Here is a 57,671-nt window from a genome sequence, read left to right as displayed (position 1 = left end):
CTGCAACACCAGATGAACTTATAGCCTGAACTATAAATGTATAAGTGGCTTCCACCAGTTCGTTTGGTGTACCTTCTAACAACCAAGTACCTGGATTGGTAATATCTTCTTGTAACGTTAACCAAGTCGGTCGACCTTGGTCACCCTCGACAAGATTCAATGTAATTGCTGCCCCTTGAGGATCCCAGAAATCCTGTCCCTCAACTAAGCTAAATGAATAAGCTTGTACAAAAGCGGCATCTTTTAGCTCTGTATGAGCGCGAGCCCAATTAGGCTGGTTTGGTTGTTGAAATTCTGCTAAATGTTGATCCGCTAAGGTTAACTGAGACATAGCCCAATCACGGATCAACAAATCATCCCCTAAGCCACTTTTTTTAACTAAAGGAACCCCCCAAGTTATCGCTCCACCAGCTTGAGTCGCTTGCAAGTTCCATAAAATAAACTCTTCATCGGTTAACGCAGGTGTATTACCACCATTCCAACTTGTCGTGCTCATAGGTGGATCAAAGTGAGCAACAACCTTATCGTCCCACTCCCAATCGTTTGGATCGAGACCTGCGTGCGCGTTACCGTTAGTTTCAATCATTTTTTCTATGTGAGCGTAGTTACGATCATAAAGGCCATTATCATGACGTCCTAAATTTCGACCGCCATTATACGGGTGACCAAACATATAATCATCATGACGCGTTGCTTCAGAGAATGGGTTTAATTCTTCAGTTTCTCGTTCTGGACCATTATTAAATGAAATGGCTGCATTAGGGTTACCCGCTCGTGCTGCGTCTGCAACTGCTTTATATAATAACTGCTCGTCTGCGTTACCACTTGTAGAATTGTCACCCAAATGTGACATGTACTCACCAGTATCAAATAACCAGCCGTCTATTAATTCTCCGTAACGCTCTGAATATTTTTTAAGAACAAACTCTGCGTAGGCAAATAAATAAGGTCTTTCAGAGTGTGCCTCGTCAAAATGATAAGACTGACTGTTTATATATGCTTGAATTTCTGGATCGGTATCACATAGTTCTTTCCAACGCTCTGTAATATTAGGAATATAATCAGGGTTTGGCGTGTATCCGTCTTCTGCTTCGCTATTAACACGGCGCAACATTGAAGAACTATTAATATACACTTGGATTTTAAAGCCCGCTGCACGGATTTTAGTAATGATGTCTAAAAATGGATCAACACCAGAAGCAGCTCTAGGTACAATTAAATTAATTGGATTGCCATTTTCGTCAGTATCTCCCTGCCATAAAGTTTCAAGGATCTCTAGAGGTGCAATATGAACCGACGACTTTATTGAAGACTCACCTAAATGTACTTGGATATAGTCTAACGTTTTTAAATCTTTTATTTGTTCCAACAATTGATCAACAGTTAGATTTTCACTTTTACCGTTATAAACATCTACAGGTTTCCAATTAAGCCCCCATGAACCGCGAAGCCAATCCGCTCGGTTAGTATTCTTGGCTTGATCTTCTGAATTATTATCCTCTACAGCTAACGCACTGGTTGCAAGCATGCATGCAAGTGCGACTGATGTCATTTTAATGCTGTTTTTCATTACATCCCCCTTGATATCAACCCTTATTTAAACAACTAGGTTTTATTGTCTATTTGCTTAATGTATTTTTATATACAATAGCACTCAACAAGTAAAGATCAAGTGAATAATAGTTACGTGATACAATCTAGAAAATAAGCATTAACACCAAAATATAAATAACAGCACTTTATATAAACCAACAATCGCACGACGTTTAAAATAGAAAACCATAACACCAATACTACTGCGCTTTTACATATAACATCACACAAAGTCGATTCTAGTTTCTTCTTTATATTTACAATGAAGCGATAAACGGTGATTTTCCTGCTCGATAAATACAGAAATGCGCTAACCCAATGAACTAGCGCATTAAATTAATTAGGATGTATAAAACTAAGCTGTACGATCACGTAGCATATCCTTCCTACCTCTTGCTTATCCTAATTTAAGGGCTAAATTTACTTGCAATAGACTAAGGCGTGTTGATCTTTCTTGAGTGTTTTTTAAATAGCATGGTAAAGAGTTATAATATGCTTCGCCAAAAGTAAAACCATAACTAATACCATGCCAAGAACAATGCTAACTGCTACTCCAACTTATGAAAATACAGGTCATATTTACGATAAAATTGAACATCGAATGACATTTGAAGGAATACTTTATCGAATGAGAACAGGTATTCCTTGGCGAGATTTACCCTCTGAGTTAGGAGGGGTGACTACCGTTTACAGCGATTTAATCTTTGTTAAAAGAAAGTGGTTTTAGATCAACTTTTCAAAGCTTATCTAGCATGGCTAATTTGAATGTTTTTTTTGATGGCTCTATAGTTCGAGCGCATCAGAGTAGTCCAGAGAAACAAAATGCAAAAAGAGAAAATTGAATATAAAAAAACACCTAAAGCGTATAAATATTAATAAACCTTATTCCAATGAAATCACTTATTTCATACTCGGAGAATCGCCAACCGTTTTAAATAAACAATACACTCTAGTTAGCGGCTTTTGAAATACTTAGAATAAAGGTTTATTTGGTAGGAGTTGCTGCCGTTAAAATAAACAAAACTTTCATATAAAACAATAATTATCAGCCCCTTAAGATAAATAAACCTCTGTAAAAAAATAAATTATAGAGGTTTATTAATGCAAATTTTAATTAACGGCTAAAATGGGATGAATTTGCTGCTTGTTGATTGCGGTACAACATATACCATTGGACAAAATCATAGAGAGTAACAACACCATCATTATCTAAATCAGCTCCTGCGATATAATTATCATCGCCTTTAGTGCTGCCTATAGCCCCCCAAAACATCGCCAAATCACTACGACCTAACAATCCGTCACAATCATAATCGCCCTTAACTAGAAAAGCGTTATCTATTTGGTACGCAACTTCAACGTGATTCACAGACCATTTGTTTGTCGCACTTTCGTTACCTACGCCAAAACTTACCTCTGTAACAAGTGCGCTATCATAATTTAATCGATGTTGCGCTACATTAGCTGCTAACTTCAAACCTCCTACGGCGTTTTCTACCCCATTAGATGTAACTAAGACACGATCATTTCTTGATTGCGCATTAACAATTTCGGCATTAAAAAATTCCAAATCTACAATATTTTCTGCCGTTAGACAGCTACCATTAGCCTGAAAGTTTGTTACTCCAATATTAGATAATTGCGCTAACTCACCATCACTACCTTTAAAAATATTATCGTCGCTAACACCCCAAGCACTTTCTGTCGCACCTCCTCCTGATGCTCCACTGTGAATACTTGTTCCAACTTGTGGTGTAACATTAAATGCGATTTCAAAAGTAGCACCACTATCTGGTGCCGTTATTGTCACAGACGTCATCGTAGCCACTCCGTCAGGATAACTGTGGGAAGCTTCAGCAAATATTTTAACAAATGGAGGTGTTGGTGGAGCTTCTGGTTCAACAAGTACAGGATCTGGTATAAACTCGCCAACTCGTAGCTTAATCACTCGGTCAGTGGTTCCATCACTGTCTGTCGCTTGCATAACAAACTCATAAAACGTTTCCTGTGTTTCGTTTGGCTGTCCATATAACACCCACTGACCAGCGATTTCTTCATCTTTCACTAACTGTAACCAAGACGGAGCGCCCGCTGGAAGTAAAGTTAATGTTACGTCTTGCGTACCTTCAGGATCCCAAAAATCTTTACCATCAACTAATACGTACCTATATGCTTCGTCTAAAATCGCATCGTTCAATATTGTATGAGCACGAGCCCAATTGGGTGCTCCTGTTTCTTGACGTTGAGCTAAGTCTGCGTCCATCAAATCTAGCTGCCTCATTCCCCATTCACGTATCGTTAACTGTTCACCTGACTGTGGTGGTGCAAAAAGTGGTGCGCCCCATGAAATAGCTCCGCCACCCACGGCAGACTCATAGTTCCACTGAACAAACTCTTCATCGGTTAAGCCTGGATCGCCACCACTGTTCCAACGAGTACGACTCATAGGTGGATCAAAATGCCCAACTACTTTGTCATCCCAGTCCCAGTTTTGGGAATCTGTTCCCGCATCTAATGATCCAGAATGTATATTACCGTTAGTCTCGGTTACTTTTTGAATGTGACGGTAGTTACGTTCATAATTTGTATTATCATGGTTACCTATATATCGACCACCATTATATGGATGGCCAAACATATAATCGTCATAGTGTGTTGCTTCTGAGAAGGGATTTAACGCTTCCGTAATCCGGTTAGGGCTATTATTGAATGAAATAGCAGCCATAGGATTACCTGCATGACAGGCGTCAGCAAAGGCTTTGTAAATTTGTTGATCTTCTTTAACGCCATTTGTAGGGCTATCACCATTACTGTACATAAAAGAGCCTGAATCAAACAACCAACCGTCAATTAACTCACCGTAACGAACCGCATATTCTTTAAGAATAAACTCTGCATAAGCAAACATGTACTTACGCTCTGGGTAGGTCTCAGATGCATCAACATAGCTTTGAGTATCAGCATCCCAAATGCCGGTATGGTATGGCTGGCTTGCAATAAATGCCTGTGCTTCAGGGTTAGTGTCAACCCACTTTTTCCAGCGTTCAGTAATATTTGGCATGTAATCAGGGTTTGCTAGAGTTGCACTACGTTCAAGTAAGTTTGAGCTATTTAAGTAGACTTGAACTTTCATACCATCTTTTTGAATTTTCTTGATCATTTCTAAAAATGGATCGACGCCCCTAGAAGCACGTGGAACAACTAAGTTTATCGGCTCACCTAATGGGCTGGTATCTCCTTGCCAAAAGCTTTCTAATAACTCATGTGGACCAAGGTGTGATGGGGAGTTAATGTAAGATTCGTTTAAATGTACTTGAACATAATCAATCGTTTTTAAATGGCTTATTTGCGCTAAAAATAAGTCGATGGTTAACTCTTCACCGGCGCCATTCCATAAATCTGTGGGTTTCCAATTAAGCCCCCATGAACCGCGAAGCCAATCCGCTCGGTTAGTATTCTTGGCTTGATCTTCTGAATGATTATCCTCTACAGCTAACGCACTGGTTGCAAGCATGCATGCAAGTGCGACTGATGTCATTTTAATGCTGTTTTTCATTACATCCCCCTTGATATCAACCCTTATTTAAACAACTAGGTTTTATTGTTTATTTGCTTAATGTATTTTTATATACAATAGCACTCAACAAGTAAAGATCAAGTGAATAATAGTTACGTGATACAATCTAGAAAATAAGCATTAACACCAAAATATAAATAACAGCACTTTATATAAACCAACAATCGCATGACGTTTAAAATAGAAAACCATAACACCAATACTACTGCGCTTTTACATATAACATCACACAAAGTCGATTCTAGTTTCTTCTTTATATTTACAATGAAGCGATAAACGGTGATTTTCCTGCTCGATAAATACAGAAATGCGCTAACCCAATGAATTAGCGCATTAAAATAATTAGCATGTATAAAACTAAGCTGTACGATCACGTAGCATATCCTTCCTATCTGTTGCTTATCCTAATTTCAGGGTTAAACTTACTCGCACTAGACGAACCATTAACGTGAAATTTTCCTTAGATTAAGAGAAACTATAATAGGCTATGTTTGAGTTAGTTAACTTTAACAATACTCCAATCTAAATTATGGCTGGTATAGGATGTTTCATATAAATTAACGTTTTGCTGATCAGCTCCACCGCCGCCGCCATTGATTGTGTAATCAGAAGCGTTACGCTTTTGTAAGCGGAAATAACCCGTTGTAACTTCGACTTTTTCCCATTGTTGGTTCTGGCTGGTATCACTGCAAGTCCATAAATAAACATTTTGATTTCTTGCAGCGTCATTACCGCCATCGATACAGAAATTAGTATCTAATTTTTGATATGAGTAGTAGCCATTACCGCGATCGATTTCTAGCCATTGCTGATTTACATCTGTTGCACTGTATGACATTAACTCAACATTTTGCGCATTTGCTCCCCCTTCACCACCGTGAAGTGCAAAGCCTGATGCATTACGTTTTGTTATTGAAACAATATCGGAAGTTCCCGTTACTGCTAGCTCAACCCAGCGGGTTCTTGTACCTGATGCATCAGAAATTTCTAATCTAAATTCATTATTAGTTTTTGCAGTAGAAGAAGGCGTGCCTTGTAAAATCCAGGTACCTGGATTAGCCGAATCTTCTTCAATTGTTAACCAAGACGGTGCTCCATCAGCGATATCGAGTATACGCATTGAAATTGCGTTACCTTCTGGATCCCAAAAATCAACCCCTTCAACTAAGGAATGTAAATAGGCAACACCTACTTCGGCACTTGGTAATGGTGTATCTGCTCGAGCCCAGTTGGGTGCGCCAGCTTCTTGGTAGAAGCTTAAATGTTCATCCATCACTTCTAATTGTGCCATGCCCCAGTCTCTGATCAACAGATCATCACCTAAACCACTTTTAGCGACTAAAGGCACCCCCCAGGTCATTGCGCCACCCGCTTGAGTCGCTTCTAGATTCCATAAAGTAAACTCTTCATCTGTTAATGCAGCAGTATTACCTCCATTCCAGCTCGTTGTACTCATTGGTGGATCAAAGTGGCCAACCACTTTGTCATCAAAGTCCCAATCATGCACTTCATTACCTGAATGAACATTACCATTCGTTTCTGTCATTTTTTGAATATGCGCATAGTTTCGGTCATAAAGACCATTATCATGGTTACCCATATTACGACCACCATTATATGGGTGACCAAACATGTAATCATCATAATGAGTAGCTTCTGAGAATGGATTAGACTCTTCAGTATCACGCTCTGGACCATTATTAAATGATACTGGAGCATGTGGATTACCTGCCCGAGCAGCTTTAGCAAATGCGCCATAAAGTGTTTGCTCTTCCTTCTCCCCACTTGTCGAGTGGTCACCTGAATGATCAATATACTCACCAGTATCAAATAACCAAGCATCAATTAAATCACCGTAACGCTCCGAATAAACCTTTAATACAAACTCCGCATAAGCAAACATATATTGCCTTTCTGGGTGTTCATCAGAAAAATGATAAGATTGACTATTCAAAAATGCTTGAATTTCTTCGTCGGTATCACACAGCTCTTTCCAACGTTCTGTTATATTTGGCAGGTAGTCAGGGTTAGGTGTGTAACCATCTTCTTCTGAATCATCTACACGGCGAAGCATATTTGAACTATTGATATAAATTTGTGTTTTCAAACCCGCCGCTTTGGTTGCGACTAGCATATCTAAGAATGGATCAACACCGCTAGAAGCACGAGGTACAGTTAGGTTGATAAAGTTACCATCTTCATCGGTATCACCTTGCCATAAACTTTCTAAAATATCTAACGGGGCAATATGAACAGATGACTTAATTGATGACTCACCTAGGTGTAATTGAACGTAATCAATTGTTTTAAGATCTTCTATTTGTGTAATAAACTGATTAATCGTTAATTGTTCACTCTTACCGCCATAAACATTTACTGGTTTCCAGTTGATACCCCAAGAACCTCGCATCCAACCAGCACGGCCATCAATAGCGTCACCTTCAACAGTTACTTCAACGCTATCAACTGCCCATTTGTTTTTATCTTGATTGGTACTTTCACCAACTTCAAGGTGTAGTGTTTTCACTGATGGCACAACACCTTCAAGGGTTTCGACATTAATTGCAGCAGGATTAGTCGCTAAGTTAGCTAAATCGTTTAAAGCTGTGCCGTTCGCTAAAATTATAACCGCATCTTTATTAGGGCTTTGCGCGTTATTAAAATTAACATTTGTAAATGATAAGCCTTTGAAATCATCAATCGTTAAATCGCCACCATTAGCGCTAAAATTTGTAATGCGTAGATTAGATAATTCCGCATATTCTGAATCAGTACCTAGGAATAACGCATCTTCACCAATACCCCAACTACTTGTAGTTGCTGTACCGCCAGAGGCTCCACTTGAGACACTGCTACCAGATGGTGCTGTTACGTCAAAAGCTATTTGGTAAGTTGCTAGGCCATCAGCGGCTGTTTGTACTTCAGAATACATGGTTGCAACGGTATCAATGCCATAATTAGTACTGTCTGTAGCAGTGATTTGAACATTGTGAACTGCGGCGGTTGCGCTCAATGGAAGTGTGCATGCAAAAACGCATGCTAACGCGATAGGTTTTATTGGTGTTATATTCATTTTTTCCCCTTAAAGATTGAAATATTTAGATTCCGCTCTTCTTGTTGATGTTTTATTTTTATAGTTAAACTCTTGCGGTTTATTATTTATAATAGTACATTTAGTATTTGTCAATCACTGATAAATACTGCAATAAAAATAAAAATATATACAAATAAAACAATAAATTAAAATACTTAAAATGAAAAAAAGAAAACAAATGAACACGAACAACAAAAAAAACAATCAAACCATTAAATATAGAAATACATATAAAGTAGTATTTATCGTTTTAAAAATACAAAAATAAATACAAAAGACGTTAAAACATAAACATTGGCATTCAATGCGATTAAAGTGCTGGAAAAGAAATCTCTTAACCTAATAAAATTGTATAGGATTTACGTCCGTTTAAATTAAGCTCAGTTATCAATTTTTTCTCTATTTATTCTTCAAGCCTTTATCTGTAGCAGCCCAATAAATACCACCAAAAAGATGTTCTAAAAATAAAGGTGTTTGCTAATGCGTATCCATATGCCTTAAACCTGTATAAAATGAACGGCCGCCATTATAGTGTTGATACCTAGCAATAGGTATGGAACTTACCAATACCATTAAATAGCGTTGTTTTATGCTTAACGCTTGGGTTATAAGAACTTTCATCTACCGACAATAGATAATTCAGCTCCTCTACATGAGCATCGCTAAATTGATACCATTCATCTGTCCATAAAAACTTATCAGGCATTCTCGACAAACCAGGGAGTTGTCGGCCTTTTGGTGCTACGTTTAGCCTAGCCGTTTGAATTTTAGGGTGAGTAATAAAGCTTCTACCAACTAACTTTTTGTACCACGGCCATTTATGCTCTGTGTCAGCTGTACTATAAATACCAACGAAGCCTTTTCTTGATTGAATAAACCTTTCTACAGCTTCTTGCTGTGATTCATTAAGAATATCGCCTGATGTTGATAAAAAGATGGTAACGTCAAATTTTTTCAGTTGTTAGTCTGTTATTTTATCGACATTGGCATGCCACTGCAGCTCAAAGTAATGTTGCTTTGCCTTTTTCTTTAAAGCCGTTACGCCAGCGTTAATTGATTCATGGTGCCAACCATTTGTTTTAGTAAAAACAAATGCTATAAATTGTTCTACATGTGACGAGATTGAAGGAATAAGACAGGTTACACTTTTGGGGATGCATAAAAAAACTTTTATCCATGTTTAACGAATGTTGAACTTTGGTGCCTATTTTTAAGGCAAAGATCTACAAACACGCGTTATGCTGCGACCAAAGTAAACATCAAACAGCGTCCTTATTGCAAAAAAAAAAAGCAGAGCTCACTGAGGCTCTGCTTTGTTACTTATAAGTTCTAAGCATTTTAATAAGAAGGAATAGTTGCCGTTGATAAATTTTTCACCTGCAACTAAACCATTATTGACTAACTTAGAATTTGTATGACACACCGATTCTAAAGTTACGACCGTTGTGATCAGCTACGTAGGTTCTCCAATCTGGAGTATCTCCGTCTAGTGCACTTCCTTCGTTAAGTAAGCCGCTTGCTTCCTCACCTTCAACTAGTGTAATGAAAGTTCTATTGTAACTATCAGTAAGGTTAGTCGCACTAAAGTCAAATGATAACGCTTTCGTCACTTTATAACGTGCTGAAAAATCAAGCGTGGTACGATCATCTACCCAAAGTGCACCAGAACGTTGAGACGGGTTAGATAGTCGTTTAGAACGATAGTTAGCAGCTATACGAGCTGAAAAACCTTCATTTTCCCAATATAATGTAGCGTTAAGCGTATGCTTAGAGGTATTTCTCATTGGGAAGCCTGCTAAATTAGCCGCTGCTTCTTCTTCTTGCTCAGCATCAACATAACTTGCTTCACTATCAGCGTATGTGTAGTTAACAATTGTACCAAAATATTTAGCCCAACCTGGTAAGAAAAGAAAATCTTGCTGATAAGCTAATTCTGTACCGTATATTGAACCACTATCACCATTCACATCAGTTGACGTGTCAACATTTTCAGCCATTAAAGCACAATGTAAATCTCTGTATTGACCTTGACCTGCTAAACCTTCTTCAATTTGTTCTGCTGATGCACACTCGCTATCAGAAAAACCTCGGATTTCACTTTTCTGATAAACCATTGATAAAAAGTCTTTATAGAATAAGTTAACAGCTACCATTGCTGTTTCTTGGAAATACCATTCCCAAGCTAAATCATATTGAATAACTTCAGTAGGTTCTAATTGTGGGTTACCACCACTTGCTGTGACATCACCAGGGTTTCTCGTGTTAATTAAATAACCAGGAACTAAACGGTTAGGTCTAGGTCTTGCCATAACTTTTGCAACACTACCACGTAAAAGCATTTCCTCAGACAACATAAAACGTGCATTAAAGCTTGGTAACCAGTTATCGTATTCAATGTCACCATAAACCGTATCACCTACAGTAAAGTTAGCCCCTTCAAAATCGTAAATAGGGTTACCTTCGTCATCAATCTCAATAAATTCTTTCATGTTATAACCCGCACGACCTCTAGCAAGCGCTTCTGTTTTAACATATCGAACACCAAAATCACCTAATAACTTACCATCAAATAACTCATAATCAGCCATTAAATATAAAGCTTGAGAATCAAATGTTGTTCGACTAGGAGTTTCTTCTTCAAAAGCTTCTTGAAGAGTTCGGCCGGCACTATCTATAGAAGTTAAAGGGTCTGGAGCAAATGTATTATATACAGTTTCATAGTCAGGAATATCCCAACCATTTTGAGAGCCACCAACTACACGTGTTAAATAATCACTCGCTGGAAAGTCTAATGCATAATCTGCTAAGGTAATATCTCTTAAAGCGACTTCTTCTCCATCAATAATGGCAGTAGTACCAAGATCAGCAGCAAAAGTAAACTTTTGACCATTTGTTTCTTGAGATACAACCTTAACACCAGTTGCAACACGAACAATTGGGCCAAAATCTACATTACCTTGTAAATCTAATTGGTAGGTAAAGTTTTCGTTTGAGGTATTCTGTGCAAGGTATTGTAAGCTAGACGTGGGTATGTTTTCAGATGGGAAAGAACCATCTGCTTGATCACCGATAGTATATTCAGGTGCAAGCAGAATACCACCATTACCGTTACTCCAATCTATTGAACCTGGTTGTACATATGCAGCATCAGAACCTGTATTAAATTGTAAACGACGAGAGCGTTCAATTGGCTTATTACTGTTTGAGCCACTATAACCAATCAGAGCATCTAATGTCCAAGACCCATCAAATAAGATATGTTGATAGTTTAAACCTATAGTTGTATTGTCTGTATCAAGAGGTTGCTCAAAAGCCACGTTACGTGCTCTAGCGCGAGGGCCACTTACTACTAACGAAGAACCTGATTCAACGTCTATAACATTATCCGTAACACCTTGAAAAAGGTGACTAATCGTTTGGTTATACTGAGTCTTTACTTTTTCTCTTTGAGAATAAGTAAAATCTAGCCAAACACTAGCATTATCATTAAACTTATATTGTATCGTTGACGAGGCGCTCATGTTTTCTGTCTCAACAATACTATAGTTCTTTTCATAGTTAATTGGGTCATACACTCTATAACGGCTTCCCTCTGGGTCAACTGGCGTTAATGACTCACCATTTTCATCAACAGGGTTTGCAGAAGCATTAAGTATCCTCCAGTTCCAATTTGAGAAACTGTCTTGACGAACGGTATTTTTAGAGTAATTAACTGAAGCTGTTAAACCGAAATTATCACTAAAATTCTCTCCGAAAGAAAGCCCAAGGTTTGGTGACCACTCTTCAGACAAATCGTTATATACACCTTTAGCATTAACCACAGCTCTTGGCTCTTTAATATCTAATGGTTTCCAAGTATTTAAACGAACTGTAGCGCCTAAACTTCCTTCATCGTGGTTAGCACTTGGACTTTTAATAACCTCAATTGATCGTAACATGTCAGCAGACATCATTGAAAAATCAATGCTACCCGCATTTTCTTCGTCAGCAGCATTACTATTTGTACTTGCCATGTTAACGCCATTCATTTGTACGTTATTCAAGCTACCTTCAACACCGCGAATGGTTATTTGAGATCCTTCACCATCAATACGGTCAATACCAATACCTGTGATTCGAGACATAGCTTCAGCAATATTAGCGTCTGGCATTTTACCCATGTCTTCAGCAAAAATTGAATCGCTTACATTTTTTGAAAAGCGTTTATTATTAAGTTGCCTAGTGGCACTGCCTCTAAAGCCAGTAACTGTAATGACTTCGATTTCTTCTGCTTCTTGGTTTTCATCTACTACTTTTTCTTGTGCGTACGCTATTGAATTACTAAGTAATACTGATGCGATAGCAAGCGATAATTTGCCTTTTGTAAAAAGACTATAATTATAGTTATTTTTCTTAGTCATCTGCTAATTCCCCCATGTTGTTTATAATCTATTGCATGTATACTTTTGCATATAAAAAGACATGACGCAACAATAAAACCACAAAAAACCAACAGAAAACCAACAGAAAATACTTACTCCCTATTCACCTTTACAAAAATAAACAATGAAATCATACAAATTAGCGTGTTACAGCTAATAAAAATAATTGAAAAATTCGATATTTTATTTGATACACGTCAATAATTACGATAAAAACAACGCACACACCTGTGTGCTTTTATATAAAAACACCCCCCCTCCAGCGTACTTTAACAGCTAATTTACCATGCATTAACACATTAAAAGGTGAAACTACGGATTATTCGTTTTCGTAAACAAATATTCCATTTCGCCATGTTCTACTGAACATATGATAACCTTTACCTAGAGCGTCTTTTTCTTTGCTAAACGCAGCTATTTGTTATTGAGAATTTTAGTTTTCTGAACATTGGCCAAACATTTAACTGCTGAAAAAAAGCACAGCATAGTTCTTAATGTTTAAACCTTTTTTGATTGGGCCTGTGATTTAACCCTACTACAATTTAAGTTTTTGCTAGAACAGGCATAAAAGCAGATGTCAACTTCGATAAAATGTGGTTATATGTCGTTTAATAACTTAGCTTTGCGCCTTTCATTAGTCTGGTTTTATCGGCTTCCCACCAATGATTTGGCCCTTCTTTAGCAATATCTTGCCATGTATCAAGCAATAGTTTTTTCATCGCTGCTAGCTTTTCTGGCTTTTTATCAGCAAGGTTGTTTTGTTCTTTAGCGTCTTGCTCAACATTAAAAAGAAGAAATTCAGTTAATGTATCGTTAGCGACAATTTTCCAATTACCTTCTCTTATAGCTACGCGACTCTCAGCAGGAGATACGTGTGTTCGCCAAAACAATGGGGTCTGCCTAACCAGTTGTTTTCCTTCAATTGCTGGCAGTAAGTTTACCCCATCAATGGTGCGGTCACTCGGCAGAGTAATTCCGTTAAGCTCCAAAACCGTTGTAAAAATATCGGTACCAACTACAGGCACATTACTTTCAATGCCCGCGGCAACACGGTTTGGCCAGCGGATTAAAAACGGTACGCGAATGCCCCCCTCAAACTCATCACGTTTGTAACCTCTTAAGCCGCCACTACTGCCACCAAAACGAATGACAGGACCGTTATCTGAGGTAAAAACCAATAAGGTATTTTCACTAACTCCTTGTTCATCTAGTGTTTCTAAGATTTGCCCTACCGCATAATCCATTTGACTGATATTGCCAAAATACTTCATATTTAGCGGCGATTCGTTTGGGTATAAATCCGCAAAGTTGGTGTCAGTTGCGATTGGTGAATGTGGCTCATGGAACCAGACAGACATCAAAAATGGTTTTGCCGGATCACGTTTATTACTTAACCAATCAATCGCTTCATCGGCAACTAGTGGCGCAGAAAAACCTTTTAATTCACCAACAGCTTTACCGTTACGAACAAAGTTATTAGGGTTTTTATGACTAGGGATGGCATTATTTTGGCTCGCAAACCAATGGTCGTAACCATGATCACTTGGTTGAGGAAATTGCTCATTGTTGAACTGATTTTTAGATAACAAATGCCATTTACCAAAATGGCCGGTTTGATAACCCGCTTTTTTTAGTAACTTAGGATAGGTTATTTCTGTTTCACGAAGATGGGTTGGTGAAGTCCCTGAAAGGTGTCGCCAAACACCATTTCGATATGGCGTTCTACCCGTTAATATTGCCGAGCGAGAAGGTGAACAAACACCAGCCGCTGAATAACCTTGATTAAACTTAACCCCTTGTGTCGCCAATTTATCAAGATTAGGTGTTTTAATCACTTTATGACCATAGGTGGCAGAATCGCCCCACCCCATATCATCAGCGACGATCACGACAATATTAGGTCTAGTTTCATTGGTTTTCCTATTCTCAACGGCATTCACTGCTAAGCTATACCAAGGAATAACCAAGGACAACAAGGCTAATTTATTTAATATCTTCATATTAATTTCCAGTAATTTATTTTCCGTTAACTCATTATTTGTTAAGTAGAACAAGTCAATATTGGTTTAGTCTCTTAACTGAACAATAACTTTTTGTGTCGACTGATTTCTTGAAATTGTCATTGTCATTTTTTTACGCCATCTATTTGCTTGATAACTACGCATTGCATCTTGTGACGTTACCACTTCATCTTGACCAAATGCCGTTAAAATCACGTCATTTGGCTTAATGCCACCTTTATCCATAATGCTGCCTTTTGTCACTGACAACACCATAGCGCCTGCTATTTCAGGAAGACCTAACGCTGATTGCTCACCTAAATTTTCTACTGACTTAATTTGCGCGCCAAGTAAATCAAAAACCTTGGATTGACCTTCTTCTTCACTCGCTAAAATAAGAACCGGCAGTTCAGGGGTTTCTGCTAATGCTTTTAACTTTTTGCTAACAACACCAAACTTGTCCATGTCGAAATTTTTAAAACCAATCTCTAATGCTTTTGAACCTTTTTTAACTCGATAATCGCCGGATGCTGCATCAATAAACATTGGATCGCCAACCACTGAGTGTTCATCTATACCAAGTGAGTGCGCTTTTTTCAGTGCGGCTTCGGTTGAAAACAAGTTATAGTTTACTTGCTCGCCCCAGTGATTACTCGATACCGGCTTGTGACCAACCATGACAATATTGTTGGTAAATTTATCTTTACTGTTCTCAAACCAAACATGTGGATGCAGGGCGTTATTGATCAGGATATTGTTATAGGCGTTTCGCTCAAACCCTTCTCGTAATTTCAAACCACCGTTAAGCATCACATTGTTGTATATTTCATAATTTGAAGAGCCGTCATCTAAGTCAATATCCCAACCGTGATCACATCTAAATCGGTTATTACGAATAACGACAGTTTCGATGGCGTCTTTTTTATAGAGGTCCGGTTGCAGCTTAGCGAGTTTGTCCATGGCATTTCGTTTCGGGTGCCAAAAACGATCTCGTCCCCAAGAGTTGAATGCACCGTGATCACCGGTTTCTTTTACTGTATCAAAGACATCATTAAACTCGATTAAATGCCCCCCCCAAGTGCCTTCACTGGCATTAATGCCCGCACGAGGCACTCGGTAGATGGAATTATGGCTAACCGTAATCGATTTAGACATTGACAGTTGTACACCAGCGACTTGTTTTTCCACTAAACCAATATCGTGGATCAAATTGTCATGAACAACAGAGTCAGATGGATATAAGTCATTTTTAGGGCCATGCGCTAAATCTAGCTTGTCCATATCGACAAACTCATTATAAGTAAAACTTGGAGAACGAACCGCTGACGGGTCGCCAACAAAATTAACCGCACCAGCGCCAATACGAGAAATATGGTTACTGATAATGTTGATGTTACGAGCATAGCGGTTAATCGCAATGGCATTACCCCCTAAATCAACTAAGGTATTGTTTTTGATAACAACATCTTTGGCATTATTGATAAAAATCGCACCACCACGATAGATAGACCAGTCACTTCGCAACAACTGCTCTTTGGTCTCCATAAAGGTATGTTTACTGTGTTTGAAGGTAATATTACTGACTGAGATGTTTCTCGCTGGTTTTTCTTGAGTACCGACAATTTCAACTAAGTGTTTGAGTTGCGGTGCTTCGATGGTTTTCGCTGAGCTAATATCGCCATTTTCTGGATGAAAGAATAAGGTCTTGCTGTTTTTATCGAAGTACCATTCTTTCTCTGCGTCTAATTCTGCAAAGACATTTTCCACATACTTATATTTTTTATGTAATGGTGAAGGTCTGTTATTTTGAAAACCTCCGACCAACTTCCAGTTGCCATCTGCGGCTTTACCTGTGATTTGATAATGCATACCACCCCAACGGCCTTTGTGCATCGCATGCACAAAACCGCCTTCTGGGTTTTTCCAATGTTGCGTGCGGTTTGGCGCAATAGCATCTGCAGCATAACCTTTATAAATAGAAACCGTAGGATCATAATTTGGGTAGCGAGCTCTCACTTGAAGTTCACCAGAAGCAAATAGTTGATCCACTAGTTCTATATCAATTTTTGCTTTATAAAGACTGTCATTATATTTTTGCCATTGCGGTGAAATATGCTTTGCTCCGCTAATAACAGATTGACCATTTTTCGCACCAATAATCGATAACGTATTGACACTAACATTCGTCAACTTTATCGATTCATTAAGATAATAAGTACCTGCCGACAATTGAACTTGAACATTTCTACCTTGCTTTAAAAGCGTTTTAGCATCTTCTAGTGCTCGTTCTAATCCCCTTGTACTATTACTCTTTACGTGCAATGTCACTGCACTATTGTCACTCATAACTGTATGAGCAACAGAAGCCCAAAGACTTACGACTACTATAATTAATTTGGAGATTCGCAATGGTTTAACCCTCTTACCTTTTCGCTACGTAAAGTGATATATAAAGCATCTCACTTATGGTTTTTAAGTGTAATTTTAAATACAGTTATACACAACAGCCTATATGTCAATAAAATAATCACAGGGCTTCCTAGGCGACCACAATGAGTTGGCGTGTGTATTTGCTTAATTAAAAAAAGGTAAGTATCGGTTAATAAAAAGACAAAAAAATATAACTCACCGTCGGTAAACTTGCTCTAGGGATTTATGTAACGGTATGATTTAACTAGAGACATCATTTGAGGTAAAATTAATCAGTACGAGAAGGCATTTTGGCTATAGGGTTGTCGTTTAGCTAAAGCCCTATCTTTCATATTTTTCCACGCTGGATTTTCCTCAGCATGCCAGATACGGACACGTTTGATTTCGTGCCAAGTCGTGCCAAATATCAGCGTGATCTTGTTCTTAGCTCCTGAAATTCGAGGACGATCTACATATGCCACCTGATCCAATGAGCGCAATAACGCTTCATTTCCAACGACTTCTAAAACAGCCGTGTACCAAGTATTGGCCTGAAAGGTGTCGCTTGGGTGTTCATCCAATCTCACGCCTGGCGCAATCGAACTGGTGAAAGCCAAACCAGGAGATGTAAAACGCTCAGTACCACTGATCCACGACTCGATTTTATGACCTTTAATTTCATTGGGGCGCAGGTCTGAAAAAATCCCCAGTAATTGGTCATTGTATTGCCCGCCCAATGGTTCTCCCCAACGGAACGTCACTTCAACAATTATATTCTCATGTTCATCAAGCGAATACGATGCAATAGGAACGTGCTTAGGCTTTCGATCAACATCATGGGATACCCGACAAACATTTGGCTCAGTTTGCGATAAACTCCAAAAACCTAATCCCCGTCGGCGATCTTCACTACAGTCATCTTCAACAATTAGCTCACCGCGCGTAGCCAAAAGCGTAGGTACAGGGCTACCATCGAGTTGTGCCTCCACAGTAAAACCTGTGAATAATGGCACTTTTGCTTTTTGCGCTTTTTCAGACGTAACCGCATTTAACGGATTACAGCCACTTATTAACATGGCAAGGGCAATTATGCCTACTTGACTACGACTGCAAATATCATGAGTAACTCGGTTAATATTGAGCGACGAAAAACTCAACGACGACAGGTTAAACATAAACATTGGTAGATTTCCTTTATGCAAAAAAAAGACAATGGGCAGAGAAGAAACACTACCTAAATGCCAGATTGAATATCACTCATTAAACCAAGATGTCGGCAACAATATTTTCACTATCGCCAAAACTATCAATTTCAACACCAACTTTTTGTAAAAGCGTGAGTAATAGGTCGTTAAAAGGACGCTCTTCGTCATATTTATGAAATGCGCCATGCTTTAACCCAAGGTTGCTACCGCCAGCGACAATTAACGGATAATTTTTACCCACATGGGTTTTGCTCGTACCACAACCATAAAGCACAATCGTATTGTCGAGTAAACTCCCTTCAGCTAAAGGGTCGGGGGTTTCTGCCATTTTTGTTAAATACTCAGAAAATCGCTGCGCCAGATATTGATCAAACTTAGCCCAACGTTCCCAGCCTCCTTCGTCTTGAGCGGCTGCGTGTGATAACTTGTGATGATGCAAAGACAAGCCCGCGGCGTACGGTAATTGATTACCCCGACCAGAGCCACCTTCCATTGATGTTTGATAAGTTACCACACGGGTTGAATCAGTAAGCAATGCCATATGTATAAGGTCAAACATTGTCTGAAGGTAGTTCGTTCCCATTTCACGTGACGGCGTCGCATTAAAATCGAATAAAGACGGATCGATTTCTGGCTTTGGCACATTGAGCCATTCGTTTGCTCGTTCAAGTTGCCTATCTAGCGTGCGACTTGCCGAAAGATATGCATTCAAATGCGCTTGCTCAGCTGCCCCAGCGTGTAAGTTTTCAGAAGCCAGATGTGAACTGACCCGCTCCAATATCGTGCGCTCTCGAGCAATGGCCCGCATTTTCTGTTCTAGCCCTCCCGATTCAATGCCAAATAAGCGGTTATATATTTCTCTTGGCTCAGAAAGCGTTGGCATCAGTGCGCCATCGCGATTAATTGAAATAGTAGACGGACGCCCTATGCTCCCCGTACCTCCTGAAGAAGATAGCGCCAATGACGAATACCGCGTGGCGCCATCAATTGCGTTTGCAAACACCTGATCATAACTAATAGCATTAGCATAACCGTGGGATTGATCGGCACCTGTTAAAAACTGTGCACTACAAGAATGTGGTACCATCGAACGCAGTTTGGGATGTGAAAATCCTGAAAGAATTGACATATTTTCGCGGTGAGCTTGTAGCGGCAGTAACGAATTCGTTAGGACGTAATCTTTACCAGGATGGTGTGGAAACCAATGCCAATCTTTAAAACTAGGATCTTTTTCTGGCGGCAAAGAAACACCATTTGGAAAGAATATAGTCACTAACCTTGCTGGTTTTTCTAAGCTTGCTTTGACAAGTGGTAAGGTGTTTTTTGCCGTTGAAGCAATGGCGTTATTTGAAAAACAAGGCAATGAAGCCAAAGATGGGATAGCAATACCTGCTAGGCTAGCTTTTAACAATTGTCTACGGCTAATATTGTTGATTTTTTTCATCTTTATTCCCTATTGCTTTGGCTTTTAGTCGTTACAGAAACTTGACTTATCGCTTGATTAAATGGTGCTGATGACGTTTTCTGATTTTCTGGTGTTGCTTGAAAAGGCTCGCTTTGCACAATCGCTAATACAAGCGATGACAACTTATAACCTGAAGCCTTAAACTGGCTGTTAATCATTTCCAAGGCTTCTGTATCCCCCAAATTAGGTTCTCGGCCAAGGGCATATGCCATCATGTGCCAGTTAAGCGAGCGAGAAATTTCATCTACGCGCTCACTAACTAAATAGGAAAGTAATTCGATAGAGCCTTCTATTTTTTCACCGGTAACTAGCACGGTGGAACTATCAATGGGAGAAAAGGTTCGTTCCGATGTATTAGGATTAATGACCAATGCTTGTTTGCGCCAAGCACCAATAGCATCAAAGCTTTCTAGCGGGAGCCCCCAAGGATCGAGGTTAGCGTGACATGCCGCACAGGCACTTTGAGAACGATGTAGTTCAATTTTTTGCTTAAGTGTTAACTTTGCGAAATCTTCTGCCGATGTATCTAATGGCGGAACAGACGGCGGTGGTGGAGGTGGAGGATCATTTAACAACCGCTCAAGTAACCATACTCCACGATATATAGGATTAGATTCGGCTCCATCTGCGTTCATGGTTAGAATAGCCGCTTGCTGCAATAACCCACCACGAGCAAGATGACTTTCCACTTTTGTCGCTTTCATTTTACCGCCAGTCACCGGTGGTAAGCCATAATGCCGTGCTAGGCGCTGATTAATATAAACGATATCTGAATTGATCAACGTTCGAGCATCTTTATTGCCATGAAATACTTGCTGGAATGTTGCCAGAGTTTCGGCAATCATATCTCTACCTAATGCTTCGTCATACAAGGGATAAAATTCCGGGTTTACCGCAACGAGATCAAACTTATCTAAACGAAGCCATTCTCGCGCAAACTGACTACTAAACTGTCGAGCACGCTGATCAGCTAACATACGATTTACTTCTTCAGCCATGACTGCAGGATCACTTAATTGGTTGTTGGCGGCCAAATCAATTAAACGTTCATCTGGTGGGCTACTCCATAAAAAATACGACAGTCTGGCGGCCAGCTGGTGGCGTTCATCTTTGCTCAGTTCTATTTCATTTTCTGGCGAAATTGGCGACGCAACAAATAGAAAAGGTGTAGAAACCAAAACCGTACTTAACGTTTCTTTAAGGGCATCTTTGAAGCTGTCTCCATCGCGTCGAAATTTCGTATAAAGCGAAAGCATAGAATCAAGTTCATTGGTTGCAATACGCCGGCGATAAGCTTTCTTCATGAAGGCTTTTAATGTGTCTGCCGCGACTTCTTTAGCTGCGCTATCACTTTCTTGCGCTTGATGACTGTCTACCCGCCACACGTTAGCATTGGGGTCAGTACCAAATGGAATAATTTCAATTTCTGCTGACTCTAAATAAAGCTCGTTAACACCGAACTCCCGCATCGATGCTTTAGCTTCGTTGGCCGCAGCACTGGCGACAAGATGACGCCTTAATAATCGTGGTCTTTTCGGATGGGTATTTAACCCTTCTGGAGCCAAGGCATAAACCGCTGCAGGGTCACGGGCTTGATTAAAAAGAAAAAGCGTCACTCGATTCGATTTTTTATTAAAATTGACGGGCATTTCTTCTAGTGGAATACGAAAGCTACAAATTTGTGGTTCGCTAAAATGTGCAGTCACATCGCACTCACCACCTGAAATTGAGCCTATTTCAGTGCCTACGGTATCGCCAGCTTGAAATTCCAAACGAGGTACGGAGCCATCTAGACCTTTTTTTGATGAAACACGAATTCGAGCAACAAGTTCACCGTTTTTATGATTTTGTCGACTTGTTAACCGAGCATACAAACCATTTAACTTTTGTTTGTAACCTAACTTTAGCAAGCCTTCTTCATCATTTTCTAACAAAGCGCCTTCTGGTAAAGGGAATAAACTTCTAGGAGCGTATGTTGAAATTTCACTTTGTTTCGCTTTTAATTTGTCTTCAAACTGCTGTTTGTTATGCGGCTGTGCTACAGAGAACCCACCATCAACGCCCGGCTGAAAGACTACATCTTCAAATTCAATTAAAAAATGTTCGCTTTCAGGTATTGGCTCATCATCAAACAATACATAGTTTTCAATGCCTTGACGGGCAATTTTTAAAAAATATTCTAACTCTAGCGCTGAAACACTGATCAGTTCTGCATCTCGCGAGTAACCATGTTTAGAGAGCGGTGCAGCAGGTAAATCTTGAGCAAATTTGAACTGGGTTCCAAATAATTCTTGTAGTGTATTCTCATACTCAACAACCGTTAAACGCCGCATTGACGAAGCTCTATTAGCTTTACGTTGGAGTGACACATACTCAAAAGACGCATCAATCCAATCAACAAATTGTTGACGTTCATATTCTGTGGGTTGTCGACCTTCTTCTTTAGGTGGCATTTGATGAGAATTTAAAGCATCACGCACCGACGACCATTTATTGACTTCACTATCTTTGTGCATTGCGGGATCTAATTGGTCAAAACGAATCCCCGCTTTTTGCTTACTATCACCATGACAACTCACGCAGTTACGTTCAATGATGGGGGAAATTTCAGTTTGGTATGAAGAAAGTAATTTTTGTTCTTTTGCTGAACGCACTTTTATAGGCGATTGGTTAGGTTCTTCCGTAATAGACGTCGATAAAAAAGCTTTAAGTGGTTGTGGTGCAAATTCAGGCAAATAGTTTTTACCATGTACCATATTTCCACCGTAATGAGCAGCGAAAATCATGGTAATACAGCTCACAAATAAGGCTCCCAATGACGCTAAACTCAATGACTTATTGTATGTTTGAACTTTTTCCGCCCCCCAACGAAGGATTAACGCAATTGTAGCAAATACGGCTACTGATATTCCTAGAAACCTATGGCTTTCAACAAGTCCCCCCATATGTCCTTCATTGCTCGCGAGCAACACACCAAGGGTGGCAGTGAGGCATGCTGTAATCACCGCCAACATCAATACCGGCAGGCTTAACACAGACAAACGAGACTTGAATTTCAATACACGGTTAAGTAACTCAATACCCAGCGCTAAAAAAAGCAAAGTAATTGGAAAGTGCAATACGAGTGGATGAAAACGACCAAAAAAACGCATCACTCCGTCGCCTGATATCCCGTCTAATGGTGAAAAGGCTGTAGCTATCATTAACATGATAAAGCTAAGGAAAACACTTGCTACACTCACTAAATAAAACTTAAAGGCTATCGATTTATTATTCATCATGTCCGCACTTTGATTGAAAGTTAGTCAAAACTCATTGACCTTCGACACCGCCTAAATAAGCGCTACGAAGCGATAATTTGCCTGCAAGACAAACAGCTAAGCCATCAATGGCTTAAATTTCCCCTCCATAGAAGCAACGTTAAAGGTTACAATCACCTTACCAGTGGTGTTTTTATATATAAACAACCTTAAGATAATTTACCAAAACTTACATTAAAGACCGTACATTAGAATAAATATTACATATAATCACCTCATAAGAGTATATTTACCAAATTGAACCTTGCAAAAAAACCAACGACTATTTAAAAATCAATAACATAAAAAACCATAAGAAGCTAAGGTTAGATACAACGATATTCTGGCCACACAGAGAAGCCTTTAAATATAATAAGATACTTAAAATAATATTTTTTAAACCCATTAATCTACAAAAGTTTGTTTGAATTTTTGTCGCTTCGAGGAGAACACATGAAAGCTACCTATTGTATGATTTTTTGTCTGCTATTGACGTTGTTCTGTCATAACGTCTATTCATCACCAGCAGCGGATTTTTATCTATCACCACAAGGGTCTGACTCCTGGTCAGGAACCCTTCCTACCGCAAATAGTGATAGAACTGATGGCCCCTTTGCGACACTGACACGAGCACGAGATGCTGTTCGAACGCTAAAAAATCATCAATCTTCAGACATACTTGTGGCGATTCGGGGCGGTAACTATGTACTCTCTGATACGGTTGTATTCGGTCTTGAAGACTCTGGAGCAAAAGATTCAACAATTACCTATTCGGCGTACAAGGATGAAACCCCCGTATTTACTTCAGGAAGAAAAATTACAGGTTGGAAAAAATTAACAAAGAAACTACCGTCCTTGCCTGACACAGCCCAAGGTAAAGTATTAGTTGCAAACGTTAAGCATAAATTTTTCACTCTTTATGATGAGCAAGGACTGTTACCAAGAGCGCAATCGGAACATATAAAACCTTTAGCTGGAGGCTCAAAGAATCATGTTGTATTTCCTGCAGGCCGCCTAAAAAACTGGTCAAATGTAGAAGATATTGAAATCTCAGTGCGACCGACTCGCGCTTGGATAATGAACGTTTTACCGCTAACCGCTGTTGATGCAAAAACGGGTATTGCACAAACCGCAATACCGGCCACATACGGCATGAACAAAAAAGGCGTCTGGCTGGAAAATGTTTTAGAGGAACTTGACCAACCTGGTGAATGGGTGCTCAATAGCAAAGAAGGAAAAGTTTACCTTTGGCCACGCAATAACTCAGACGTATATGCCCCACAGCTCATCGAATTCATTCGTGTAGAAGGTGCTATTGATAAACAAGGGCCAACAGACACACCGGTTCGCCATTTAAAATTTAGTGGCTTAACATTCAAGCATGGAGAGCGTTTTACTTTAGCCAAAGGTGATCAAGGCCTACAGCACGACTGGAATATGTTTGATAAAGCTAATGCATTAATACGCTTTCGTGGTACTGAAAATTGCACTATCGAAAACAGCCATTTTTTACACAGCGGCAGTGGCGCAATTCGCATTGACCTATATGGCATAAACAACACCATTGCTAATAATCACATCGAAGGTTTAGGTGGCAGCGGGATTTTATTGAGCGGCTATGGGCCAGGTACAAAAGACGTGAATAAAAACAACTTGGTTTATAACAACCATATTCACGATGTCGGAAAAATCTATTGGCATTCGCCAGGAATTTTTGTCAATCAAAGTGGCGATAATCGTGTTGCTAACAATTTAATTCATGACACTAATTACTCTGGGCTTATTATTTCAGGGTTAGTGACTCGTTTTTTTATTGACCAAGATAGACGTGAATCCTCGCGGACCATTCGTTGGCATGAAATTGCAGAAAAACCCAAGAAAAATCCAACACTAGACGAAGTTAAACCTTACCTTCACACCAAAAATAACTTGATTGAATATAACGAGATACACCACGTAATGAACATTTTAGGTGATGGTAACGGCATATACATTAGAGGTGCAGGTGCTGGCAATGTGATCCGCCACAACTATATTCATCATTTAGAATCTGACATCAATGCACAGAGTGCGATCCGCACTGACGGTGGGCAAATGGACACGCTTATCTCACAAAACTTGATGTATAAAACCAAATCACAGGGGATGACTTTAAAGCTCAACAATAGATTTGAAAACAACATCATTGCCGATGTTATCGCGCCGCGTGGTGTATATTTTAAAATTGTTGAAGGCCCTATGATTGGCGCAACCAACAAGCGAAATATTTTTTATTCATCGAACCCTGATTGTCAGTTCATTTCACAACCGGGTGGAGGTACAGCACACAAGTTTGGTGAAGATCGTCGTGGAAGACAACCTGCACGCATGAAAGATATCGACTCTGATGACAATATTTACTTCTGCAAACAAGATTTATCAAAAAGTGGGGAGATTCTTGCCGACCTTCAAAAAGAGGGAATTGATGAGAATAGCCTAAATGCCGATCCTTTATTTGTCGATGCTGCTAACGGAGATTTTCGCTTTAAACAAGATTCTCCTGCATTGAAAATGGGCATCACTGAGTTCGATATTTCTAAAGTAGGCTTGCGCCGCAAAACCAATAAATAGAGTTAATACTGATCCTTAAAACGAGTTTGGCAAGACGAGAAAGGCCAACCGAAACGGCTTAAATATTACTCGATACAAATTTAATACATAAGAGGTTACTTTAATGAGAGTACTTTTTGTACTAGTTAGTTTCTTGTTTAGCTGCATTGCGCAAGCTGAATTTAAGCCTAATATTATCATTTTTTACGTCGATGATTTAGGTTGGCAGGATACTAATATTTATAATGTTGGCAAGTCGAGCCCATGGCAAACACCAAATATGCAGGCATTAGCAAATGATGGCATGCTGTTTACTCAGGGGTATTCTCCTGCGCCTACATGTGGTCCCTCACGTGCGGGTTTATTAACAGGTCAGCACCCTGCAAAGACGGGCTTTACCCATGTAAATGGAAATAGACTTCCAAACTCCAGCAACGCCCAAAAAATGATTGCCCCTTTCTTTATCAATAGCTTACCAACTGGAGTTGGTGAAATAATCCTGAGTGAAGCATTACAGCAAAATGGTTACCGAACTGCGCAAGTAGGAAAATGGCATATTCACGGTACTAAAAAAGGCTTTGATATGGCTTACACTAAGCGTGGAGCACACAGTAAAGTCGAGGATCGCTCAAAAGACTTTTCTAGTTACAATCCAAAAGAAAAATTTCCTTTAGGAAATGAGCTGTACCCACCAATGAGTGAAAAGCATCCAAACGGTATCCCATATCCTTATCAGCCAGTTACCGAAGAAGCACTTAATTTTATACGTGATAGCACTAATGATGAACAACCTTTCTTTCTTTATTTAGCGCATTGGATGGTGCATTACCCTATTGTTACACGCAATCGCAATTTATTAGAATATTATACAGATAAATTAGGCATCGACTTTCCAAAAGATAAGTCAGATATTACCACCCCAGGGCAAACTAACCCTTATTACGGTGCTATGGTCACCACTGTGGACTGGAGTTTAGGGCGGGTACTTGATGTTCTTAAGACTACCGATGATCCGCGTAATCCAGGCAAAAAACTCATTGAAACCACTTATATTTTTATGAGTTCGGATAATGGTGGTGCTGAAGATCGACGTAAGGAAATTATCACTGATAATGCCCCTTTGGATATGGGCAAGAAATATGCTCAAGAAGGCGGTGTTCGTGTACCTATGATCATCAGCGGACCAACAATTAAAGCAGGTACTCAGTTTGATGGCATGGTGAATCAGTTAGATTACTTCCCCACGATTATGAGTCTTACTGGTACAACACTTACCACAAAGCAACAAGCAAAACTTAGTGGCCTTGATATTAGCCCTGTTCTTAATGGTAAAAGCAATATCGTTAAAAATGCATCAGGTATCGAGCGAGAATTCCTATGGTGGCATTTCCCGCATAACTCAGACGCTCAGATGCAATCTGCAATACGTGAAGGTGATTTTAAACTATATAAAAATTATAAAGATAACAGTTACTCTTTATTCCAGTTATATAAAAATGGTCAAATGCATGATATTGGTGAACAAAAAGATCTGGTTGCTGAAAAAGCATATGCGAACATTGTAAATTCTCTTTCAAATAAACTTGAAACACTTTTAGCAGAGCATAATGCTGAATTCCCTAGCCGAAATCCAAAATACAAAGATCTTAGCGAAGCGGATAAAAATGTATTACCTGTTATTGAAAAATACACTTACAACGCTAAACAGAAAATCGCGAGTATTCAATTGGCCACAAACAAAACACCGTTAAATAATGCCTATGTTTTAGTTAAAGGGAAAAAATATAAAAGATATGTCAGACACAATGCCAGTATTGAGACTAAGCCGGGTTCAAAGTTGATGGTAACAGCTAAGCTTCCCGCTGACGTTATTGAATATGTTTTTGTTCTTATTGATAACAACAACTTCATGATACAAAGTGATGTTATTAAAGCGAAAAAGAAAGATAGTTTGTGACAAACTGACAACTTATTCATTAAGTGGCCTCAACCGTAAGGCCTTTTAATTACTTAATGATACTTTCACGGTCTAACGTAAATCTAGACATACATCTCTGCTCTGAAACACAAAACATTGCTCATCCTTGTGCTTACTTAATGTGATGGTCTCCTCCAAATACAGCATATATGTGCCATTATTGAATTTATTACATATAATTAGAATAGAAGAAGACCAAATGAAGATTACTCCATAATTCAGATAATAACTGCGACACGCTTAATTGATGGATAGAAGGAAGACAACTGCTTAAAGTGGTATTGAAGTTTTGCTCACCAATGACTGGAGCCTGGAGCAAATATCGAACGTGTTAACCCATATCGGTGCCAATGTAAGTCATTAATGAATTTATCGTTTTACTTCGCTCGATAAGAGGCAAGTGGGCAAGCTATACCGTCACTTACGTCAGGACCATAAAAGGTATCGACAAGGTAAAAAAGAACGCGAACCTGCCATTAAGAATGCAGTTTCTATAGATGGAAGGCCTGAGGTTGTAGATAACCGTGAGCGTTTTGGTGACTGGGAATTTTATACTGTTTTGGGTAAGCATGGGACTGGAGCAATAGTAACAATTTTAGAGCGAGAAACACGTTTCTACCTCGCCAAGAAAGTACTGTCAAAATCAGCAGAAGATGTCACTAGAGCAACAATTGATTTATTAATGCCCTACAAAGCAGTTTGTTCACACAATAACGGCTGATAATGGTCGAGAATTTTCTGACTATCAAGATATTGCAAAGGCACTAGATACAGATGTGCACTTAGCCCATCCATACAATTTGTGGGAACGAGGCGCGAATGAAAATGCCAATGGTCTGTTGAGGCAATATGTTAAAAAAGGCACTGATTTAAGAACAGTAAGCGATGAGACAATCTTGTTTGCGATGAACAGAATTAATTACAGGCCAATTAAGTGTTTGAAGTTTAAGCAGCCAGCTGTTTTATTTGTACAACTAGCCATTAATTCACCGAGTGTCGCACTTCAGAGTTGAATTCGGGCTACAATAGGGTTAGATATCGCAAAAAGATTTTTTCATGTTGCTTGCTGCAATGAGCAAGGGCGCATTGTAAAAAAGAAAATGTTGAGGCGAGCACAAGTATTAACTTTCTTTCAATCTCATCTTAAATATCTTGTTGCTTTGGAATCTTGTGAAACTTCCTTGGGTGGAATTTAGAAAAAAAATCACTAGAGGTATAAGCCTCTAATTAAATTTTCAACTAAAGGCACTTTAAAATAGAGCTAAACGCCCTTATATATGACTATTAACTATAAAGTCCTACTTATATAAAATATGTCACAAAAGTATGGATCTCTATTACAAAAATGTTGGATAAAAAATGGCATCAAATAAAACATACCTTTTTAAACAGTCAATTAACCGTATGCTAACTCAAATTGAGGAGTTGCCTGAAGGTCAATATACCATGGCAAATGACATGGAATTAACCCGCCAACTTAATATTAGCCGCACTACGGTCAGAGCTTGTATAGAGCATTTAATTAATAATGGCTTGGTAAAACGTGAAGGCTCTCATAAAATTGTCCTACGCCAACCTGAAGATACTGACTTTTTCGATATTGAAAACAAAGCTTCTACAAAAGATGAACAAATAGAAAAATACTTTATGAGCCTGATCCACCATGGTGAACTACTACCTGGTGACAGGTTTTCAGAATTAAGCCTAGCCAAAAACTCTGGCTGCACCACCATTAGCGTTAGGGAGTTTCTAATAAAGTTTTCTAATAATGGCTTAATTAAAAAGATCCCACGCGGCCGCTGGCAAATGGTGGAATTTGATGAAGCGTTTGCTAAAGAGTTAATTGATTTTAGGGAAATGCTAGAAATGAATGCCCTAAATGACTTATTAAGAGCGCCGAAAGATGATGTTATTTGGTCTGAGCTTGCTGACTTATTACGCGCACACCAAGAAGTAAGAGCTGACATGGAAAATCGATATATGGAATTTCCAGATCTAGATAAAGCTTTTCATTTTAAACTGCGTGATAAAAAACCTAACCGCTTTATTAACCAGTTTTATGATATTGTCTCGTTCATCTGTCATTACCATTATCAATGGGATAAAAACGGTGAATTAGAGCGTTTTACCGTCGCTTGTAATGAACATATTGCCATACTTGAAAATCTAATATCTAATGATCATGCCAGTGCCGTGCTCGCGATGAAACAGCATTTAGAATCTGCAAAGAAAACCTTAATGGGCTGTGTTCATGGACTAGAAGTATAGTACTCAGATTAAATTACGACTGAAATCAAAAATGCCCATTAAAATAATGAGGCATTTTTTATATAGTTTTTATAAATCGCTTATTTGCTAAAAACCAAACTATCCAAACGAAGCATACTGCTCTCTGAACCAACATAAGTTAATGAAATACTATTTAGCCCTGTTAACTCCGTAATTTTTCCAGAAACGGTTTTCCACTTATCGATACTTTTCGTTTTAGGTATGTTCACTTCGCCTAAAAGTGTGCCACTCTTAGTGCGCACCATCACCTTTCCACCTTCAGTTAGGCTTGCAACATTTAACTTAATTGAATTAACCGTTTTCTCGCCAAAATCGACGTTGTTAAAAACAACTTTTTCGTTAACATCAAATGCTAAATGTAAACTACCATCTTTGCTCTCTCGCTTTTGTACATTTTTGGTTTCGCTGTAGTTTTCAGCTTCGATTAACAACATACCGTCGTATTGCCCAACACCTAGTTTTGTTTGCACGACTTCTCGGATTGAACCGTCATCATTAAAATGTAAATAATCAGCAACTATACTTCTTCGTGCATTATGACCGCCTGACAAATCAGAATTATGATAAAAAGCGTACCACTGCCCTTTGAATTTAACTGTTGAATGATGGTTAGTGATACCAGAAACGTCACCTATCATTTTACCTTGGTACTTAAACGGCCCCATTGGCTTGTCTGAAGTGCCATAAACAATAATATGATCTTTAGTATCTGGATGAAACTTACTTGAATAACTCAGATAATAAGTATCATCTAACTTATGCATCCAAGCTGCTTCATAAAAATAATCTGCACCTTCTACATTAACAACGTCACCTTCAATTTTCTTCAAGCTTTTATCCAGCTTGGCAACTTTTGCGGATTTGCCTCCCCAATAAATATAAGCTTGACCGTCGTCATCAACAAAAACTGCAGGATCAATTTCATCTGTTCCTTTTATAAAGTCAGGCTCAGGAATAAATGGCCCAGCAGGGGAGTCACTAGTTGCTACGCCAATATGAAACTGTTTGCCTTGTCTGGCTGGGAAATAAAAATAATAGGTACCATCTTTAAAAATAGCATCTGGTGCCCACATTCTGTTGTCAGCCCATGGTACATCATCGACAGTTAGTGCCACACCATGATCTTCCCAGTTAACAAGATCTGCTGAAGAAAGCACATGATAATCTATCATCTTGTAGCCTTTAGCATTGTCTTGGTCGTGGGAACCATAAATATAAACACGATCTTCGAACACATGGGCAGAAGGATCCGCTGTATAGATATGATCAACCAAAGGGTTACCGTTTTCGACTGCGTTAACGCTAGCTCCTGCTATTAATAAACCTGAAATTAAGCTTAAATAAAAAGCTTGTTTCAATCCCTTATTCGACTTTTTTAACTGTTGAAATATTTTCATTTTATACCTTTGTTATTACTTATTTGACGTGCTCAAAAGCTTAATGTTCAGGTATCAACTGTACGCTTCTGATCCGTCTTCTTATATTTTTAGTTGCTGAAATTACTGTTAAAGACAAGGTATGAGCGCCTGATGCGCCAATATCAACAATCTCTAATACCGAACGAGAGTCTTTAAAATGAAGCGCCATGCGTGGGTTTGAGCACAATCTTGACTGTCAAGATTGTGCTCAATAGACAGGCCTGGAACCGTGACGCTAACTTTGCCACTTTCTTCAATTGACCCCATAAAGCTCACTACGGCATCTTTATACTTGCCGGGCTTGTGAAGTTTAAAATTCCAGTTTAGTGTCTGACCTACACGAGTCATACCGCCAACACTCATGGTATGGGCTGGAATGAGGCCCTCGTCCTTAGGCATTAACGTAAAATGACGATAGTCGATAACTTTCTTCGGCTTACTTGGATTGTGCTCTACATCATGAATTAGTGCCTGATAACAATAAAGTGTAACAACACCATCAATTTGTTGATTAATGTTATTATCCATGACAACTTCGCCAGCAAGGCTAAGCTTAATGACGGTGACATTTGCATCAGGCGCTTTAATCTAAAATGTGTCAACCCATATTAGGACGGGTTAAAGCCAATCCATGGTATTTAAAGTTGAATGATTACTGACTAATTTCTAATGAGTAACCCACACCGTTATTTTTAAGATTTGGCAATTGAACTTGGATTGCATCTGCGGTTTTCCTCCATTTAAGTTCTTTATTTGAACCCACTAAACGTATAGATTTAATATTCAGATCTTTAATCGCTTCAATTGTAGCTGTGGGAGATTTAGGCGTGGTTAACGAAATAACATACACTTTATTTTCTTTTTGAGTAAACCAAAAATCTTTTTCGGTAAAGACAAAAGTCACTTTATTGCCCTTACGGTGACTTGTGCCTTTCATGTCAATTTGACTTGGGCCTTCTTTATCAATTGACCATGGTTTAGAATCATAAATAGCATCGCCATTTACCATTAACCACTGACCGACTTCTTTAAGTATGTTGGCAGAAGCTGCTGGAATAACACCTTCACCGTCTGGACCAACGTTTAATAGGAAGTTACCGCCTTTACTGACATTAGCAACTAACCAGTACATTAACTCTTTTGGAGATTTCCAGTCGAAGTCATATGAACTATAACCCCAAGTATGATTAGTCGTTGCAATACCTTCCCAAGTGTTTGAACTTGCTTTATCAGGAATAACATTGTCACCTGGCGTACCAATATCACCAAAACCATTACCAATGCGAGCATTGACTAAAATTTCAGGGTTTGCTTCGTAAACCGTTTTATAAAAATCCATACTATATGGCGCTGGAATATAAATCGGCGTATCGAACCAAATTTGTGATAAGTCATAGTTCGCTAATAACTCTTTTACTTGTGGGATAGACTTATTTTTAATGTAAACATCAAATGATACCGGAGCAGGATCCCATTTATTTGGCATAGGCGCGCGTCGTGGTTTAATACCTGGCGCTGGGCCATAATCTTTCATACCACCATCACCACCGTCTCTCCAATCAAGCGAGTTAGAGTAATAAACACCAAAATCTAAACCGGCTTTTTTAGCCGCGATTTCCATTTCTTTAATTGGGTCACGGCCAAAGGGTGTGGCATCAACAATATTAAAATCACTGACTTCTGATTTAAACATCGCAAAACCTTCATGATGCTTAGAGCCCATGACGATGTATTTCATTCCAGCAGCCTTTGCAATAGCAACCCATTCATCAGCATTAAACTTTTGCGGGTTAAAATCTTTCGCTAATTCAGCATATTCAGCACGAGGAATTTCTTTACGGCGCATGATCCATTCTGCAATTTGAGGCCCCGTGCCGCCCTCTTCCATTTTTTTCCCTTTGTATACACCACCCAGTGACGAATACAAACCCCAGTGAATAAACATACCGTATTTGTTTTTATTAAAGCGTTCTCGGCCACGTTGTTTCGCTGCAGAAGCGTTGAGTTTTTCCCACTCTGCAGTTAACTCTTTCATTTCGGTAGAGCAAGGAACACCTGAGCCTTCAAAGCCGTAAACTTGCTTTTTCTCAATCTCAGTTAAAGCATTATGTGCCGCGAATTCAGCATCGGAGCAAGCATAGCTAACACCTGCACAGAAAGGTAAAAAACCAAGCGCATACTTTAATGATTTGATGCTTTTCTTGTTCATTAGCTTTCCTTAGCGCTTTCAAGACGTTCAACATATAAATAAAACGCTGCAAGTGGCTTGTCAATTGAATCATTACTGTTATTAAACCAAGCCTTAATATCTAGTTCTTGAGCAGGTAAATCGATGTCAAAACTTGCAGTTGCTGCACCTTTCTCTATTTCTGCCGTGTAGGTTGTGCCATTAATATCTAAATGAGCAAAGGTATGGTTAATAACTTTTTTCGCAGGAATATCATGTAAGGACACGGTAAAACGGTAATTACCTGCTATCCCTGATTTAACTTTCCAAGGCGATATTACAAATTTTTCTTCTTTCCCGATCCATCCACCTTTACCAAATTTATCATCAACAAAACCTGGAAACCATGCTACTTGGCCAGTGTGAGGAGCTAACCAATCATGACTGGTTAATCGTGTCGGATTCTCATAAACTGTGCCGACAATAGGGCGCATGGTTGGTACACCATCTTTAGTTGCATGCTGCCACCATTTGTCATATTCCTGAGATAGCTTGGCAAAAACTTCTGGGTTTTGCTCAGTAAGATCATTCTGTTGGCCTGGATCGCTAGCAACATTAAACAATTCAACTTTGTCACTTTTCCCATCAGCTTTAACTAAACGCCAGTCGCCTTCCATTACAGAATATGGACGTTTTGCATCTGGGTGTAATACACGTTGGTTCGTAACTGTGATCACACGTTCAGGTAACGATTCATTGTTAACTAACGCATTTTTCCAACTGATACCGTCAGTATCTAGGTTTGAGATATCTAAACCCACTAAGTCTAATAGCGTTGGTTTTAAATCAAAATGAGCAGCTAAGCTGTCAATTTCTTTCGCGCTGTCAATACCACCATTTGGCCAGCGAACATAGATAGGAACACGGTGACCACCGTCATATGTTGAGGCTTTTTTACCACGCATAAAATAATTTAACGTTTCAATTTTTTTACCAATTTTTGCTTCAATATCTTTAGCTTGTTCGCTTTTAGCAAGCTTTTCAGAATGTTCACCCAAAACAGAGCCATTATCGGTTAAAAATATGAAAATGGTATTATCAGTAAGACCCGCTTTATCAAGCTCTTTTTGTAGTCGAGCAATGTTGTCATCAACGTTGGTGATCATGCCGTAGAATGCTGCAAGATCATCACTTAAGCCTAATTGACGATAAGGTTCGATATATTCTTCTGGCGCTCTAAATGGTGAATGAGGTGCATTGGTAGGAATATATAGGAAAAAAGGAGCTTCACTCGATGCCATGTCTTTCACATAGTCAATAGCTTCATTGAACCAAACATCGGTAGCATAACCTTCATATTTTTTAGGTTGACCATTTAGGAAGTAAGTATCATCAAATTGAGTATTAGCCCAATAATCTGGGGTTTGCCCAACACCACCAGCACCATGAATTAACACATGATCAAAACCTTGTTCTTGCGGTCTAAATGGATAATTATCTCCTAAATGCCATTTACCAAAAATTGCTGTTTTATAGCCACCTTCTTTTAGTGCTTCAGGCAAGGTTTGAATTTTATCTGACATTAAGTGGCGACCCATCACAGTGTGCCAAACACCAGCACGTAACGAATATTGACCACTCATTAACGCAGCGCGCGTAGGAGAACATGTTGGGTCAACATGGAAGTTGGTAAATTTAACGCTTTGATTTGCGAAAGAGTCTAATGTTGGTGTCTTAATAATAGGGTTATTGTTATGTGCTAAATCACCATAGCCTTGATCATCTGTCATGATCAAAACAATATTTGGACGTTTCTCTGCTTGAGCTTTTTGCTCGGAATTTGTCTTAGATTCACTACAGCCAGTTACCAAAAAAGAAAATGCGCTAATCAATAATATTGCCCGTATCTTGGTCAAATTAACTTTATGTTTGTCTTTAAGGAATTTTATCACTTTGCTTCCAACCTCTATTATTTCCTGCTTGCAATCATTTCAAATGTCAGGAAAAGCTTCTTATAGTAAAACGATTACTTTAGTTCTACTGCGTTTAACCGCATGGCTATACGCTAGATTACTAACAAATCATTAGTGCGCTTTTATATATAATGTTACACTAGATATGTTGTGTCAAGCTTTTAGGGGACTTCTGATTTTAAGGGAGGGTTACAGTATGCTCTAAAATAGTGGCCAAATTCACCATACCACTACCCCCGTTAAGGTGTACTATAATATTATAATGAAATCACGAATTATAAGATGAGAGAACGGTTATGTTTACTGATACTGTTAATTATTGGATGCCAATCGTCGCTGTAGGCTTATCATTTCTAATATGCCTAGTAATATTAATTTATTCTATCGTGACATTTAAAGAAAAACACTAAAGAATCAGTACACATTTTATATGGTCCCATTAAGTAAAGAGTGCCTAAAAGACTTAAAGCGATGTCATGCACTTGACCTCCGTTCAAGGTTGATTATTGCAAAACAGGCTAAATTAGAAAAACTAAGGTAAACCGATTAAATATTAAGCGTATGCGTAACATAGTTAGCTCACTTCGAGGCAGTTTCGGCTTAAAGCGATCACCCTAAGCCATTGATGGATTTAAACGAGTTTAAAAATTATGTTTGCCTTAAATGGATTATTTAGGCTTTGTTTTAACGTAGAGCTAGCCCACCATCTGTACAAATTCCTCCGAACGATTAAATTTAGATATGGTTCATGATTAACGCGTTTAAAAACATGCAGTCATTTTGCTTGATAACTCAAAATTAGCAAAAAATGTAAAAAGCTAAACAAGCTTTGATGTCTTTGTACCCGTTTATATCCATTGTTGACCAGTGAAATTTCTAAAAAACCATTACCATCATGTTTACCTAAAAATCGAACTTCGCTTTCTCTTGCCAACGCAAAGTTATTGGCATCAAAACCACAATCATTAACCGTTTTTCTCCAGCGTTTTTCAATTCGCTGTGATTCTTCAATCGATAAATCTGCTCGGTAAAACTTGAACTTTAGATGTCGCTCTTTAAGGCCTAACACCTGACAGAAGCGCATAAAATCAGTCGATGCGGTTAAGTTAGGACTCCTTAAGGCATAATCTTTTCCTGGTACGGCGAAATTCAATACTTCCAAACTCAACCTAACGTTGGCTAATGTTAACGTTTCAATACCAATACTTTCATCGAATTTGTTACAAAGATACTTAAACACTTTGCTGGATTTTGCGACTTTAGCATCTGCTTTGGTCACATTATCAGCTTGGTTTAACCTTGGAAAAGTTGGAATTAGTGGAAGTCGCTTACCTATACGTGGGTAGTGTTGATGTACTTGTTCAGCATTGTTAAGCAGCTGCTGTAATTGTTCTAATGGAACATTGTAATATTGAGATGACTCGATAACTGAACTGTTCTTTAAGGCATTAAGTGCCCTAGCCCAAGTCAAGCTGCTGATTTCAGTATTTGGTTTTATGTCTCTTACATACGTTGAAAATGATGGTACTGACAACGATGATGTTAATGGTGCTGGTTTAACCGCCAACTTTGCTTCAGTTTCTCGAGTATAATAAACTAATCTTTCTGCCAAACTTAAGCCCTGTTCTGGTTCTAGCAAGAATACTCGTCCGACACATTCAGAAGTAAAATATTTAGTTAAAGTAAAGTAAGGCTTAAACTCTAAGTAGTGCAAGATATCTTTAAGGTGTAGATAGCTATTTAGAGTAGATTGAACATCTTTGTGCCCCATTAGATGGGCTAACATAAACATCTTTTTGCGGCTATTCATTTTATAGCGTAATCGCGTTTGTAACCGTTGAAGATAATCATTATCAAATATTTGATTATCGAACATCGTTAGTTGTGCTCGTCCTTGCATGATGATTTTTGAATTCAGACGACACCAAGTCCAGTTTGCAAAGCTATGACGAAGATGATGAATTCGTAAAGTGTAATCTTGTGTAAAATGTCGGATTAGATCTGTTATTAAATCATATGCTTGATTGACTCGTTTCGAATCATCAAACAACAGCGCCTTTTTGTTGGAACCTGAGTGCTGCTGCATTTGATATCTTACTCGCAATTTTTCTATGGCATTCTTTGGCCAAAGAGCATCTAATGGTATTTCACGACGAGCGGAAGTTGTTTTTAACGATCGATGTTGGTTTGGTCTGACCGAAAGCTGCACATAATCAAATTCATCTTTGTTTGTTGCATTGACTGCAAATGAAAAATCAGCCCATGTTAATTTAGCCGATTCATTCCTGCGTAAGCCGCTGTAAAAGCAAAAACATAACAAAAAATAGCCATATTGATAGACAACACCATTTAGAAAATTTTCTAATAGATATTCTAGGGCTTCATCAATATGACTTGGTGAAATTAAATTCGCATCAACTTCACTAGAACTACCAACAACATCAATATCCGATAAGCAGAGATCACGAACCAAATTTGTTTCGACTAAAAACTGAGCGAAATAATATACATATTTTTTTCGTTGGGCAGACGTAAAAGCTTCAGCCGATTCATTCAATTTATTAGCCCAATCTTCACCCGATAATAATCCTAGGTCGCACGTACTAAATACTGCTAGAAAAGGCTTGCTTAGACTTTTCACGTAATCAACGGTAGTGGCTAACTTTAAACGGCGTTTATTAGTGCCTCCGTTTTTCAACAGAGAGAATAACCAAGAACATAACAACCAAAGGTATGGATTAGTTGTGACTTCGTATGACTTAAGCATTTCACTTATAAAGGCTAAACACGCTGCACGTGGTTCTTTGTTTTCATCAAGCCCATTAAGTGTTAAGACAATTTCATCTAATTGTTTTAACGTGATATCAATAGCAATAAAACAATGGTCGTTGTTTTTAACAGACCGCCAAGGCTTCAACTCATTTGTGCCGGCTTCATTTCCACCTAGCAAGTGAGGTTCTGAATGCAGACATGCTTTATCTGTTAACATACGCATAAAAGCATGTTCTGGTAATGCCTGGCTCACACTGGGTAAGAAATACATCTGATACTGTACTGGCCCTAAATGCAGTATATTGTGAATTTTTCGAAGCGTACGTAATTTTAAAATTGATAGATCTGCCCAATTAAATTCAGATACCGTGCTTAAATATTTTACGATACACAATTTAATCTTTGATGTGCTTTGCTTGACGTTAGCCAATTGCTGTAAAGCCATAACCGCAACATCACTCAATACATATCTTGTTGGATCTGTTGCACTCATCTGCTTTTGCCAATAACAAATCCCTCCAACATAAAACACATCCTGTGGATGCTCAAGAATCGACAAAAGTTCCTGAGTCTTGCTCACGTTGACAGTTAAATAAACTAACAGTGCAGCTCGACCAAGCTTTTCATTGTTAGATAGTTCTCTATTAGGGCTAATTAATTCCTTATCGAGAAGCGTATATAACATATCAACAATGGGCAATTTGACGAGATCTACTGGTGACAAAATAGGTTTGTCTCGTTTAAGTGTCACAATAGACGGTATGTTAGGAGAATCTATTCCATGATGCTTTTTGGCATAGTTGAGTATTGACTGTAATATCAACAACTGGGTTTGTTTGCCTAAAACCGCTGGTTTTAGTTGTGCAATTAACTCGTCTAACTCATCAGGTATAATTTTTGTTTCTGAACGAATGAATCGTTTTTTTAAATGCCCGAGTAAGTTTTTATATGAAGAAAAAAATTGTTCTTCATTTTTAATTTGTAAATCTTCCTCAGCCGTATTCTCATATTGTTCAACGTAGGCATTTAACACCTCTCGATATAAGGGGTGTAACTTTCCTCTTTCATTGAGTATTTTTATGAAATGACGGACTTTAATACTTTCCATCCTACCTCCGCAAATAACTCATCAAGCACAGGAACCAATTCATTGATAGCTTCAATATGACTTAATGCTGAATAATGACCTAATGGCACCTCACCTGCTTGCCAATGACCCATTTGGAAATTGATTAACTCCGGACATATGTTTTTCTCTAGTAAGTGGGATTTCAACCAATGCCGTCCTGCATTTGCCGGCAGTTGAATTTCATTTTTACAATAATTCACCAGCTCTGAAGGCGATAAATTTTTCGCAACCACACTATTGCCTTGTCTATATAAAAAAAAGAAAGGACCTTGCTCTTTGCGCGAATTCCGTATGATTCTGTACCATTGTGAAGCCTGAGAATGGTTAAAACTCAACACGCTTTGATCAACGTCTACTATGTTATCAATGGTGCGACTTAACTTTGGCATCAATACACGCAAGATAGAACGTAAACACCCTAAGTGACGTTTATATTCTTTCAACTGCGAAGCTAGAATATTGGGAACTGCTACGATACGAGAATGACTAAAATCAGAATCATCTTTGTCACTTATACCCATTAAATTTAAGGATGGTAAAAATAAGGCGAATGTCGGTAACGGATTCCAAGCAGCTCTATAACCGGTTCCAAAAAGCAACATCCAAGCTGTATAAGCTGTAAATGCATTATGATAATCAACAATATCATTTATGTGATGCTGATAACTGGGTATAGATGCCGAGACTTTAGCTGTTAACGCATTAATTAATGTAGAAATGGCATCATTTGTCGGTGTAAATGATGAGCCTATGAATGAATTAGCTTGATCAAAATGTCTTAGTTCAAATAATGAAATCGGTAATGGCTTACCCGTATACTTTGCAATATCTTGTTCGACATTTTGCCATAATTTGTCAAGTTGCTCGCTTCGAAAATGGTCACTGACATTAGCATAACTTCTCGCTACACGAGTCGTATACATATTCACAGCATAGCTATAGTCGATAAAAATAGAATCGATAACATCTGTTGAATTAAGATAGTAACTTATAAAGTTAACTAAACGCCTCACACTAACACGGCCTGAAGCATGACGATCTGATAACTTTTTCAGTTTTCGAACCACTAAGCGATAAATGACTTTTGAATCTTTTTCCTTAATGATTGGTCCAGTTAACTTAGCCCCCCTATTTGCAACAATCAGTTTATGTAAAAACACAGGGCATGGTGTAAAAACCTCCTCTTTGATTTCCCTGAGCCCTTCATTGTTCAACTTAGCTTTTGCTGAATGGCTGACATAGAAAAACCACCACCCTTGACCCAACTCATCAACATAAAGCCCTTGCTGTTTGCTAGATAAGTCCGTAAATACAACTAAACTTTGTATTTCTTTTACTGACTTACTTAATAATAACATTAGCCATATCACGATAGTCATTTCGCGGTTGGCTGGTTGATTGCCTAATTCGATTAATTTTCCAATGAGGAAGTTAAGTTCTTCTGGCATTAATAACTGCGTATTTTGTATCCCCATATTATGAGAGCGACGGACACTTGCAGTGACATCAATGGCTTTTCTATTTTGTACATGCCTATTGAACGGAATTACAGTGTCTAGTAATTCTGTTTTATCACGTTTCGAATCAACATCACGGTTATTAATAACAAATATCTGGGCAGGAAAATGGTCATCTTCATTTAGCCCTTCACTACTGGGGATTAATGGTTCATCGGGAATTAATGCGAAAATGTCATCATAAGCACCAACAATCGGAATTGCAGTTGGATCTGCATAGCGTTTTGGTACTCTGTCTAATGGCGATCTTTTACGGCATTTATGTTTTGCGGGCTTCCAATCATTAGTAAAGAAATGACAAAGTGTCCGTAGATAGTTTTTATTGGGTTGATATGTCCAGGTTTCTTTACTATCAAGATATTGGTCTAGTTGGCGTGCAATAGCCGTTGGAGGATCGCCCGTTGAATTTGGAATTGTCTCACGTACAAAATTCAGTTCAGCTACATTGGTTCTCATGAAAAGCCTGAAATTAGAACATGCATCCTCCTCCCTGGTTGAGGATTCCCTTGCCAAGTCTTTATCTCTTAGGGTATCTAATACTAAAAAATAGTGGTTGATGAATGCAGCAAATAGCTCACATGATTTTATCGTCAGGTTATACTCGTAAGATTTGAGTAATACAACATAGAAAGGATATTCACTACACCATCCTTTTTGATACTTAGTCCGATGATATTCATTGCTGATAAAACGGTCATCAACATGAAAACTATAATTGTGTAAGGCATCAAATATATAAGTTGGCAGGTGCAAGTCTTTCATTATGGATTGTGCAGAATGGAAAGATATATTTCTGATGCGGACTATCATTTGAAAAATTTGTTTAAGTCCTCCGAGAGATTCTGGTGCGAATATACGCTCGACAAACTCCTCTAAATCTTCACTGACTTCGTCTTTGCCAATTTGTGGCATCTTGAGTTCGCAATATCGACAAATATGCTCTATTAGATATTGCTTCAGACTTCTCATCTTAATTTAACCGTTTTAGTACTGACATGTAACCACTCACACAACTGAGTTTTGGTTTTTATCATTGGAAATAGCGACTGCCATTGTGGGGAATTAAATACAGATGGGTGTTCATCAGAAACAAACCATGCAGACAAAGAATCAGTGATTGAGTCACCAGTGACGTTAACAAACTGTTTTAATAAGGGCCTTACAATATCATTAAGCATTAATAAGTGGAGGATGTCTTTATTAGGACGCCGAGGTAATACAATGCAAGGTATCAAAGCTTTGTCTTCCCCTGCATATAATTTACATAGCTTTTGGTACGTCAATAATCCAGAAATTATTCGATAATAACCGGCCCCTGTTTTACTTACTAGCAAGGGGGCTTGATATGAATCGAGCAATATTGATGCTGGTGATTCTACACTATCATCCGAGCTTGGTTTTAGTGTGCTAAGAAGGTTAAACGATTCACAAAATGATTTAAGCGAACGCTCAAGTTGAAGCTGATTAAATGCAACCATTTCAAGTTTAACGTCGACTAACAATTTTACTAGGCTCTTGTTGAAATGCTCAGCATGTGGGTTCATAACTCCCTCTCAATTACAAAATAGTGGTCAATTTAGACATTTATATATTGTGCCTATTTTGTGACCAAATCAAGCAAGATTATTATGAATCATCTCATAAATTAGCGAAAGTCAGGTGCGAAATTTAATCAAAAGCCTCTATTTTTAGAGGGTTTATATTAAGAATCAAAGCTTTGAAGGGTTGAGAGGGGTAATCTATTAACGTCTTGACATGGTGGGGGTCGGTGGTTCGAATCCACTCAGTTGTACCATCTCTTTTGAGATTGATTTAGATATACAACTGTAGCTCAGCTGGTTAGAGCACCACCTTGACATGGTGGGGGTCGGTGGTTCGAATCCACTCAGTTGTACCAAATCAATAATTGAGATTAAGCCAGCGAAAGCAGTTTTTTTTGTCTTTAAATTCTTTATAATCTCATCAACTGCAATCGCTAACAAAAAATCCAATAAATTTTATTTTTACTATGATTCACTGCAATTTGATATCAACAGAAATAAAAAACGGCCTATTGGCCGTTTGTGATTATCGAATTAACTTAATGATATTTACTTAGCATCATAGCCATTAGGGTTGGCCGATTGCCAGCGCCAAGTATCGACCATCATTTGATCTAAAGAGCGATTGGCTTGCCAGTTTAAGGCATCATTAGCTTTAGTTGCATTTGCCCAAAAAGCGGGTAAGTCACCTGCTCTTCGTGGACTAACTTCATAGGGTATCTTCTTATCTACTGCTTGCTCAAACGCAGTAACAATTTCAAAAACAGACACACCATTGCCTGTTCCTAAATTAAACGATTCAACTCCAGCAAAATCTTGATTGTCGTTCAACCATTTCATTGCTGCGACATGACCTTCAGCAAGATCCATCACATGTAAATAATCTCGTTCACAAGTCCCATCTTTTGTTGGGTAGTCCGAGCCGAATATGCTCAGTTTTTCACGCTTACCTACCATCACTTGCGCTACATAAGGTAATAAATTATTTGGGATACCTTTTGGTGACTCACCAATTTTGCCGCTTTCATGTGCTCCAATAGGATTAAAATAGCGCAGTGACACACCTCTAAAATGCGGATTTGAAGCTGCAGTATCTGCCATTATACGTTCAACCATTACTTTGGTTGCCCCATAAGGACTTGATGGCGTACCTAATTTCATGCTCTCTACATAAGGCACTTCATTTTCTTCACCATAAACGGTTGCTGATGAACTAAAAATAAAATTATTGACCTTGTGTTCTGCCATCGCTTCTAGCAAACAAACTGAGCCATGAACATTGTTTTGATAATACTCTAATGGAATTTGTGCAGATTCACCTACAGCTTTAAGCGCTGCAAAGTGGATTACTGTATCAATATTATGCGAACTAAATACGTTGGACAGCTGATGCTTGTTTCTTATATCGCCTTCAATAAAGGTAACACTTTTACCTGTTAATGATTCAACACGTTTAATAGATTCAATACTTGAATTAAATAAATTATCGAAAACGACTACATTGCAGTTATTTTCTATTAATGACAAAACAGTGTGCGAACCGATATACCCTGCACCACCTGTAACTAAAACGTTCATTTATCTTCCTTAATGAATTCATACTATTTAAAGGTCATTAACCATTTCTGCTCACATCATGTTTACATTTACTGATTTTGAACTTTTATTACAAAAAAAGCTAATAAAAAAAAGCGGGGTTCAACAAAAACCACTGTAAACAATGCGTTTATGTTCTTTTATTACAGTTAAATTAAAAAGTTGAGATATGATTTTTGGCTTACTCCTGAATATATTATATCTAAATTTGACTCAGTAATTTAATTATTTACGCTCATCCTATTGATATTTTCACGGTTATTAAAAATTAAAACCAGTTTGAAACATCTGACACATAAAATTACACATTCAAACAGTAAGGGTTTAACAAACTCTGTAACATGCACTTATAATACTGTTAACGAATTTGTCATAGGCACAAGTCTATGATTTAGCTTTAAGCAAGAGGAAGTGCCGTGGCTACTGCAAAGCAAATTATTCTCCCTATTGGCATAATAGGTGTAGGCGTAATCATTACTGGTTTGTTGGTTTCTATGCAAAAACCACCCGAAGAGAAACCGCCAGTTGATAATACCCCGCTTGTATCTGTCGAAACCATTAATTATAAACCAATGACATTTACCGTTAGCTCTTATGGTGTCGTCAATGCCAAATATCATACTGAATTGGTGGCACAAGTCAGTGGTGAAATCACTTATTTATCTGACGCATTTGTTAAAGGTGGTTTCATTAAAAAAGGCGATGTCCTGGCAAGAATTGATCCTAGCGACTATGAGTCAGCGCTGTTAGATGCACAAGCTAATTTGGCTTCAGCCAAAGCAACGTTAGTTCAAGAAAAAGCTAACGCACAAGTAGCTGAGCGCGAATGGGCTGAGATTACTGACAGTAAGCCAAGTGATTTAAGCTTGCGTAAACCACAATTAGCCCAAGAAATTGCCAAACTAAAAAGTGCTGAAGCTGGATTGTTACGTGCAAAAAGGAATCTTGAACGAGCAATAATTAAAGCGCCCTATGATGCATTAATTGGCAGTCGTAATATCGGTTTAGGCACATACGTAGGTAATGGATCGCCTATCGGTTTAGTTTATAGCACTGATAAAGCTGAAGTTCGATTGCCACTTGCAGACAAAGAAATGCAATATTTAGATCGTAAAGGTGCAAATGCAGAAGTCACTTTGGTGGGTAACTTTGCAGGTGAAAAACAAGAATGGATTGGCACTATCGTTCGTAGCGAAGGGGTGATTGACAGTAAAAGTCGGATGACTTACTTAGTTGCTGAGATTGATGACCCATATGGGCTTAATAGTAACCATAAAGAATTAAGATACGGTACTTATGTTACTGCTCACATTGGCGGTACTCATGCAGGTCAAGTGGCCGTTGTCCCGCGCCATTTAATCGTGAATGGCCTTGTTGCGACAATGGATAAAGACAAAAAATTACGTTATCTGCCCGTTAATATTATTAGACAAGATGGCAGCAACGTCATTATCTCAAGTGGTTTAGAAGAAGGTATGAGCATCATTACTTCTGCTCTTGATTACCCTGTTGAAGGAATGACGGTGGCCTTACCGACCGATAAAATTCTTCAAGTAGAGCCTAAGGTTGGTGTTGATTCTGACACTGCTATCGCCATGGACGATAAGGAATAAATTCATGGAAGATACTCATAAAGGCATAATTGCTTGGTTTGCCCGTAACAGCGTTGCGGCAAACTTATTAATGATCATTATTTTATTAGGCGGCTTGTTAACGGCTAATACGATTCGTAAACAATTTTTTCCCGCAGTTGAAATCAACTGGATTGAATTCAGTGCTGTATATCCAGGCGCTGCTCCGCAAGAAGTAGAAGAAGGCATTACCGTAAAAATTGAACAGGCACTTGAAACCGTTCAGGGATTACAACGCGTCATCACCTACTCTAATCGAAATCAAGCTAATGGCTACTTTCGAATTGAAGATTCTTATGATCCGCAAATCGTACTTGATGAAGTTAAATCTGAAATTGGTTCAGTATCTACCTTCCCTGCGGGAATGGAGTTTCCAAAAGTAGAACGTATCAAGATTCGTCAAGAAGTCATGTACTTAAGTCTTTATGGAGATTTGTCACAGCGACAACTTAAAGATCTAGGTGAAAAAATCCATAAAGAAATCATGCAGCTGCCTAACGTTAACATTGCAGACTTCTATGGTGGGTTAAATTATGAAATTAGTGTTGAAGTCAGTAAAGATAGATTACGTGAGTTTGGGCTTAATTTTAATGATGTTGCTGAAGCAGTTCGAGGTTATTCTCGCAACATGTCTGCGGGTCAAATTAAAGCAGAAAATGGATATATTAACTTACGTGTAGAAAACCAAGCTTATGTCGGTTATGAATTCGAAGATTTGCCCTTACTCACTTTAGATGATGGGACAAACCTCTTATTAGGCGATGTTGCGACTGTCAATGACGGCTTTGAAGAAGGGATTCAGTATTCTAAATTCAATGGCCAAAATGCAGTGACTTTCTTTGTCGGTGCGGCTAAAAATCAGAGTATCACCGATGTCGCTGATACCATGAAAGCCTACATTGCCAAGAAGCAGGCCTTACTACCAGAAGGAGTCACGCTAGAGCCATGGGTAGATATGACCTACTATCTTGATGGTCGCCTTGATTTAATGCTAGACAGCATGAAAACAGGAGCTGTGTTGGTCTTTTTCATGCTGGCATTATTTTTACGTGTACGTTTAGCTTTTTGGGTGATGATGGGCTTACCCGTCTGTTTCCTCGGTACCTTATTATTCATGCCGATGGCGTTTATTGATGTAACCATTAACGTAATTAGCTTATTCGCGTTTATTTTAGTACTGGGTATTGTCGTTGATGACGCCATTGTAATGGGTGAAAGTGCCCATACTGAGTGCCAAGAAAATGGTCAGAATATTGATAGCGTGATCCGTGGTGTAAAGCGTGTCGCAATGCCGGCAACATTTGGTGTATTAACCACCATAGCCGCATTCTTGCCAATCACTCTTGATGATGGTCCTTCTTCTGCCTTTGGTCAGGCAATCGGTTTTGTAGTGATACTCTGTTTACTGTTCTCATTAGTAGAATCTAAACTGATCCTCCCTTCTCATTTAGCCCACATGAATAAACCTAAGGTTGTTCAACCAGGCTCTAAAAATCCTTTAGATTGGTTACGAAATGGGGTTAATTTTGTTCAGGGTAAAATTGAGAAGAATTTAACCCTATTTATCAGTAATATCTACAAACCAAGTCTTACATTAGCCGTTAAATACCGCTATGCGGTTATTTCAACCTTTATTATGCTCATTGTGATTTGTGCTGCGTTATATATTAGTGGTTTAGTCCGCTTTATTGGGCAACCTAAAATCCCTCACGATTTTCCAAGGATCAGCTTGGAAATGAATGTTGATGCTGCAGAGACTGCAACACTTGATGCAGCGCATTCTATCGAAGCTGCATTAAGACAAGTTGAAACTGAGCTTGAAGATAAATACGGGCAAGGCATGATTGCTGAATTACAAGTTGAATTACAAGGTCGTACTCGTGCTGAAGTAAGAACCAAACTTGTTGACCCAGAATTAAGGCCGATTAATACCTTTGAAGTCGCTGAAATGTGGCGTCAAGCAATGCCGAAAATACCCGGCGTTAAGTCTTTTGAAGTTCAAGATAGCTTGTTTGGTGGTGGACGCGATGATGGTGATATTAGCTTTAGATTAGAAGGCAACGATGACGTACAGCTGATCGCCGCTTCTCAAGCACTAAAAGATAAGCTTAATACCTTAAAAGGGGTTAGTGACGTTAATGACAGCCGTCAGTCTTCAGCGAAAGAAGTGCAGTTTAACTTAAAACCATTAGCACATAGTCTTGGGCTAACCCTGGCGAATATTGCTTCGCAGGTAGGTAATAGTTTTTACGGTCTTGAAGCACAACGTATCATTCGTAATGGTGAAGAAATTAAAGTAATGCTTCGCTACCCTGAAGCACAACGAAACTCCATCGCCTTGGTACAAGAGGTATTAATTAAAACACCTCAAGGTGCAGAACTTCCCTTATCTGAAGTCGCTAACATTGAAGTAGTACAAGGGGTTAATAGTATTCGCCGCGAAAACGGTAATCGTACTATTAATGTATGGGCATCTGTAGATGCTGAGCAAGCTGAGCCGTTTAAACTTGCAAAAGATATTCGTGATAACTTCATGCCAGAACTATTAACCAAATATCCACGGGTTAAGAGTGAAGTGTCAGGCAATATTCAAGAGCAATTGGACAGTGCTGACACGCAACTACGAGATTTTATAATCTCAATGTTAGTGATTTACAGTTTACTTGCTATCCCGCTTAAATCTTACGTACAGCCATTTATGATTATGTCTGTGATCCCATTCGGTGTTATTGGTTCGATGTTAGGCCATATCATTTTAGGTATAGATTTAAGTGCCCTTTCTGTATTCGGTATTATTGCAGCTGCGGGTGTGGTGGTGAATGACTCTCTGGTCATGGTCGATTACGTTAATAACTCTCGTAAGCGAGGTATACCGTTAAATGAAGCGGTTATTAATGCGGGTTGTCGTCGATTTAGAGCGATCATGTTGACTTCGTTAACTACATTTATTGGTTTGATGCCGATTATGACAGAAACCAGTATGCAAGCGCAGATGGTAATTCCTATGGCTGTATCACTAGCCTTTGGTGTTTTGTTTGCAACAGTTGTGACGCTTTGTTTAATCCCTTGTCTTTATATTGCCATTGAAGATATGCGCGTTATTGCTCAAAGAATTTGGAGATTATATGTTCCGGAACCAGCCGAAACAAATTCAGGCTTAGAGCAACAACCTAGTCATCGTGCTAGTTAGATAACTCAGTATGTATTAATCGGTTTATCGTTAAACGATTACCTTAATTAAAAAAGCGAAACGTAAGTTTCGCTTTTTTTGTAATAGCTCATAAATTTAGTATCGATGCCTAGACGTTTTGTTAAATCAGCTACAACTACAAAAGAATGTCATATAGTGACGCTATGATGAGAATGAACATAACAATAATTAGTAAGGATCAATTGTGTCAAAGATTCCCTTAGTTTCGAAATTCATATTTACATTAGGCAGTATTATATTATCGATATCTGTCACAGCTACCGATATACAACAGCCGCTTAATGATGCTTCAGAATCTACACAAGAGCACGTATTGTTGATATCAATTGATGGTTACCGCTATGACTATAATGAACTACACCAACCACAACATATCAAAGAGTTTGCCAACAATGCTGCCACCGTTAAGCAGTTTGTGCCCTCCTTTCCAACAGTCACTTTCCCGAATCATTTGACACTCGTTACCGGCCTGTATCCTGCGAATCACGGCATTATTTCAAACCGTTTTTATAATCCTCAATTAGAACGTGATTATGCGATGAACATTAGTGAAGCCGTAACGGATGGTCAATTTTATCAAGGTGTACCGTTATGGTCATTAGCGCGTCAGCAAGGGTTAAAGTCTGCTACTTATTTTTGGCCTGGTTCAGAAGCTGAAATAGCGGGTTTTAGACCGAATTACTGGCTCAAATATGATGGAAGTACTCCTAATGAAGAAAGAGTCCAGCAAGTGATAGACTGGTTTTCGTTACCTGAAGATGAACGACCACAATTCGTGACATTATACTTTTCAGATGTTGATAGCGCAGGACATCACCATGGTCCAGAAGCATCACAAACGCGAGATGCAGTACTATATATAGACACTATGATCGGTAATTTGCTTACTGAATTAAAAGATTTACCTTTTGAAGTTAACGTGATTATCACTTCAGATCATGGTATGGCAAAAGTGGATGAATTTGATCGGGTATATACAGATCAGTTAATCGCCAATAATCAAAAACTAATTAAAAAGTTTATTTTTAACAATGACGCGGCATTTTCGTTAGTCACAGCAACGGGTAAAGATAAACAACAGGATCTCAAGCAACTTAAAGAGTTGGTTTCTCAGGTTGAAGGACTCGAGTTTTACTTACAAGCAGATGTGCCAAGCCACCTGCACTTTACCGGTAATACTTCAATTGGGGATGCTGTCATTGTGAGTAATAATTACTATATTACTAGTACTGATGCTAAACCAGGCGTTATCGGCAAGCATGGTTATGATCCTGAAGTAATCACAGATATGAATACCGTACTCTATGCTCAAGGGCCAATGTTTAAACAAGGCGCTACGATACAACAAGCTAAAAACATTCACCTGTACCCTCTCATCGCTCATATTTTAGGTTTAACAGTAACAGAAAAGATTGATGGTGAATTGTCAGTATTAAGTCCGCTTTTAAAACATTAAAACAACTAAATGGATAAAACCAATCTAAAGCCTTTTATGACGAGTTAACTGAGTAAGCTAAACGGTTAAATTGGTTTGTTACCGCATTGAAAGCGTAAATGTAAGAGAACATTATGAATCACATGATTGCTGAGGCAAAACGCCTTCGTGGTAACCTGTTTTCTTAGGTAAAGAGATGCACAAACTAGATATAAAATTATTGATAACGGGTGAATAGCCTATCAGGTACGTTTTGTGTAAAAAATCAATTATACAAATCCAACTTAAAAGGCCAATTGCCAAATTCAATTGGCCTTTGTTGTACTGAATGTCACTAACTTTTCTCGGCCGCCATGATTTGTTGATATAACTTGTCTTTCATCTCAACGCGATGTTGCTTTAAGTCATGAATAGAATCATCAGATATGGGTGAATCTTTTAATTCTAATTCACGAATTTGTTTGTCCAACTTATCGTATTGCTGTAATACAGTTGCAAATTCAGCATCAGATTTATTTAGCGCTGCAATGGTGTCTAAGTGATCAGGAAATTCATTTCGAAGAGAGTGATTTTCACCTAACATATAAGCCTCATTTATTTATCTTAATATTACATGTTCATTGGTTCTATTTTCGAGTTTTGAAGGTAACGATTTTCAACTTTAAATCTCATATAAAATGTAGAGCACTTAGCATAAAATACAAGCATATTTTCTCAATATAGAATTTCTGACACAAAATAAGTGCTCAAAAAACATTCAACCCTTTATAAATACAAGGTGTTTGATCTAATCTATTCAAAACTTTGAATAAAAGTATTGAATCACTGCTAAAATATATGCCTATAAAAAAGAGTACGAATCGAATTCAATATGACATCTAAAGCACAACCCCAATTTGGCAAAGTCACTATTATTGGTAATGCCAATGGTGATTGGCAAGCTGCTACTCACGGTTATACCATTATATTTAATGGCACTATTGCTAGTGGCGATAACATTATCAATATTTGTAATGGTCCTTATGCAGGTTCAACTGAAGATTTTGTCGTTACTGGACCTCATAGTGATTGGTTAACAACCAATTTATCAATAGTCGCTCGCGAATTAGAATTGAAGCTCAAATGCTGGCCTTCATCTGGGTTAGTCAGTTTTGTGTTATTTAGTCGATTAAACTGTGATTTAGCACTTGAAAGAATGTCATTACTACCTAGCCTTAAACGCAGTGAAGATATGTCGTTAAAACAACATTTACCCTGTGTTGTTCATAATTGGCTTGGTGAACGTAGGATTGCAATAGAAGTACATCAACAAAGTAATGCACAACAAGCTATGTGGCCTGCTCTATTATTAAATGAAACGGCAGCACAGAAAACTGATTTCCAGGATCAAAAATCTAGCAGTGTTACACAAGTTATACCTATAACTGATTCTATTCTGCATCAAATACATGACCCATATCAGTTAATGATTGAGTTAACGTTACAAAATCAAAGCTCCCATGCTGCCCTCAATAATTTACGATATCTTAACCAACTTCCGCAGTCTGCTTGGTTGGCAGTAGTGACACAACAAAAACTGCTTGATGTCGAACAAGTGTTTTTCGACCAATACCCTGAAAAATTAACAGGCTTTTGGTATTTATCTGATAATGAAGCTTCAACATGGTTAGATAAAATTCGTTTTAATTTAGCACTGTGTCAGCAACATTTATCTGACTATCAGTAGATTTAATATTTTACTTTAGCAATACCCTTTTCTTAGCTTATCAACACCAAAGCATTATTTATCATTGCCTATTTCTCTGCTAATACTATTCATACAAGGATTTGTTATCAAATAGTACTAATAGAAGGAATAGTTGATGAAATGGCTTCCAGCAATATCAATCGTCTCGATAAGCTTAATTACACTAGTCACCCCATTTAAAGATGCTCAGGCAAAACAACCAAAATTGATTTTACAAATCACTGTAGATCAACTCAGGGGGGATTTATTGCAACGTTATCAGCAGCATTTCTCTGACGATGGCTTTGAATATTTAATCAATGAAGGGATTTATTACAAAGAAGCTCATCATCAACATGCGATTACTGAAACGGTTGTAGGGCATACTACGCTAGCCACAGGAGCACATCCTTCAACACACGGCATGGTGAGTAATTTATGGTTTGATAAGCAAATGCAGCAACCAATTTACAATGTACAAGATGAACAACACCCACTTTTAAGTGCAAATGCTGCTGTCGATGCAAAAAATGAAATCGATCCCACACAAAAAGCCAGTAAAGTTGAAGGCCGTTCACCCAAAAATATTATGGCGACCACGTTTAGTGATGAGCTTACTGCCAGTAACAATGGCCAATCTAAAGTCTTTGCAGTATCAGTTAAGGACCGCGGAGCTATCACATTAGCAGGTCATACTGGAAAAGCATTTTGGTTTTCTAAATCAGCCGGTGAATTTGTTAGTAGCGATTATTATTACAAACAATATCCACAATGGGTAACAAACTGGAATAAAGCGAATCCAATATCGACATATGCCAACACCCAATGGCAATTATCAAAACCTGCTCAGCAATATTTATTCGGTGATAATCAGAATCACGATTGGAAAACAAAATTACCGGGTTACGGAATTACATTCCCACATGAATTTGGCCCTAGTGATAACCCCTACTTTAGTACTTTTTTAACCGTAAGCCCTATCGGTGATGAAATGACTGCTGATTTCGCTAAAACAGTCATTACTAACAATAATCTTGGTAACAATAGTCATGATAGCCAAATTGTGACTGATTATTTATCGATAAGCTTTTCATCAACCGATTATGTTGGCCATATCTTTGGCCCATCCAGCTTAGAAGCAGAAGATAATCTACTTAGACTCGATAGGACATTGGCCTCTTTATTTGGTTTTATTGATGACAACATTGGTTTAGAAAACACACTGATCGTGTTATCAGCTGATCATGGTGCTCCTGAGGCGCCGGGATACTTAACGCAATTTGGTATCAAAGCTAAACATTTCGACTTAGCAAGTTTAGAAAAAAATGCTGCCATTCAGTCTTTAAAAAGCAAATGGAAAATTACAGGAGATTTGTTTGTTAATGCATGGCAACCTTATATTAATTTGGATCATGACAAGCTAGCTGAACAAAAAGTGCCATTAGCGGAAGCAACAACACAAGTCGCTAATGTACTCAATAGTGTTTCAGGTATTCATCGAGCATATAGCTTTAATCATTTATTAAATGGCAATGTGCCTAACGATGAAATTACTCAAAAAGTGCAAAACAGTTTTTACCCTAGCCGCTCAGGAGATATTTACTTAGTTTTTGAGCCAAATGTATTTGTGGCAGATTTTGACGGTCTCAATGTTGCCTCTGTACATGGTTCTCCGTGGCGCTATGACACCCATGTACCTATTATATTTGCTGGCATGAAACTTAAAGGACAAACTATAAACAGGCCTGTTGCAACTGTCGACTTAGCACCGACACTCAGTGCATTGATGAATATCAACGCTCCTTCAAGTGCTGTCGGATACCCACTAAAAGAGGTTTTGGTAAAGTAGCGACAAGCTTCTCAACGTAAATCCACCTCAATTTATAGATGTTGGTGTAAAGGCTGCTGTAGGCAGCCTTTCTCATTATAAAAATGATTAACTCATAGTGAGATTGAATTTTACAAATAGTCACAGGTTTGGTGTTGGTGATTTGTTAATTAGACCTTAAGATAGGGTTAATTAATCTTAGGTACAGTTTTAATATGAAATTCAATCAGCTAGTTGTTTTTATTTGTTTAGTCATCATTTTTGTTATACATCAAACTCACTCTGTCGCTGCTGATTATGTTGGTGTTGAACAATGTGTTGACTGCCACCAGCAACAATATTCAGACTGGCAAGCTTCTCATCACGATATGTCCATGCGCCATGCTAGTGAAGATTCCGTTCTCGGTGATTTTGATAATCAAACGCTTCAAGAAAACAATCAATCACACAGGTTTTATCGTAAAAACACTCAATATTGGGTCAATACCAAAGGACCTGACGGTAAAAGCCATGACTATGAAATTAGCTATACATTTGGCTATGAGCCATTACAACAATATATGGTTAAATTTCCGGATGGTAGAGTGCAACTTATTCCACTAGCTTGGGATAGCAGAGATAAAAGCCAAGGTGGCCAACGTTGGTTTAATCTTTATCCTGACATGGATGTACATGATGAGTTTTTTTGGACTAATAATGGCCAAAACTGGAACTATATGTGCGCAGATTGCCACTCTACAAACATCGACAAAAACTATGATAGTAAAACAAACACCTATAACACCACTTGGTCTGAAATTAACGTTGGCTGCGAGGCGTGTCATGGAGCGGCAAGCGAGCACATCATATGGGCTCAAACTCCTAATAATACGAATCCCTTAATTGGCTTTGATCGCAACTTGAAGCCTAAAGTTGGCTCTTGGGAATTTACGAAAGGACAAAAAATACTTCAACCTAAACAACTGACAGACTCCGATCAGTTAGATACTTGTGCCCAATGTCATAGTAGAAGAGCACAACTCAATAACAGTCATGATCCTATTAAAGGTGATTTTTTCGATAAATATAATCTAAATGCAATCACACCAAGTTTATATTATCCCGACGGACAAATTTACGAGGAAGTCTTTGTCATGGGGTCTTTCAAGCAATCTAAAATGCACGCTGCTGGCGTTGTATGTAGCGATTGTCATAACCCGCACAGTACTAAACTTAAAGCGCCAATTGAATCAATTTGTTTTCAATGCCATTTACCTAGCGAATATACTTCAGCCAAACATAGTCAACACCAAGATGGAACTGAAGCTGCTCAATGTGTAACCTGCCACATGCCAAAAACAACCTATATGGAAGTAGACCCTAGAGCAGATCATAGTTTTCAAATTCCTAGACCCGATATTAGTGAAAAAATCGGCACACCAAACGTATGTACCTCTTGTCACAATGAAAAATCTAATCAATGGGCTGTTAATGCCCTTGAAAAGCAATTTCCAGACTCCAGTTATCAAAACAGTGACAGTTTTTCGTTAGCATTCGCACAAGCATCTGCCGGTGTGCAAACAAGTGGAGATAAGCTTTCATATATTGCTCAAAACCACCTAGAATCCAACATTATTCGGGCTTCGGCGCTTAGTAGAATGGATAGATTCCCAAGCCAAAATACTATGGTCGCAGTGATGAGAGGTATAAAGCATAAAGACCCTCAAATAAGATTAGGTGCATTAACCGGTTCTGCTCCTTATCCGTTTAATGACCGCTGGCAAATAGTCAGTCCATTACTCAGTGATCCTGTATATGCTGTCAGAACTGAAACTGCCAGCACTTTGGTGAGTGAATGGCAAAATATGAATGATGATCAAAGAGCACTATTGACCCCTGCTTTGAATGAATATATTGAAATTCAACAATTCAATTCTGACCGAGGTTTCGGATTGATGAATCTCGGTAATATTCACAACGCTAAAGGCAACATAATGCAAGCAGAAAAACTTTACTTAAAAGCCATCGAGATAGAACCAATATTTGCAACAAGCTATGCAAACCTTGCAGACTTATACCGTCAACTTGGTGATGATGAGAAATCATTAGCCACCTTAAAAAAAGGGATTGCGAATCAACCAAAGGCAGCATTGTTAAGGTACAGCGCTGGCTTAAATCTTTACAGACAGCAACAACTAACAGGTGCGATTGATTATTTTGAGCAAGCAACTGAGATTGAAGCGACTAACCCACAATACTGGTATGTACTAGGTCTTGCGCAAGAAAAAGTCAGTGTTACCCAAGCAATGAAGTCGCTTACCAAGGCTTATGAAGTTGGTGGTAATCCTCAACATCTATATGCGCTTTGTGAGTTTAAAATTAGGCATCGAGATCCAACGACACAAGCTTGTATCAATCAACTTGCTAAGATAGTCCCCCCGCAAGTTGTACAACAATTGATAGGACAATAATTGATAAGACAATCATTCTTTAAATAATGGCTTCCTCTCTATGTGAACGAGTTAAGAAGCAATTATATGAATGCATATTGAGTATTTGAGTGTTGCAATATATTCGTAGCAAAATCGAAAGCATTGCTGAGTGTAATTCATCGTTATAACTGTATTTCCAACTAAAGTTGGCGTTATTAATCCACCATCTCACTATAATATTGAGTACTACTTTATTTAAAAGTTAAAGATGAATTTTACGCTAAGGGATAAATTGAATATGGATATTACTTCTATACGGTGTATCACATTAGTTGTGGCTATATTGTCAATATCATCTTGTTTAGCAGAACAAGTCAAAATTTGTCCAACAAACCAACACCAATTAGACTGGTCTGGTGGCGGTGCTTACCCTAAAATTTTAAGCCACAACGATAAAGTTTACTTAATATCGGATGTTTCAGGGATCTGGAATGCAGGTTATGCTGAAGCTGAATGGCAACAAACTAATTCAGGTCTTGCTAACCTGAGTGTATCGAATATTGTCTTTTCTACATCTCAACCACTCATTGGTTACGCAACAACAAAATCAGGTATTTCTAAAACCATTGATGGTGGTGAAACATGGCAAGATCTCAACAACCTCCCCGATAACGTAAATTTCAAACGATGGGAAACGTTCAATAACATCGCTATCGATGAGTCAATGCCAACTGAATTCATTTTTGGTGACAGAAAAGGCAATATCTATCGTTATGAATCTGAACATGCTCAACTACTGATCACAACCCCATCAGAAGAAGTAATTTCAAGTCTTATTGTTAGTAATCAAGGTACTATAGTGGCAGGCACATCAACTAGCCGTTATATTTTTCGTCAGCTAAACAATCAATGGCAACTGACGAAACAACATCCGAGTACGACACTGGATCTCACAGTAGCTGGATTAAATGACCAGCAATCTCTATTTGCTACCAGCAACAATCAGGTATTAATTTCTGTTGATGACGGTGTGCAATGGGAGTCTCTTAATCTTGAAGCACACATCTCTGATACGAGTGTGGCACATAGACTCGCGGTCAAGAGTAATAGCTTAGGAGAGTTCAGTCTTATAGTTGCTTGGTATGAAGAATGGAAGTCTGGGATCTTGGTCAGCCATGATTCAGGGAAAACCTGGCAAAACAGTTTAAAAGAAATTAATTATTCAAATACAAACCCAACCCGAAGTTGGAACCATAACGATATCAGTAAAATCATGTCGGTAAACTTTGATTACAAAGATGAAAACATACTCTACTTCACGACTTATTGGGGCATATGGAGGAGTATTGATGCTGGCGAGACTTGGACTGAAAATTTCAAAACTGGCGCCTCTAACA

The 57,671-nt window shown here is 38.5% G+C and carries 29 protein-coding genes, 1 tRNA gene and 2 pseudogenes (2 of these 32 cut by a window edge); 13 read left to right on the top strand and 19 right to left on the bottom strand.

Annotated features, from left to right (window positions below; translation table 11 throughout):
* Positions 1-1,570: the 5' portion of a dockerin type I domain-containing protein gene (locus LMH66_RS04080; protein WP_229368646.1), read on the bottom strand. Its footprint begins 1,034 nt before the window's first position; the window shows 1,570 of its 2,604 coding nt (coding positions 1-1,570); it begins with the start codon at positions 1,568-1,570; the stop codon falls past the left edge of the window.
* Positions 1,571-2,170: 600 nt separating this feature from the next.
* Between LMH66_RS04080 and LMH66_RS20540 the strand changes: the two are divergent.
* A pseudogene (locus LMH66_RS20540) lies at positions 2,171-2,261 on the top strand (transposase); the annotation flags it as partial.
* 446 nt (positions 2,262-2,707) lie between these two features.
* On the opposite strand, the gene LMH66_RS04070 reads toward LMH66_RS20540, so the two are convergent.
* The 9 genes from LMH66_RS04070 to LMH66_RS04030 all read right to left on the bottom strand — a co-directional run bounded on the left by LMH66_RS04070 (position 2,708) and on the right by LMH66_RS04030 (position 23,045).
* Positions 2,708-5,149, bottom strand: coding sequence for a hypothetical protein (locus LMH66_RS04070; RefSeq protein ID WP_229368645.1), 2,442 nt, complete (start codon positions 5,147-5,149; stop codon positions 2,708-2,710).
* Between the two features lie 517 nt (positions 5,150-5,666).
* Entirely contained in the window at positions 5,667-8,243 is a 2,577-nt protein-coding gene (locus tag LMH66_RS04065; protein WP_229368644.1) for an RICIN domain-containing protein, read from the bottom strand.
* A 562-nt stretch (positions 8,244-8,805) separates the two neighbouring features.
* Positions 8,806-9,177 carry a ThuA domain-containing protein gene (locus LMH66_RS04060; protein ID WP_229368700.1) on the bottom strand — a complete coding sequence of 124 codons (372 nt, stop codon included), beginning with the start codon at positions 9,175-9,177 and terminating at the stop codon, positions 8,806-8,808.
* 490 nt (positions 9,178-9,667) lie between these two features.
* Positions 9,668-12,664, bottom strand: a complete 2,997-nt coding sequence (locus LMH66_RS04055) for a TonB-dependent receptor (protein ID WP_229368643.1) — start codon at positions 12,662-12,664, stop codon at positions 9,668-9,670.
* A gap of 629 nt (positions 12,665-13,293) precedes the next feature.
* Entirely contained in the window at positions 13,294-14,685 is a 1,392-nt protein-coding gene (locus tag LMH66_RS04050; protein ID WP_229368642.1) for a sulfatase-like hydrolase/transferase, read from the bottom strand.
* Positions 14,686-14,751: 66 nt separating this feature from the next.
* On the bottom strand, positions 14,752-17,031 hold the full coding sequence (locus LMH66_RS04045; RefSeq protein ID WP_229368641.1) for a PDZ domain-containing protein: 2,280 nt from the start codon (positions 17,029-17,031) through the stop codon (positions 14,752-14,754).
* 356 nt (positions 17,032-17,387) lie between these two features.
* Positions 17,388-18,275 (bottom strand): hypothetical protein, encoded by an 888-nt coding sequence (locus LMH66_RS04040; protein WP_229368640.1) that lies wholly within the window; start codon positions 18,273-18,275, stop codon positions 17,388-17,390.
* 79 nt (positions 18,276-18,354) lie between these two features.
* Positions 18,355-19,743: a DUF1552 domain-containing protein gene (locus LMH66_RS04035; protein ID WP_229368639.1), complete on the bottom strand. Its 1,389-nt coding sequence runs from the start codon at positions 19,741-19,743 to the stop codon at positions 18,355-18,357.
* A 2-nt stretch (positions 19,744-19,745) separates the two neighbouring features.
* The gene (locus LMH66_RS04030) at positions 19,746-23,045 is read right to left on the bottom strand and encodes a DUF1592 domain-containing protein (RefSeq protein WP_229368638.1); all 3,300 of its coding nucleotides are present in this window, start codon (positions 23,043-23,045) and stop codon (positions 19,746-19,748) included.
* 471 nt (positions 23,046-23,516) lie between these two features.
* On the opposite strand from LMH66_RS04030, the gene LMH66_RS04025 reads away from it, so the two are divergent.
* The 4 genes and pseudogenes from LMH66_RS04025 (at position 23,517) to LMH66_RS04010 (ending at position 29,898) form a co-directional block, all read left to right on the top strand.
* On the top strand, positions 23,517-25,673 hold the full coding sequence (locus LMH66_RS04025) for a right-handed parallel beta-helix repeat-containing protein (protein ID WP_229368637.1): 2,157 nt from the start codon (positions 23,517-23,519) through the stop codon (positions 25,671-25,673).
* Between the two features lie 103 nt (positions 25,674-25,776).
* Positions 25,777-27,609, top strand: a complete 1,833-nt coding sequence (locus LMH66_RS04020; protein WP_229368636.1) for a sulfatase — start codon at positions 25,777-25,779, stop codon at positions 27,607-27,609.
* Positions 27,610-27,919: 310 nt separating this feature from the next.
* Positions 27,920-28,643: pseudogene (locus LMH66_RS04015) on the top strand (IS30 family transposase); the annotation flags it as partial.
* Positions 28,644-28,989: 346 nt separating this feature from the next.
* Complete coding sequence (locus LMH66_RS04010) at positions 28,990-29,898, top strand: GntR family transcriptional regulator (RefSeq protein ID WP_229368635.1); 909 nt, start codon at positions 28,990-28,992, stop codon at positions 29,896-29,898.
* 80 nt (positions 29,899-29,978) lie between these two features.
* Here the strand turns inward: LMH66_RS04010 and LMH66_RS04005 are convergent, their stop codons facing one another.
* From LMH66_RS04005 to LMH66_RS03975, 7 genes are all read right to left on the bottom strand, one after another.
* Positions 29,979-31,316, bottom strand: a complete 1,338-nt coding sequence (locus tag LMH66_RS04005; protein ID WP_229368634.1) for a family 43 glycosylhydrolase — start codon at positions 31,314-31,316, stop codon at positions 29,979-29,981.
* Between the two features lie 153 nt (positions 31,317-31,469).
* Complete coding sequence (locus LMH66_RS04000; RefSeq protein WP_229368633.1) at positions 31,470-31,865, bottom strand: hypothetical protein; 396 nt, start codon at positions 31,863-31,865, stop codon at positions 31,470-31,472.
* Between the two features lie 124 nt (positions 31,866-31,989).
* On the bottom strand, positions 31,990-33,546 hold the full coding sequence (locus tag LMH66_RS03995; protein WP_229368632.1) for an alpha-L-fucosidase: 1,557 nt from the start codon (positions 33,544-33,546) through the stop codon (positions 31,990-31,992).
* Positions 33,546-35,456, bottom strand: a complete 1,911-nt coding sequence (locus tag LMH66_RS03990) for an arylsulfatase (RefSeq protein ID WP_324295154.1) — start codon at positions 35,454-35,456, stop codon at positions 33,546-33,548. The genes LMH66_RS03995 and LMH66_RS03990 overlap by 1 nt, the downstream gene beginning before the upstream one ends.
* Before the next feature lie 796 nt (positions 35,457-36,252).
* Positions 36,253-39,357 (bottom strand): tyrosine-type recombinase/integrase, encoded by a 3,105-nt coding sequence (locus LMH66_RS03985; protein ID WP_229368630.1) that lies wholly within the window; start codon positions 39,355-39,357, stop codon positions 36,253-36,255.
* Positions 39,327-41,807, bottom strand: coding sequence for a hypothetical protein (locus LMH66_RS03980; RefSeq protein WP_229368629.1), 2,481 nt, complete (start codon positions 41,805-41,807; stop codon positions 39,327-39,329). Before LMH66_RS03980 ends, LMH66_RS03985 begins: the two co-directional genes overlap by 31 nt.
* Before the next feature lie 53 nt (positions 41,808-41,860).
* Positions 41,861-42,439: a hypothetical protein gene (locus LMH66_RS03975; protein ID WP_229368628.1), complete on the bottom strand. Its 579-nt coding sequence runs from the start codon at positions 42,437-42,439 to the stop codon at positions 41,861-41,863.
* Between the two features lie 276 nt (positions 42,440-42,715).
* On the opposite strand from LMH66_RS03975, the gene LMH66_RS03970 reads away from it, so the two are divergent.
* Positions 42,716-42,792, top strand: a tRNA-Val gene (locus tag LMH66_RS03970).
* 193 nt (positions 42,793-42,985) lie between these two features.
* On the opposite strand, the gene galE is transcribed toward LMH66_RS03970, so the two are convergent.
* Positions 42,986-44,014, bottom strand: a complete 1,029-nt coding sequence (gene galE, locus LMH66_RS03965; protein ID WP_229368627.1) for a UDP-glucose 4-epimerase GalE — start codon at positions 44,012-44,014, stop codon at positions 42,986-42,988.
* A gap of 434 nt (positions 44,015-44,448) precedes the next feature.
* Between galE and LMH66_RS03960 the strand changes: the two genes are divergently transcribed.
* The 3 genes from LMH66_RS03960 (at position 44,449) to LMH66_RS03950 (ending at position 50,330) form a co-directional block, all read left to right on the top strand.
* Positions 44,449-45,645: an efflux RND transporter periplasmic adaptor subunit gene (locus LMH66_RS03960; RefSeq protein WP_229368626.1), complete on the top strand. Its 1,197-nt coding sequence runs from the start codon at positions 44,449-44,451 to the stop codon at positions 45,643-45,645.
* A gap of 4 nt (positions 45,646-45,649) precedes the next feature.
* Positions 45,650-48,853, top strand: coding sequence for an efflux RND transporter permease subunit (locus LMH66_RS03955; protein ID WP_229368625.1), 3,204 nt, complete (start codon positions 45,650-45,652; stop codon positions 48,851-48,853).
* A 205-nt stretch (positions 48,854-49,058) separates the two neighbouring features.
* The gene (locus LMH66_RS03950) at positions 49,059-50,330 is read left to right on the top strand and encodes an ectonucleotide pyrophosphatase/phosphodiesterase (RefSeq protein ID WP_229368624.1); all 1,272 of its coding nucleotides are present in this window, start codon (positions 49,059-49,061) and stop codon (positions 50,328-50,330) included.
* A 313-nt stretch (positions 50,331-50,643) separates the two neighbouring features.
* Here LMH66_RS03950 and LMH66_RS03945 read toward each other — a convergent pair whose 3' ends face one another.
* A complete protein-coding gene (locus LMH66_RS03945) occupies positions 50,644-50,892 on the bottom strand; it encodes a YdcH family protein (protein ID WP_102527273.1) in 249 nt (82 codons plus the stop codon).
* A 288-nt stretch (positions 50,893-51,180) separates the two neighbouring features.
* Here LMH66_RS03945 and LMH66_RS03940 point away from each other — a divergent pair, with 288 nt between their 5' ends.
* The 4 genes from LMH66_RS03940 to LMH66_RS03925 all read left to right on the top strand — a co-directional run.
* Positions 51,181-52,035, top strand: a complete 855-nt coding sequence (locus LMH66_RS03940) for a hypothetical protein (protein WP_229368623.1) — start codon at positions 51,181-51,183, stop codon at positions 52,033-52,035.
* A 136-nt stretch (positions 52,036-52,171) separates the two neighbouring features.
* Positions 52,172-53,884: an alkaline phosphatase family protein gene (locus LMH66_RS03935; RefSeq protein ID WP_229368622.1), complete on the top strand. Its 1,713-nt coding sequence runs from the start codon at positions 52,172-52,174 to the stop codon at positions 53,882-53,884.
* A gap of 194 nt (positions 53,885-54,078) precedes the next feature.
* On the top strand, positions 54,079-56,313 hold the full coding sequence (locus tag LMH66_RS03930; RefSeq protein ID WP_229368621.1) for a multiheme c-type cytochrome: 2,235 nt from the start codon (positions 54,079-54,081) through the stop codon (positions 56,311-56,313).
* Between the two features lie 259 nt (positions 56,314-56,572).
* Positions 56,573-57,671, top strand: the beginning of a protein-coding gene (locus LMH66_RS03925) for a sialidase family protein (RefSeq protein WP_229368620.1). Its footprint extends 1,388 nt past the window's final position; the window shows 1,099 of its 2,487 coding nt (coding positions 1-1,099); the start codon lies at positions 56,573-56,575; the stop codon falls past the right edge of the window.

The organism is Shewanella sp. 10N.7 (assembly GCF_020806285.1).
GTDB classification, from domain to species: Bacteria; Pseudomonadota; Gammaproteobacteria; order Enterobacterales; family Shewanellaceae; genus Shewanella; species Shewanella electrodiphila.
Note: the sequence above shows the minus strand (reverse complement) of the source record. Positions and strands in the feature narration are given on the sequence as shown.

What these genes read in the sequence shown, in the direction of transcription:
- LMH66_RS04070 (WP_229368645.1), bottom strand. Translation starts at nt 5,149, where the DNA reads ATGAAAAACAGCATTAAAATGACATCAGTCGCACTTGCATGCATGCTT.
- LMH66_RS04065 (WP_229368644.1), bottom strand. Translation starts at nt 8,243, where the DNA reads ATGAATATAACACCAATAAAACCTATCGCGTTAGCATGCGTTTTTGCA.
- LMH66_RS04055 (WP_229368643.1), bottom strand. Translation starts at nt 12,664, where the DNA reads ATGACTAAGAAAAATAACTATAATTATAGTCTTTTTACAAAAGGCAAA.
- LMH66_RS04050 (WP_229368642.1), bottom strand. Translation starts at nt 14,685, where the DNA reads ATGAAGATATTAAATAAATTAGCCTTGTTGTCCTTGGTTATTCCTTGG.
- LMH66_RS04045 (WP_229368641.1), bottom strand. Translation starts at nt 17,031, where the DNA reads ATGAGTGACAATAGTGCAGTGACATTGCACGTAAAGAGTAATAGTACA.
- LMH66_RS04040 (WP_229368640.1), bottom strand. Translation starts at nt 18,275, where the DNA reads ATGTTTATGTTTAACCTGTCGTCGTTGAGTTTTTCGTCGCTCAATATT.
- LMH66_RS04035 (WP_229368639.1), bottom strand. Translation starts at nt 19,743, where the DNA reads ATGAAAAAAATCAACAATATTAGCCGTAGACAATTGTTAAAAGCTAGC.
- LMH66_RS04030 (WP_229368638.1), bottom strand. Translation starts at nt 23,045, where the DNA reads ATGATGAATAATAAATCGATAGCCTTTAAGTTTTATTTAGTGAGTGTA.
- LMH66_RS04025 (WP_229368637.1), top strand. Translation starts at nt 23,517, where the DNA reads ATGAAAGCTACCTATTGTATGATTTTTTGTCTGCTATTGACGTTGTTC.
- LMH66_RS04020 (WP_229368636.1), top strand. Translation starts at nt 25,777, where the DNA reads ATGAGAGTACTTTTTGTACTAGTTAGTTTCTTGTTTAGCTGCATTGCG.
- LMH66_RS04010 (WP_229368635.1), top strand. Translation starts at nt 28,990, where the DNA reads ATGGCATCAAATAAAACATACCTTTTTAAACAGTCAATTAACCGTATG.
- LMH66_RS04005 (WP_229368634.1), bottom strand. Translation starts at nt 31,316, where the DNA reads ATGAAAATATTTCAACAGTTAAAAAAGTCGAATAAGGGATTGAAACAA.
- LMH66_RS04000 (WP_229368633.1), bottom strand. Translation starts at nt 31,865, where the DNA reads ATGGATAATAACATTAATCAACAAATTGATGGTGTTGTTACACTTTAT.
- LMH66_RS03995 (WP_229368632.1), bottom strand. Translation starts at nt 33,546, where the DNA reads ATGAACAAGAAAAGCATCAAATCATTAAAGTATGCGCTTGGTTTTTTA.
- LMH66_RS03985 (WP_229368630.1), bottom strand. Translation starts at nt 39,357, where the DNA reads ATGGAAAGTATTAAAGTCCGTCATTTCATAAAAATACTCAATGAAAGA.
- LMH66_RS03980 (WP_229368629.1), bottom strand. Translation starts at nt 41,807, where the DNA reads ATGCCACAAATTGGCAAAGACGAAGTCAGTGAAGATTTAGAGGAGTTT.
- LMH66_RS03975 (WP_229368628.1), bottom strand. Translation starts at nt 42,439, where the DNA reads ATGAACCCACATGCTGAGCATTTCAACAAGAGCCTAGTAAAATTGTTA.
- galE (WP_229368627.1), bottom strand. Translation starts at nt 44,014, where the DNA reads ATGAACGTTTTAGTTACAGGTGGTGCAGGGTATATCGGTTCGCACACT.
- LMH66_RS03955 (WP_229368625.1), top strand. Translation starts at nt 45,650, where the DNA reads ATGGAAGATACTCATAAAGGCATAATTGCTTGGTTTGCCCGTAACAGC.
- LMH66_RS03945 (WP_102527273.1), bottom strand. Translation starts at nt 50,892, where the DNA reads ATGTTAGGTGAAAATCACTCTCTTCGAAATGAATTTCCTGATCACTTA.
- LMH66_RS03940 (WP_229368623.1), top strand. Translation starts at nt 51,181, where the DNA reads ATGACATCTAAAGCACAACCCCAATTTGGCAAAGTCACTATTATTGGT.
- LMH66_RS03935 (WP_229368622.1), top strand. Translation starts at nt 52,172, where the DNA reads ATGAAATGGCTTCCAGCAATATCAATCGTCTCGATAAGCTTAATTACA.
- LMH66_RS03930 (WP_229368621.1), top strand. Translation starts at nt 54,079, where the DNA reads ATGAAATTCAATCAGCTAGTTGTTTTTATTTGTTTAGTCATCATTTTT.